The 44,247-nt window shown below is 41.5% G+C and carries 41 protein-coding genes and 1 tRNA gene (1 of these 42 running past the window's edge); 25 read left to right on the forward strand and 17 right to left on the reverse strand.

What is annotated here, in order from left to right:
* The 3 genes from JMX93_RS06655 to JMX93_RS06665 all read left to right on the forward strand — a co-directional run.
* Positions 1 to 651, forward strand: the 3' portion of a protein-coding gene (locus JMX93_RS06655; RefSeq protein ID WP_499204290.1) for a multidrug resistance efflux transporter family protein. It extends 504 nt beyond the left edge of the window; only the last 651 of its 1,155 coding nucleotides appear in the window; the start codon falls outside the window, past its left edge; its stop codon occupies positions 649 to 651.
* Positions 652 to 725: 74 nt separating this feature from the next.
* Complete coding sequence (locus tag JMX93_RS06660; protein WP_496191340.1) at positions 726 to 1,361, forward strand: TRIC cation channel family protein; 636 nt, start codon at positions 726 to 728, stop codon at positions 1,359 to 1,361.
* Between the two features lie 85 nt (positions 1,362 to 1,446).
* Entirely contained in the window at positions 1,447 to 2,112 is a 666-nt protein-coding gene (locus JMX93_RS06665; RefSeq protein ID WP_193011116.1) for a trimeric intracellular cation channel family protein, read from the forward strand.
* A gap of 73 nt (positions 2,113 to 2,185) precedes the next feature.
* On the opposite strand, the gene recJ is transcribed toward JMX93_RS06665, so the two are convergent.
* Positions 2,186 to 4,015 (reverse strand): single-stranded-DNA-specific exonuclease RecJ, encoded by a 1,830-nt coding sequence (gene recJ / locus JMX93_RS06670; RefSeq protein ID WP_499204253.1) that lies wholly within the window; start codon positions 4,013 to 4,015, stop codon positions 2,186 to 2,188.
* 328 nt (positions 4,016 to 4,343) lie between these two features.
* Between recJ and JMX93_RS06675 the strand changes: the two genes are divergently transcribed.
* Entirely contained in the window at positions 4,344 to 4,859 is a 516-nt protein-coding gene (locus JMX93_RS06675; protein ID WP_193010999.1) for a hypothetical protein, read from the forward strand.
* Positions 4,860 to 4,969: 110 nt separating this feature from the next.
* Here JMX93_RS06675 and JMX93_RS06680 read toward each other — a convergent pair whose 3' ends face one another.
* Positions 4,970 to 5,284 carry a hypothetical protein gene (locus JMX93_RS06680; protein WP_499204254.1) on the reverse strand — a complete coding sequence of 105 codons (315 nt, stop codon included), beginning with the start codon at positions 5,282 to 5,284 and terminating at the stop codon, positions 4,970 to 4,972.
* A 182-nt stretch (positions 5,285 to 5,466) separates the two neighbouring features.
* Here JMX93_RS06680 and JMX93_RS06685 point away from each other — a divergent pair, with 182 nt between their 5' ends.
* The gene (locus JMX93_RS06685) at positions 5,467 to 5,700 is read left to right on the forward strand and encodes a hypothetical protein (RefSeq protein ID WP_499204255.1); all 234 of its coding nucleotides are present in this window, start codon (positions 5,467 to 5,469) and stop codon (positions 5,698 to 5,700) included.
* Positions 5,701 to 5,896: 196 nt separating this feature from the next.
* A complete protein-coding gene (locus tag JMX93_RS06690; protein WP_198331202.1) occupies positions 5,897 to 6,286 on the forward strand; it encodes a hypothetical protein in 390 nt (129 codons plus the stop codon).
* Between the two features lie 109 nt (positions 6,287 to 6,395).
* Here the strand turns inward: JMX93_RS06690 and JMX93_RS06695 are convergent, their stop codons facing one another.
* The 3 genes from JMX93_RS06695 to uvrB all read right to left on the reverse strand — a co-directional run bounded on the left by JMX93_RS06695 (position 6,396) and on the right by uvrB (position 10,514).
* The gene (locus JMX93_RS06695; protein WP_198331201.1) at positions 6,396 to 6,773 is read right to left on the reverse strand and encodes a hypothetical protein; all 378 of its coding nucleotides are present in this window, start codon (positions 6,771 to 6,773) and stop codon (positions 6,396 to 6,398) included.
* A gap of 281 nt (positions 6,774 to 7,054) precedes the next feature.
* Complete coding sequence (locus tag JMX93_RS06700; RefSeq protein ID WP_499204256.1) at positions 7,055 to 8,107, reverse strand: pyridoxal phosphate-dependent aminotransferase; 1,053 nt, start codon at positions 8,105 to 8,107, stop codon at positions 7,055 to 7,057.
* A gap of 295 nt (positions 8,108 to 8,402) precedes the next feature.
* Complete coding sequence (gene uvrB, locus JMX93_RS06705; RefSeq protein WP_499204257.1) at positions 8,403 to 10,514, reverse strand: excinuclease ABC subunit UvrB; 2,112 nt, start codon at positions 10,512 to 10,514, stop codon at positions 8,403 to 8,405.
* Between the two features lie 370 nt (positions 10,515 to 10,884).
* Between uvrB and dps the strand changes: the two genes are divergently transcribed.
* A complete protein-coding gene (gene dps, locus JMX93_RS06710) occupies positions 10,885 to 11,367 on the forward strand; it encodes a DNA starvation/stationary phase protection protein Dps (RefSeq protein WP_193010991.1) in 483 nt (160 codons plus the stop codon).
* Between the two features lie 175 nt (positions 11,368 to 11,542).
* Here the strand turns inward: dps and JMX93_RS06715 are convergent, their stop codons facing one another.
* The 8 genes from JMX93_RS06715 to JMX93_RS06750 form a co-directional block, all read right to left on the reverse strand.
* Positions 11,543 to 11,791 carry a DUF2059 domain-containing protein gene (locus JMX93_RS06715; RefSeq protein WP_499204258.1) on the reverse strand — a complete coding sequence of 83 codons (249 nt, stop codon included), beginning with the start codon at positions 11,789 to 11,791 and terminating at the stop codon, positions 11,543 to 11,545.
* A 104-nt stretch (positions 11,792 to 11,895) separates the two neighbouring features.
* On the reverse strand, positions 11,896 to 13,017 hold the full coding sequence (locus JMX93_RS06720; protein ID WP_499204259.1) for a cation diffusion facilitator family transporter: 1,122 nt from the start codon (positions 13,015 to 13,017) through the stop codon (positions 11,896 to 11,898).
* 106 nt (positions 13,018 to 13,123) lie between these two features.
* On the reverse strand, positions 13,124 to 13,669 hold the full coding sequence (locus tag JMX93_RS06725; protein ID WP_193010989.1) for an acyl-CoA thioesterase: 546 nt from the start codon (positions 13,667 to 13,669) through the stop codon (positions 13,124 to 13,126).
* Between the two features lie 126 nt (positions 13,670 to 13,795).
* On the reverse strand, positions 13,796 to 14,206 hold the full coding sequence (locus JMX93_RS06730) for a DUF2177 family protein (protein WP_496191332.1): 411 nt from the start codon (positions 14,204 to 14,206) through the stop codon (positions 13,796 to 13,798).
* An 86-nt stretch (positions 14,207 to 14,292) separates the two neighbouring features.
* On the reverse strand, positions 14,293 to 15,786 hold the full coding sequence (locus JMX93_RS06735; RefSeq protein ID WP_499204260.1) for a class I SAM-dependent methyltransferase: 1,494 nt from the start codon (positions 15,784 to 15,786) through the stop codon (positions 14,293 to 14,295).
* Between the two features lie 83 nt (positions 15,787 to 15,869).
* On the reverse strand, positions 15,870 to 16,850 hold the full coding sequence (locus JMX93_RS06740) for a DUF1365 domain-containing protein (RefSeq protein ID WP_443558639.1): 981 nt from the start codon (positions 16,848 to 16,850) through the stop codon (positions 15,870 to 15,872).
* Between the two features lie 41 nt (positions 16,851 to 16,891).
* Entirely contained in the window at positions 16,892 to 18,628 is a 1,737-nt protein-coding gene (locus JMX93_RS06745; protein WP_443558638.1) for an NAD(P)/FAD-dependent oxidoreductase, read from the reverse strand.
* A gap of 66 nt (positions 18,629 to 18,694) precedes the next feature.
* Positions 18,695 to 19,432, reverse strand: a complete 738-nt coding sequence (locus JMX93_RS06750; protein ID WP_443558636.1) for an SDR family NAD(P)-dependent oxidoreductase — start codon at positions 19,430 to 19,432, stop codon at positions 18,695 to 18,697.
* A 541-nt stretch (positions 19,433 to 19,973) separates the two neighbouring features.
* Here JMX93_RS06750 and JMX93_RS06755 point away from each other — a divergent pair.
* Entirely contained in the window at positions 19,974 to 21,176 is a 1,203-nt protein-coding gene (locus JMX93_RS06755) for a pyridoxal phosphate-dependent aminotransferase (protein WP_443558635.1), read from the forward strand.
* 299 nt (positions 21,177 to 21,475) lie between these two features.
* Positions 21,476 to 21,551 (forward strand) — tRNA-Asn (locus tag JMX93_RS06760).
* A 259-nt stretch (positions 21,552 to 21,810) separates the two neighbouring features.
* Here the strand turns inward: JMX93_RS06760 and icmH are convergent.
* From icmH to JMX93_RS06780, 4 genes are all read right to left on the reverse strand, one after another.
* A complete protein-coding gene (gene icmH, locus JMX93_RS06765; RefSeq protein WP_443558633.1) occupies positions 21,811 to 22,623 on the reverse strand; it encodes a type IVB secretion system protein IcmH/DotU in 813 nt (270 codons plus the stop codon).
* 83 nt (positions 22,624 to 22,706) lie between these two features.
* A complete protein-coding gene (gene tssK / locus JMX93_RS06770; RefSeq protein WP_499204261.1) occupies positions 22,707 to 24,053 on the reverse strand; it encodes a type VI secretion system baseplate subunit TssK in 1,347 nt (448 codons plus the stop codon).
* Between the two features lie 9 nt (positions 24,054 to 24,062).
* Positions 24,063 to 24,749, reverse strand: coding sequence for a hypothetical protein (locus tag JMX93_RS06775; protein ID WP_443214371.1), 687 nt, complete (start codon positions 24,747 to 24,749; stop codon positions 24,063 to 24,065).
* 31 nt (positions 24,750 to 24,780) lie between these two features.
* Positions 24,781 to 25,830, reverse strand: coding sequence for a M15 family metallopeptidase (locus JMX93_RS06780; protein WP_443214370.1), 1,050 nt, complete (start codon positions 25,828 to 25,830; stop codon positions 24,781 to 24,783).
* A gap of 420 nt (positions 25,831 to 26,250) precedes the next feature.
* Here JMX93_RS06780 and JMX93_RS06785 point away from each other — a divergent pair, with 420 nt between their 5' ends.
* The 16 genes from JMX93_RS06785 to JMX93_RS06860 form a co-directional block, all read left to right on the forward strand.
* Positions 26,251 to 28,005 carry a hypothetical protein gene (locus tag JMX93_RS06785; RefSeq protein WP_499204262.1) on the forward strand — a complete coding sequence of 585 codons (1,755 nt, stop codon included), beginning with the start codon at positions 26,251 to 26,253 and terminating at the stop codon, positions 28,003 to 28,005.
* Between the two features lie 69 nt (positions 28,006 to 28,074).
* Positions 28,075 to 32,115, forward strand: a complete 4,041-nt coding sequence (gene tssM, locus JMX93_RS06790; protein WP_499204263.1) for a type VI secretion system membrane subunit TssM — start codon at positions 28,075 to 28,077, stop codon at positions 32,113 to 32,115.
* Positions 32,112 to 33,092, forward strand: a complete 981-nt coding sequence (gene tagF / locus JMX93_RS06795; RefSeq protein ID WP_499204264.1) for a type VI secretion system-associated protein TagF — start codon at positions 32,112 to 32,114, stop codon at positions 33,090 to 33,092. Before tssM ends, tagF begins: the two co-directional genes overlap by 4 nt.
* A 106-nt stretch (positions 33,093 to 33,198) precedes the next feature.
* Entirely contained in the window at positions 33,199 to 34,035 is an 837-nt protein-coding gene (locus tag JMX93_RS06800) for an OmpA family protein (RefSeq protein ID WP_499204265.1), read from the forward strand.
* Positions 34,036 to 34,187: 152 nt separating this feature from the next.
* Complete coding sequence (locus JMX93_RS06805) at positions 34,188 to 36,869, forward strand: DUF2345 domain-containing protein (protein ID WP_499204266.1); 2,682 nt, start codon at positions 34,188 to 34,190, stop codon at positions 36,867 to 36,869.
* Positions 36,866 to 38,170 carry a polymorphic toxin type 15 domain-containing protein gene (locus tag JMX93_RS06810; RefSeq protein WP_499204267.1) on the forward strand — a complete coding sequence of 435 codons (1,305 nt, stop codon included), beginning with the start codon at positions 36,866 to 36,868 and terminating at the stop codon, positions 38,168 to 38,170. The genes JMX93_RS06805 and JMX93_RS06810 overlap by 4 nt, the downstream gene beginning before the upstream one ends.
* 18 nt (positions 38,171 to 38,188) lie before the next feature.
* Positions 38,189 to 38,902, forward strand: a complete 714-nt coding sequence (locus tag JMX93_RS06815) for a GAD-like domain-containing protein (RefSeq protein WP_499204268.1) — start codon at positions 38,189 to 38,191, stop codon at positions 38,900 to 38,902.
* 250 nt (positions 38,903 to 39,152) lie between these two features.
* Entirely contained in the window at positions 39,153 to 39,830 is a 678-nt protein-coding gene (locus JMX93_RS06820) for a DUF2345 domain-containing protein (RefSeq protein WP_499204291.1), read from the forward strand.
* 200 nt (positions 39,831 to 40,030) lie between these two features.
* The gene (locus JMX93_RS06825) at positions 40,031 to 40,546 is read left to right on the forward strand and encodes a hypothetical protein (protein WP_025652068.1); all 516 of its coding nucleotides are present in this window, start codon (positions 40,031 to 40,033) and stop codon (positions 40,544 to 40,546) included.
* Entirely contained in the window at positions 40,543 to 41,067 is a 525-nt protein-coding gene (locus tag JMX93_RS06830) for a hypothetical protein (RefSeq protein ID WP_499204269.1), read from the forward strand. Before JMX93_RS06825 ends, JMX93_RS06830 begins: the two co-directional genes overlap by 4 nt.
* A 327-nt stretch (positions 41,068 to 41,394) precedes the next feature.
* The gene (locus JMX93_RS06835) at positions 41,395 to 42,141 is read left to right on the forward strand and encodes a hypothetical protein (RefSeq protein ID WP_499204270.1); all 747 of its coding nucleotides are present in this window, start codon (positions 41,395 to 41,397) and stop codon (positions 42,139 to 42,141) included.
* A gap of 118 nt (positions 42,142 to 42,259) precedes the next feature.
* The gene (locus JMX93_RS06840; RefSeq protein WP_499204271.1) at positions 42,260 to 42,853 is read left to right on the forward strand and encodes a DUF2345 domain-containing protein; all 594 of its coding nucleotides are present in this window, start codon (positions 42,260 to 42,262) and stop codon (positions 42,851 to 42,853) included.
* Positions 42,846 to 43,118 carry a hypothetical protein gene (locus JMX93_RS06845; RefSeq protein ID WP_499204272.1) on the forward strand — a complete coding sequence of 91 codons (273 nt, stop codon included), beginning with the start codon at positions 42,846 to 42,848 and terminating at the stop codon, positions 43,116 to 43,118. Before JMX93_RS06840 ends, JMX93_RS06845 begins: the two co-directional genes overlap by 8 nt.
* A 21-nt stretch (positions 43,119 to 43,139) precedes the next feature.
* Positions 43,140 to 43,376 (forward strand): hypothetical protein, encoded by a 237-nt coding sequence (locus JMX93_RS06850; RefSeq protein ID WP_499204273.1) that lies wholly within the window; start codon positions 43,140 to 43,142, stop codon positions 43,374 to 43,376.
* Complete coding sequence (locus JMX93_RS06855) at positions 43,324 to 43,629, forward strand: hypothetical protein (RefSeq protein ID WP_499204274.1); 306 nt, start codon at positions 43,324 to 43,326, stop codon at positions 43,627 to 43,629. The genes JMX93_RS06850 and JMX93_RS06855 overlap by 53 nt, the downstream gene beginning before the upstream one ends.
* 315 nt (positions 43,630 to 43,944) lie before the next feature.
* On the forward strand, positions 43,945 to 44,247 hold a 303-nt coding region (locus JMX93_RS06860; RefSeq protein WP_499204275.1), incomplete at its 3' end, for a DUF7079 family protein.

A 44,247-nucleotide genomic window follows, 5' to 3' on the forward strand; every position in this document is an offset into this window, starting at 1 on the left:
TTACCTGCGCTAGTAGCAGCCTTTAGCTACCCCATTGGTAACCAACTGGTTTGGCAGGTATCTTACAACACTCGTAAACGTAGTGCCGAGACTATTAGCACTCAAAAAAGTGATGTCCAAACCAACGAAATTAGTAAACAGACACCCTCACTTATCACAGAAGCACCTACATTGTCAGCCGATATGAGTCATACGGTAGACATGATCGATATTTTGGACATCAACCACCCTACTCAAACCTTGCCTACCTCTTTCCTGCAAAACTTAATCGCACGTATACCTACTATCAAAACCACTTTACTGCAAAATGCTTTCAACAAAGTATGGTTAATGACCTTGGGTAGTTTGCCATTTTGGTTGGTTTTAGGTCTTGTCGTTCGTCCTGATTTGCCAGACACTAAGCAGGTATTCAATACATTACTTGTGGCTTTATTAGCAGGCGTCGCAGCAACCACTATCTTTTTATATGCCCGAGAAAAAGCGGAAACGTCAAGCGAAGTTGCTGGTGTTGACGCAACGCAAGCCAGTGAAGTGATATTTGCATTGATTGGTGGTATGTTATTGCTAAACAATACCTTACCATCAGCGATGGGCTTGATAGGTATTGGCCTAATTATAATAGGACTTATCCTATTTGCAAAAGATGGCTAAACAGACCCTAATATAAACAACTTAAAAACCAGCCCAGCCACTCTTTTTATGGCCACTATATTGGTAATATAATCATGGTTAATGATTTAATTTTTCCTGATATTTTATTATATTTATTAGATATGGTTGGTGTGATTGCTTGTGCGATTGCAGGTACATTGCTTGCCCAGCACAAAGGCTTCGATATTGCAGGCTGTATCTTGGTATCCATGGTCAATGCCATCGGCGGCGGCACGCTACGTGATATGGTGCTCGACCGTCATCCAATATTTTGGATGACTGACCTCAATTATGTGATTATCATCACAGTCACGTCGATTATTTTGCAAATGTTTTTTCATCTGTATCATAAAATTGATAATGCGCTGAAGCTTTTTGATGCTATTGGGTTGGCAGCTTTTAGCGTGATTGGTTTTAAGGTGGCGTTGACTCAAGATGTATCGCCTGTCATCGCTATTATGATGGGGGTCTGGACGGCCATTATCGGTGGTATGCTACGTGATATTATTTGTAATGAGATACCACTGGTACTACAGCGTGAGATTTATATTACTGCTAGTATTGCAGGTTCTGTGACGTATTTAATTTTGCAGCATTTTGGCGTCAACGCTGGCATCAATGAGTTTATCATGTTGATTATTATCTTTGCCGTACGTATGCTGGCACTTAAGTTTGATTGGCACCTGCCCTCTATTCGCTTAGTCGCTTAGAGTAGATTTAAGATAATTAAATATCTTAATGGCTATATTACTATCATATTGATTGATCATTATTGGAAATTAGTGAGACTTGCTCATGTTGGCTATCGCATTGGACCCTGCAGCACTGATCACAACTTTTGACCCGCGCTCACTCATTTATCTTTTTGATATGATTGGTATTGTGGCTTGTAGTATTTCAGGCACAATACTGGCAAAACATAAAAACTTTGACGTTTTTGGCTGTTTGCTGGTATCAATCGTCACCGCTATCGGCGGCGGCACTGTCCGCGATGTAATCTTGGACCGTCATCCGCTTTTTTGGATGGTGGATATGAGCTACCTGACCCTTATCACCATCTCGTCACTAGTAATGCAAATATTCTTTCACCCTAACTCTAGGCGAGTCGATAAGTTCCTCAAGCTATCAGATACCATAGGACTATCCGCTTTTACCTTAATCGGTATCAAAGTTGCCGATAGTATGGGTACAAATGTACCCGTGGCCTTATTACTTGGAGTGATTACAATTATTGTCGGCGGTATCATCCGCGATATGATCTGCAATGAGATTCCCTTGGTATTGCAACAAGAAATTTATATCACTGCCGCTTTAACGGGCGGTATTCTCTACTTTGCTTTGCACAATCTAGGCGTGACTGACTGGATTGCTGACATCTCTACCATGACTACTATTTTTACCTTACGCATGCTCGCCATTCGTTATGACTGGCAGTTTCCAGCCATCGAATGGAAGTACTAAAAAAGCGCCAACCTTAAACAAAGTCGACGCCATATTTGCTACTTGTTGAGCATCTTATAATAAGATAATGCCATTATGCCTGTACGACTGCTAAATCTTTTACCATCAACTGCAAGCTTTGTTTGCCATTCCACTCGTTGATGTCTAGCTGAAATAGTATATGCACTTTTTCCGCGCGATAATCCCATTCCTCGCTATCGAAGTTAAAATAAATTGCTTCAATCGGATACTGCACATCAGGGTAACGCAGCGAAAGTTTAAGGTGCTTGTCTTTTAATATCTTAAAGCTTAATACCTCAAAGACCCCATCAAATATTGGTGGTGCAAATCCATGACCCCAAATACTAGCATCTGCTAAGTGTTCCGCGAACCATAAGCTAAAGTCACTCGCCTGCAAAGGCCCATCAGTGAATTTCTGCTCTGCAAATACCTCATCATCCATCTGTGTCATGATGTCATTAAAAGCTGTTACAAATGCCTCAAAATTATGACGTTTAAGGGTCAAACCAGCTGCCATTGCATGACCACCAAAATGACTGATTAAATCAGGATAGCGCTCAGCCACCTGTTCAATCGCATCACGAATGTGCACGCCAGCGATAGACCGTGCTGACCCTTTAATAGCATCATCGTCACCCGTACGCTCTGTATCTGCTGGTGCAAAGACAATACTTGGCAAGTAATGACTCTCTTTTAACCGTCCAGCGACGATGCCGATGACCCCTTGATGCCAATCATCTTGGTATAAAACGATACTGCGCTTATGCTTATTAACCGTTTTTTTCTCAGATCTAATTTGAACAATAATATCGCCACTTTCGTGGTGATCCACCGTAGTCTCATCATCCATGTCTGTATCAGCAGTGGCTAATGTCTGCACGATACTATCCGCTTGCGCACGCATCTCACCTTCTACCTGTCGACGTGTCCGGTTTAACTGCTCAAGCTCTTGCGCCAAACGCTGCGCCGTACTCCAGTCATCCGTCAATAAACACTCAATACCGATGCGCATATTGTCCATACGACCGGCGGCATTGATACGAGGTCCTAAGACAAACCCAAAATCCTGCGCCTGCAACTGCTTAGGATCGCGCCCTGCTTGTTCAAGAAGTGCCAAGATACCGAGCGAGCAGCGTCCTTGAAGGATAGCCGCCAGTCCATGATGCACTAAAATGCGATTGTTCTTATCAAGCACACCAACGTCGGCAATTGTTCCTAATGCCACCAAATCCAAATATTGACTGACTTGCACGGTAGATTTACCAGCTTCACGGCGCAGCTTGGCTAAGCGTCCGAGCACATAAAATGCCACGCCAACTCCCACTAACGCTTTACTGCTAAAGTGACAATCGAGCTGATTGGGATTAACCACAGCTTCCGCAGGTGGTGTTTCTTTAGTCGTCAAATGATGATCGGTAATAATCACGGTGACGCCATCGGCTTGCGCACGTGCCACGCCTTCATGGCTTGAGATACCGTTATCGACGGTCACTATCACCTCGGGATGATACTTCTCAATACCCAATTCGACAATTTCTGGTGTCAAACCATAGCCGTATTTAAAGCGGTCGGGTACTAAAAAGTCAACGACTGCACCCATTTTTGTGAGCGCCCGCATCATCAATGCAGTACTGGTCGCACCATCACAGTCAAAATCGCCCACGATAAGGATACGCTGACCCTTATCAATGGCGACGTCTAATAGACGCACTGCCTCTGTAACACCATGTAGCATTTCGGCTGGCAGTAGAGCAGAGAGTTGCGTCTCTAGCTCATCAGGCTGGGTAATGCCGCGACCTGCGTATAGGCGAGCAAGCGTAAATGATTGCGCAGCAAGTGGTTGCAGCGCAGTGGGCAACTCGTCGATGCGAGTACTGGTATAACGGGGGGTTAAATTTAGCATATGCGTATTCTACTGGCTTTGGCAGAGGGTCACAACGACAATTTTAAGCGGCTTGGTTTATCATTCTTTATTGCATTACATTGTGATAAACCATACTTTATTACCCGCATAGAGCAAATGACTCATGCTATATTTATGAATGTTCAATACACCCTGACCCTTTATTTACAAAAACGGTGCATAGTGACCGCAATTTTCTGCATTTTGCTACAAAGCAATGATTGTATGCCGCTTAGAAATCCATAAAATAGTAAACAACTGAGATACTTGCTATCTATTGAGACTTTTTAATCTAATTTTTTATTTTAATTATTTATAAGGATGTTTTATGAAAACCACCCCACTGGCTGAAAAACTACCAGATACCATTGACCCTAGCTTAGACCTTGAAAAAGTAAAAAAAGAATGTCAAAAACTGGTCAAAAAACGTGCCAAATATTCTGCTGGTGTCGCCATTGTTCCTGTGCCATTTTTTGATGTCGCCGTAGATGCAGGTATGCTTACCCAGCTATTACCTGAGATTAGCGAGCGCTTTGGCTTACTTGAAGACCGTAAGGCAGCTGTTGATCTAGAATCACGAGCCATTCATTGGGGCGCTTTGAAAGATCGTACTATTGATTTTGCAGGGTTGATGGCGACACGTGGTATTGTTAAAAAGACGGTACAAGGCTTCGGTGGTCGTATCGCTGCCAAGCAAGTGACAAAATTTATTCCACTAGGTGGTCAAATGGTTGCCGCTACAATGGGTTATATGATTTTCAAAAAAATCGCCAATGACCACATCAATGAGTGCTACAAGCTCGCAAAAAATATTCAGCAAAAGCAACACGGTAAAAATGTCTAAAACGGTTAAAAAATAGACAATAGCTTTATAAAATAAAACCAGCTAAGAGCCATTGCCTTAGCTGGTTTTATTCATACTTAGCTACGCATATATGGGTTTAATTTCTCAATTTAATGACAGCCTTTTTCATAATACATCTCTAACTCAGAATACTTTATATCACTAATTATAATAATGTTATCTGCATAAGGACGATACTTTCTAACCATTATTTTGGCCGCTGGTTTGTTCTCTATGAAAATTACGCCATCTTCAAGCCGAACATCGTCATTGAAAGTAAATCCATCTCCCATGACTTTTGGTCCAGAGCCCTTCCAATGACACTGCTCTATATGATAATCAGACATTACATATACGCTTCTTATAAAAAACAGGCTGGGTATTAAAGCAATTAAGACACAGAAAATAAGTAATTTACGATTCATATGACACTTTACCTCTAGTTACAATATATTTTGAATCACTTCTCTGTGTATAGTCAGATCCAAGTAGGTCGATAATGCAGACTTTTATAGTGGGTTTACTACATAAATACTTCATAAACAATCCATCTACTTTATCCATTCAAATCGTTAAAATAAGATGAATTTTATTCTTGGGTTATAGTATGCCGAACTTTAGAGTGGATGGTTATGAACTCACATCAACACTCATGCTGCTGTTGGGTTGCATCCTTCTTTTCATCGCCAGTATTTCTGCGGCGCTTAATGATAGTTTTGAAAATTTTTCGTGGAAACACCTCACCACTTGGTTATTTATCGTCGGTGGTTTGTTGATGATTATCGGCTATATCGGTTATAAAGCCTATGCGTACTATCACCCTTATGCGTGGCTAGATTGATACCGTCAAGCTTTTATAAAAAATGGCTTCATTCTGCGCTAATAGTGGTTAATGATGTCATGCACGGATTTTGCTGATAATATACGACCTGCTTGGAGAGAATACCTTTCGACTAGCAAACATCAACTCCTACTAAATGCTAGTTTTTATCAAACAGACACTTTAAAACCAATAAAAATCTTAAAGGACCAGACTCATGAAAAAAATCTTAATGTCAACGGCTATGCTCGCTACCTTTGCCCTAGCTGGATGCACAACGACTGGTGGCATGAATAATAATGCAGGCACTGCTATCGGCACTGCCAATGAGATTGGCATGAATGTCTTTAAGTCAGCGATTGATAATCAATGCCGCAGTCAGATTGAAAAGCAAACTGCTTGGCGTGTGGCTAGCGTGGCGATGACCGATACACAACAAGAATCTGTAAAAAGCAATGTTTGTGGCTGCGTCAGTGAGCAAGCGCCGCAGCAAGTGACGCTCGTTGAATTGGGCAATGCTGCCATAGATTCGCAATATCGCACACAGCTGGTCACAAAAGTCGTCGCAAAATCTCTACAAAGCTGCTATACCAGTTTGGTCAAATAAGATGTGGCATAAACACCTCAACATAAGATAATAAAAAGGGTGCGTTATCTATAACGCACCCTTTTTATTGCTGAGTTTTTGTACCATCCACTCAGCTCATCACCTTAGTTTAGAACTTGTTTTTGTCAACTGGATTCTGTGACAAAGTGGCTGTAAAAGGCCGTATTTTACTGCGACTAAAATACTTAGAAGAGCCGTCAATAATCTTATCTACTTCTTTGACCAAGTCATTAATAACATCATCATAAACACCATGATATAGCTCGGTTTCGAATGCCGTAAATGGATGCTTACGCGTTGCTGAGCTGACCTCTGTCACGCCTTGCTTACTATAAAAAATATCCACTCGACCATCGCTATTGAGTACACAGTTTAATGATCCGCCTTCCAGTTCCATATCTACTCGCTCAGGCATAAAAATATAGTCGTCTACATTGATGAGCTTTTTTTCTACTTCTCTTTTAAAGAACGATTTGATATCAAACATGGATATATCCCTGACCTTAAAATTATAATATACTTTAGCACATCTAATTTTACAGCCACTGACCAGCATATAACCCGCCTTTTAGTTAGTAGCCTGTGCTCTATTAACTCATACTATAATATGACGTGATATTTTTTAAGGTGCGATATGTAAAACTGCGTTTAAGGTTGGTAAAAATAGGACGTTAGCTGTGGCTCTCCTATCCTATTTCAATAAAAAAGGGAGTCTGTACACTAGGCTACTCCCTTTTTCTGATTATGAAACTATTCTATCTGGCTTAATCAAACCCAGCCTTTTTCACGAAATTTTTTTAGCACTTTGATAAATACTTCCATCTCCTCAGGCGTGCCAAGCGTTAAACGGTTGAAGCCTGTAACAGGTGGGAACTCGCGACCGACCTTGACGCCATGGTCGCGCATTCTATCGATATAAGCCTTTAAATCTCCTTTTATTTCATGAAAAATAAAGTTGGTCTGTGATGGTAAGTAACGCAAGCCAAGATCGTCTAATACTGTTTCAATCATCTGGCGCGACTGATTGGTATTGCGCAAACTTAGCGCTAAAAACTTGGCATCATTTAACGTCGCAATAGCAGCAACCGCACCTGACAAGTTGGTATTATCCATAGACATAAATGCTTCGACAGTCTCAATAGCTTGCGGATTAGAAATCGCGTAGCCCACTCGCATACCGGCTAAGGCACATAACTTTGAAAAAGTATGGATAACAATAAGGTTATCTGACAATCCTTGTTTCACCCACTCAATCCCACTCTCAAAGCTTGGGTCTGACACGTACTCCAAGTAAGCTTGATCCAACAAGAAGTAATGGTTATTTGGTGCATTACTTATCCAAGTTTTAAGCTTTGACGTTGATGTAATGATGCCAGTTGGGTTGTTTGGATTGCAAATATAAAGTAGGCTAATGCCATCAAAATCGTCAGCTGCTTTTTGTAGTTCATTAAAATCATAATCATAGTTTTCAGCGGTTAATGGTATCTTGACTACAGGCACACCAATGGAATTTGCATACATCTCTGCACAATCAAACGTTGGTACAGGAATCACCATTTGAAACTGCCTACCCTCTTTTAATGCTTTGTTTTGCAGCATTTGTAAGGTAGCTCGAATATTTTCAGTCGAGCCATTACCCAATGAGATTTGGTTTTCCGCCACACCGTGGATGGTGGCAATTTTGCTAATGAGTTGCGCACGGGGATTATCTGGATAACGAAAGCCCTCATCTAAAGATTCTATAATGGCTTGTTTGGCAGAATCTGCCATACCTAGTGAGTTTTCATTTGCATTTAATTCTAAGAATTTATTATTTTTCATGATAGATTATGTACCTCAACGTCCGTTGTTGTAAGATTATTACTTCTCATTGATATCATATTAAGTGGCATTTCATATAAACACAAGTTTTGTAAATACAAAATATTAGTTATAAATAACATCCTATAAAAGCGAAATCATTTTAGTCATAAGAAGACCATAAAAAAGGTGAGCTGCGCTATAGGCAACTCACCTTTTTGTTAAATATACGCTCACAAGTACACAATTAAACAGCATTATTGAGTAAAATCAACGTATTCCTATTAACGAAACCGCCTCATTAAAAGCCACACTATCAGATTAAATGCGCTTTCAACTCTAGCACTTTATCACGCGTTTTTGCAGCATCTTCAAACTTCAAGTCACGTGACATCTGCTTCATCAGCTTCTCAAGACGATTGATTTCTTTCGCCAATAAATCAGGACTTCGTAAAATGCTGATATCAACATCAGGCAGATTGCTCTTGATAGGAATCACTTGATTGTCATTGGCATTCTGGTCTTCGCCTGTATCGATTTTATCAGTAATACTGCGACGCGCCCCTTTTGGTGTGATGTTATGCTCAAGGTTAAATGCCACTTGTTTTTCACGGCGACGGTCGGTCTCGTCTATTGCTTTTTGCATACTGTTGGTAATGCGATCAGCATAAAGGATAGCCTTACCATTGATATGACGCGCCGCACGACCAATGGTCTGAATAAGCGCACGCTCAGAACGCAAAAAGCCTTCTTTATCGGCATCAAATATTGCGACCAATGACACTTCTGGCATATCTAAGCCTTCACGCAATAGGTTAATGCCGACCAATACATCATGCACGCCAGTCCGCAACTCATGAATGATTTGCATACGCTCAACGGTATCAATGTCCGAATGCAGATAAGCAACTTTGACGTCGTATTCTTTTAGATAACTGGTCAAATCCTCTGACATACGCTTAGTCAAGGTGGTAATCAGCACCCGCTCATCTTTTTCTCGGCGCTTAGTAATCTCTGATAACACATCATCAACCTGCGTCAATACAGGACGAATTTCAATCTCAGGATCAATCAGTCCAGTTGGACGAACGACTTGCTCAACGACTTGCTCACTATGCTCAAGCTCATACAATGCAGGCGTGGCACTCACATATATGGTCTTAGGCTTGATGCGCTCCCACTCTTCAAACTTCATCGGACGATTATTCATCGCACTTGGCAGACGAAAGCCATAATTAACCAAGTTTTCTTTACGCGATCTATCGCCTTTATACATTGCGCCAATTTGCGAAACAGTGACATGCGATTCATCGAGGAATAGCAATGCATCTTCTGGAATATAATCAAATAAGGTCGGCGGTGCTTCCCCTGACGGACGACCGGAGAGATGCTGCGAATAGTTTTCAATACCGTTGCAGTAGCCGAGCTGCTGAATCATCTCAAGGTCATATTGAGTACGCTCTTTGAGGCGTTGCGCTTCAACCAATTTATTATTTTCACGGAAATACTCCAGACGCGGCTCAAGCTCAGCACGAATGGTATGGCTGGCAGCTTCTAACTTATTACGCGGCGTCACATAGTGTGATTTTGGATAAATGGTAATACGCGGCACGCTACGTACCGTTTTACCTGTCAATGGATCAAACCAAGTGATTTTCTCCACTTCATTGTCAAACAAATGCACGCGTACCGCCAATTGCTCAGACTCGGCAGGATAAATATCGAGTAGCTCTCCACGCAAACGATACGTACCGCGTCCAAAGTCTAGCTCATTGCGGGTATATTGCATTTCGACCAAACGCTTAATAGTCGCGGTACGATCTATCTGATCACCAACAACCACATGTAATAGCATTTTTAAATAGCTTTCTGGATCACCCAAACCATAAATACACGATACCGATGCGACGATAATGGCATCACGACGCTCTAATAAAGCACGCGTGGCGGATAGACGCATCTGATCAATATGATCATTAATAGCGCTGTCTTTTTCGATAAAGGTATCACTGGCAGCGACATACGCTTCCGGCTGATAATAATCATAATAGCTGACAAAATATTCAACGGCGTTATTAGGGAAAAACGACTTAAATTCACCATATAACTGCGCAGCAAGCGTCTTGTTATGCGCCATGATAATGGTTGGACGTTGAGTCTCAGAGATGACCTTTGCCATGGTATACGTCTTACCCGAACCCGTTACACCCAGCAGTAACTGTTCATCCATACCAGAATTGATACCGTTGACCAACTTCTCGATTGCTTGGGGTTGATCCCCTGCTGGCTCAAAATCGGTGACCATCTCAAAAGCACGACTTGATATTTGCGTCCCAGACGCGTTGACACCACTAATTTCAGCTTCGCCCTGTAGCTGAGTGGCCAATTGATTTAACTGACGCGACGAGCGCGGTTCAGGCATTCGCATAATGGCTTTCTTCTTCTGAAGGTTTATAACAATGTGGGGTCTAAGCTAGGGTTTTTAAAGGTAATTAGGGGGTTTATCTTACCCTCTTCTCTTGAAACACCAGCACCTAGACATGACGTCACACACCCTATTTCTAACGAATAAATAATACCGTCGTTATAAAAAACGCACACAATATCCACTAAATTTACAAAGCTTTTCATGATTAACAAACTCATTACACGACCACCTAATAAAGCCTAACGCTTGAGGGTTCCAACATTCATTTAAGCTGCTATTATTTATAACGAATCAACAAGTAGTACATCAGCAAGATACCAATAACAACAAATGAATTTTCATTAAAATAATACACATAGTGGAGTAAAACATGAGAGAACGTTACGCAAGTGGAATATCAGACGAAACAGCCAAAAAAATGGTAGAGCTATTAAATGCAAATTTAGCAAACCTCATTGATTTAAGTATGGACAGCAAGCAATGTCATTGGAACCTGCAAGGTACTGGCTTTATCGGTGTCCATCAGTTATTAGATGACACTTACGAGCGCTTAACTGAAGCTTATGATACGGTCGCTGAGCGTATTGTTATCCTTGGCGGTAAAGCCAATGGTATCTCTAAACGCGTCGTTGAGGACTCTATTTTAGAGACTTACCCTACTGACATCACTGAAGTCGATCAGCATGTTCGTGAGCTTACCAATCGTTATAAAACCATTGCGGCATCATTGCGTGAAGCGATTAACACGGCTGGTGAAGCTGGTGATGAAGATACTGCCGACTTATTAACAGAAATAAGCCGTATCGTTGATAAAGACGCTTGGTTTATCGGTGCCAATGCGCCAAAAAAATAACAACTTTATACCTAAATTAGCTATACCCATGAAATAGTCTCTATCAGCAAAAAGGTCACTTTTATAGTGACCTTTTTTTATGGACTAACTTTAAGATTGGCGCTCAGAAACTGGTTTTAAAATAGCTAAATTATCAGTTATCAGTTATCAGTTATCAGTTAAAAAACACCTTGGATTATTTTCTGCATCTGCGGTAAAAGCTCACCAGTTGTGCTTCTGTATCACTAGTATCGTCAGGCAAAGATTGCTTTAAAAAGGCTGCTGTAATCTGTGGCTGTTTTGCGAGAATACTTTGACCCGTTTCCATATGATGAAAATTAATTTGAGCATCAACTTCCGCTTGCGTATAGTAAGTTTTTGCCGCCTTAATATAAGCTTGCGCCAACGTCTGCTTATCAGTGGCATCGCCTATACCATTGATCATTATCTTGGCATATTGACCCAGCACTATGAGCGAACCCTAATTAAACACCCCATGTTACTTTCTATGGCAGACCGAAGATTTAGTTTCACATTGCTTTCTCTTTATCATGCATCTTGATTATGACTATTGGGTACGCTCAAAGTTTCAGCATTGGGTACAGATAAAGTCAGGATAGCTTCTTGAAATAGAGGGTTGGCACGGAACTGACTTTCGATAGTTTCGAATTTTTGGGCAATCTCTTTTTCTTTTTGATTGCCAGCGATATCGACTGCTGCCACCATAAATATTTTTTTTGGTCCTACCCACTCCAAATGTAAATACGAAACACTATCGATATCTGGATGATTAAGTAACTCGCTCAACGCATAGTCATGTATTCTCTCTGATACTTTATAACCGACCAAAAAGTCACGATTACGGCTAATTAAAAATATAGCTACCGCACCCAATAATATTCCGACAACGATAGAACCTAACGCATCCCAAAACGGCTGTCCCGTATAAGCATGCATACCCATAGCAGTAGCAGCGACAACCAAGCCAATCACAGCCGCTAAATCCTCAAAGAATACACCACGTAAAGTAGGATTTGACGTATCGACCACATAGCCAATAGCGCTGACATTAATCGCTTCACCATGCTTTTTGCTTTGTAAGTAAGCTTGCCCTAATGAAAACCCTTCGAGCACAAACGCGACCGCCAATATAATAAAGCCGATGGTATAGTTGGTCTCACTTTCCGCAGCATTCCACTCAGTGATACCAGTATAAATGGAGACAATCGAACCTGCCATAAAGACACCAAAAGCAGCAATCATCGACCAGACATAAGCTTCTTTACCATAGCCGAGCGGATGACTCTCATCAGCAGGTTTGATCGCCTTTTTCTCGGCGACAATTAATAAGGTGCCGTTACCTGCATCTGCCCACGAATGCGCTGACTCTGCGATCATAGAAGCAGAACCTGTCATAAATGCTGCAACCGTTTTGGCAATCGCAATGATGAGGTTGGCACCAACGGCAATTAATACCGTTACCAATGAAGCGGAATGTTGCTTGTCTTTATTGGTTGCTGACTGAGAAGCACTGTCTAATCCAGAACGAGAATCACCATCAGCAGTGGCAGCGTTAATGAGCGTGCCAGTACCCCGAGCACGACTATTACGCGGCGCTGACTGATGAGAAATAGGATTATGTGACTCGGTTTCCGATGATTTTAAGCTCATAATGGTCTCGATATAGGCTTTTTGAACGCAGATATTTATATATTCAATCAGACAAATAGATCATATATTGAAAGCCTTTTAACTTACTACACATGGTCTACTTATCTTAACGATCATGAAGATTAGCCAGTTCCCCAACCATATTTGTTATATCGCAGCTTGGACGATGTGAGCTTTCCAGACGCAGGTTTTTACGCTCTAGAGCGGCATCAGCACGACACTGCTGCATAGGATTTTTGATCTCAAGTGGTGGCGCAGGTGTGGGTTTGCCATTATCATCGATAGCCACCATCGTAAAATAGCAGCTGTTGGTATGGCGTACGGTACGAGCGCGGACGTCTTCTGCTTCGACGCGAATGCCAATCTCCATCGAAGTATTCCCTACATAGTTGACACTTGCCGCAAAAGTTACCAGTTCGCCAACATATATAGGTTCACGAAACATCACTTGGTCGACAGACAGCGTCACCACATAATTACCACTATAGCGACTGGCGCAAGCATAAGCGACTTGGTCGAGCATCTTAAGCAAATCACCACCATGCACATTGCCAATAAAATTCGCCATATCAGGCGTCATGAGTATCGACATGTATAGCTCATGGTTTAACGGGGCTTTTTTGGCAGTCGAGCTAGTATTGTATTGCGGCATAAAAATCCTTGAATGGTTTAACACTTATTTATAATAGGTATCATTTATACAGCAGCTCACAAGAGAGCACAAACGGCCCTCTGTCATTGAATGGTCTAGGTTATGTAAAAATTAAGCTACTTAACTTTAACTCAGCCAATGAAAGCGATAAGCAAGCCAAGCGACAATGGCGCTCACTGAACCTGTCAAGATGCCGCCCCAAGCAAAATCGACCAGCGCTGTGTCCAGTGTAAAACCTTTGTACAACGCTAAACTGGTAAAGTCATAAGTACCATAAGCCATCAGCCCTATCAAGCCGCCAAGCAAGAAGATATGACCAATCGAAGCACCTGCTTTGATTTGTGGATATAAAATCAAGATACAGAGAGCCAGTAGATAAAACATATAGAACACGCCAGCAGCAATCATGTTTGGCTCATCGGCAAGCAGATGCCCGATACGTTGTTCATAAAATAAGCCAGTCATGGTCTTAAGCCAAACTGCGTCAATACCCAAAAATATAATCACAGCAGCCAGATATACAAATACATAACCCATAATCACATCCTTTTAATTAGCATTTTTTAATTCCAGCTTGTTTCCGTCGTCGCTTGTTAAGACACAGCTTGTTAAGACACCACTTATTAAAACACGATATTTTGTTTGGAGGCATCTTGGCTATCACTATTGGCATTACCACTCTCATCAGAATTCATAATATCGTGAATCAGGCGGCTGCTTTGCTCATCGGTGAGAGTATCATGAGAAGACAAATCGGAAAAATGCATCACATCAATATTATCTGGCTTCACTGCGGTCAACTGTACCACGCCGATAGTACGCTCTAAAAATCCACCTTCACAGTAGCAAAAGTAAAACTCCCACAAGCGAATAAAGGCATCATCATAACCAAGCCCTTTAATTTCTTCACGCTGCGCCATAAACGCGGCACGCCAATCACGCAAGGTATGGGCATAGTCGAAACCGTAATCATGTAATTGCTTGATGACCATGTCGGTTTGTTCAGTAAACTGATTGTTTAGCTCTTGATTAGAGAGCAAACAACCACCGGGGAAAATGTGCGTCTGGATAAAATCGACTGAATTAACATAATCTTGGTAGTTTTGATCATTAAAAGTAATCGCTTGCAGCACCATCAGCCCTGTGGGTTTGAGCAAGCTATTACATTTGGCAAAAAACGTCGGCAAGTACTCGTGTCCAACGGCTTCAATCATCTCGATGCTGACTAGCTTGTCGTACTGCCCCGTCAGCTCACGGTAATCTTGCTTCAGCAGTGTAATTTTATCAGACAGTCCTGCCGCTTTGACTCGGCGCTGTGCTTCATCGTACTGGGCGTCAGAGATGGTCGTCGTCGTTATGTGACAGCCATAATGTGTGGCGGCATAAATAGCAAAACCGCCCCATCCTGTGCCAATTTCTATCACATGATCATCAGGCGTCAATTGTAATCGCTGACAAATGAGCGCCAGTTTATGCTGCTGTGCTGCGCTCAGTGATACATCAGGCGTACGATATACTGCTGCTGAATACATCATCGTATCGTCCAAAAACCGCTGATACATATCATTGCCCAAGTCATAATGCGCTAAAATATTGGACTTGGCACCAGACTTATCATTACTACGTAGCCGATGTTTCGCCTTTTCAAAGGCCTTACTCACGCCTGCAAAGCGACTTTCTAATTTATTCAACACCGCCAAGTTACGCGCTGCCAACCGAATCAATCCTGTCAAATCGTTCGTATCCCACTCACCATTAATATAACTGTCCGCTAGCGCAATAGATCCGCCAAGCAACAGCTGCCGATAGACAGCAGGGTCGTGAATCATCAAGGTGACGTGTAGTGAATGGCGACCAACTGCCGAACTGCTCGCGACAGTATCGGACACTTTACCAAAGCTAACGGTATTAAGTGCTTGCGCGCTGAATGCTTCGACTATAGTCAGGCTACCAAACTGGATATGCGCTAATGCGCGAAAGATAAGTTTTCTTGCCAACTGATTCATCCCCGCACTAACGGGCTGAAAAACGGCGCTCTCATTAACGACCTTACTCATCTGTGTGGTCAATTTCCCTAATGTCGAAACGGGTGCTCGGTCGGTTGGTCGTGCTGACATCGTATATTCGTCCTTGTTTAAATGCTCTATGCTTGAGCGTTAAGCTGATAAATATCTTTAACTGTTCTTTAGCCCTTCAATAATCAAAGAATCTCTTTTGGATTCGGTGCTTTGTTCTGTTTGCTATCGGCTAGCTTTTCATCATAATGAATATAAGGCACTTTTTTAATCGCATAAAGCTTGAAAGCATGCCAATAAATACGGGTTACAGAAGTCAGATTCATTAACGGATTTTTTCGCAGACTATTTCGAATCGTTGTTGCGGTCATTGGAACGCCAGCCATTTTTATACCCGTTTTTAATACCTCACCGCGCTCATCGCTGATATCAATAGCAATACGAACTTGCAAGCAATTATCCGGCTGTTGCTTTACCCTAACCTGCCAACGATATAGCTGATCGATCGGATTAAAAGGTGATACATGAAAATTTTTATCATGACAAAATTCAGTATCCACGCCATTGAGTGCAAACCCATAATAATGACGCTTATCCCATGGTGTATTAGAGACTTCAGCTAATAAGTGGGAAGGCATCTGCTGCTCATCAAAACCTAAGTAAAAATTAACTGGGCTAAAATACATACCAGCATTACGGCAAACGAGCATACCAATAATATCGCCTGTTGGTGCACTACCCGCTTGCTCAATAAACGCTTGGCTTAAGCGATGATTAAGTGCTTGAATAGGATTTGTACGATAATTATCATGATTATCACTTATTGAGCAATTACTTAGGCTATTTGATTCTTGTAAAGGTTGTCCCTGTAAATAATCATCAGGACAAAACTGCTGCAAGGCTTTTTTCTTTGCTGAAAATAATGGCAATCCTTTGGTCAGTCGCCCTTTTGAAAACAGCCTTCTTACAATCTTATTTTTGCCACCAATACCTGTGCTTACTTCCGGCAGTTCCTGTCCTATAGCCAATGCGCTGATATTGATGCCCCAATAACGATATGGGTACGCAAATTTATGTACACTTGGCAGTAACCGACTGTGCCAAGTCGTCCCACGAAATAACTGATGGGGTAACAGCTTATTAGGCGTGTCGGTTTCAATAGACATAGCATTCTCTTCAATAGTGTTCGTTGATCTCACTCCCAAAATCACTGCACTTTACGGCGACCAAATAAACTGCGTTTTTTATGTTGGTTGGTATCACCAGCAACGGCACTCTGTAAGCGCTCAGCATACTCAACCAACTCCTGATTGGTAGCCGCCGTGACAACCTCACGCTTATTAAGTGCGCGCAATTTGGTATCCGCCTTTACCGGCAGGTCTTTATAACGAAACGGCGTATGTGCGCTATCAGCATCAGGTAAATGAGCTCGGTCAACCTCATCTTTTATATCAATATCAAGACCAAGCGCCTGACAGACACGTAGACCACTGCGCACGCCATCTTCATGAAAACCATTAAACCAATAGGCCCCGCAAAAATGCGTGTGCAAGCCGTTACTAGAGATACTTGACCATTTACTTTGCGCCTCTATCATCGCTAAATCAAACACTGGATGGCTATAATCGATGCGCTTAATGACTTGCTTGTCATCAACACTTTTATTAACAGTTGCTGGATTAAGCGTAACCAAGTAATTGTGCTTTTTGGTCAAGCGTTGTAGGATATTCATATGATAAGTCAGCACTGGTTTTGTTGATATTTGCGATTTTTCAGTATTGTTTTCAGCAGCTGATTGTCGCGCAGTTTTATTCGAGAGATTCTCATCTATCAGATAATTCCAGCTGGCCCATGCCAATGGCTTGTTCGGCAGCACACTGATATCGGTATGCAGTACAGCTGTATTTTTGGTAAAGCGGAAGTGACTCAAAACTTCAGTCTCATCGTTACTGGCATCTTTTAAAATTTTGAGCGCAGTATCTGCATGACAAGCAAAAACAACTTCATCGAATACAAGATTCTCGATAGTGTTATCAGCACTACCTTTATTTTGAACCGTCAATAATACCTGATCGCCATCACGAACCACAGACTGTACTGGGCTGTTTACTCTCACCTTACCGCCCGCTTTGATAAATCGCGGAATCAATTTATTAACGTATTGTTTTGAGCCACCTTTGATCGTAAACCATTGCGGACGATTGACCACATCGAGCAAACCATGATTGTCAAAGAACTGCGCAAAAAACACCAATGGGAAATCTTGCACTTCATCCAGACTGGTTGACCAAATAGCAGAAACCATCGGCAGTAGATAGTTATCGGTAAACAGCTGACCGTACTTCTGCTGTGTGAGATAGTCACCTAGGGTTTGCTCAGTAAAAATGCTGACATCTTGCCCTTGAGTACGTGCCATTTCGTAGTCTTGGCGTAGCTGCTTGATATGCTTATTGAACTGTAAAATATCTTTGATGAATCGCCAAAACTTTGGATTGAGGACATTCTTACGCTGCGACAATAACGTATTGAGTGTATGGCCATTATATTCAAAATGGCGCGCTGTATTCTTTACAGAAAAGCTCATGTCAGTCGATTGAAACGGCACTTGCAACTCATGAAGTAGACGAAAGAAATTGGGATAAGTACGCTCATTAAAGACGATAAACCCAGTATCTATAGCACTGCTCTCTACATTGCTACTCTTTGCTTTTTTGCCATCTTGTAGCGCGACATCGATGGTATTTACATGCCCACCGATATAATCATTAGCCTCGAATACCGTTACTTCATGTTGTGCCACCAGATAATGAGCACAGGTCAGGCCAGACACCCCCGAGCCGATAATGGCGATACGTTTTTGCGCTGACTGATAGTCTGAATTTTTTACTGTATTGTCGTTGGCTATTTTTTGGTTATTTGCACGCTTGAAACGGATAAACGGCATAAAAGCATTCCCTTCTATATTTTTGCTATTTTTATAATGGATGATATTTTTGTTGATAATGATAAATTACTTTTTATTGAGCTTTTCACTGACTTGTTGCCACACCAAATCTGGCAATGTACCAAGCGCCTTTAATGGTAAAGTGAGCTTTTTGGGAAATTCGATAACATCATGCCCACTCTCTATTCCATCGCGGATGGCTTGGCTTGCCTGCGCTGTTGTCTGGATAAACGGCATGGGGAAATCATTCTGTTTGGTCATTGGGGTTTCTACAAAACCAGGTATGACCAAGCTGACCGACACATCATACGGTGCAAGGCTAATTTGCAAGGTTTTCATTAGGTAATGGATGGCAGCCTTTGAGCTGCCATAAGCTTCGGCACGAGCAAACGGCACATAAGCAGAGGCTGAACCAATTCCCACCAAGCGACCTTTTGAGGCGATTAATTTTGGCAACACCCCTTCGATAGCATGCGACAATGTGCCCATATTTACCGACATGACTTTCATAAAGACACTACTATCGAAATCTGGCATATCTAGGTACTCACACATACCAGCGCCACAAATCGCCAAATCAACCTCTGCGATTTTCTCAAAAGCTTCGATGACCTTTTCTCGATCCATGAGATCTAAATTAACGGTTTCTGCTCCTAATGCTTTAAGCTCAGCCAATGCTTCATCGTCACGACCAACGGCATAGACATAATGACCTTCTAGTAGGTAGTCTTTGGCTAATTGATTGCCAATACCAGACGTCGCGCCAGTAATCAGTATATGTAATTTCTTAATAGAGCCAGTCATCGTAAACATCCTTTTATTTGTGCTGATAGTACAAAACACACCATGTATCTAAATCTTAAATACTTACCTGTTATCTTGTTTCAGCTGATAGCATTGACCTTATTTTATTAAGGTATCATCCATTTTTTTTATTAAATCTAAACAATCATAGCGCAAGGCTATAGGTTTATTGTTGTGGTTTCGCAATCAATACGTCTCTTAACTGACTGAACTTGCATGTTCTAGCGCACCGGAGAAATTGCTCATAAGTCCGTCATTTTATGTTACTAGCCTTATAAGACAGCCTAATTACGGCATGCTACAATACTAAAAATCAAAAGTATCTTTGAATTAAATGGCTGATTAATCAGCGTGTTTATAATGAAAATATCCATCCTGTTAGAAGCGATTATGTTTATTGACCGTTATTCATTTTCAAAAATGAACTTTCGTTGCGACAGTTTTTTAAACTGTCTGACATCGTGTCCTGATAACATATAAAACGTTATATAATTAATAATAGCGCTTCATCAATCCCACTCCACTATAAAAAGGATCTCTCATGAGCGAGTTGCAACTGTCTAACCGTGTTAATAACATTAAACCATCACCCACGCTAGCAATTACTAATAAAGCCAAAGAGCTAAAAGCAGCTGGTAAAGATATTATCGGTTTGGGCGCTGGTGAACCTGATTTTGATACCCCTGAACACATCAAAAAAGCAGCAATCGATGCTATTAATGACGGTTTTACCAAATACACCGCTGTCGATGGTACGCCAGAGCTCAAAAAAGCCATTATTGAAAAGTTCAAACGTGATAACGACATTAGCTATGAGCCAAATGAAATCCTAGTATCCGTCGGTGGTAAGCAATCATTCTTTAACCTTGCCCAAGCATTTATCAATCCTGGCGACGAAGTCATCATCCCAGCACCTTACTGGGTCAGCTATCCTGACATGGTCATCATTGCCGAAGGCGTGCCAGTCATCGTTAAATGTCCAGCCGAGCAAGACTTCAAAATCACCCCTGAGCAGCTAGAAGATGCCATCACTGACAAAACCAAAATGTTGGTATTGAACAGCCCTTCTAACCCAACAGGTATGATTTACACGTTGGACGAGCTAAAAGCCATCGCTGAAGTGCTGAAAAAGCACCCACAAGTCTATGTTGTTTCAGATGACATGTATGAGCACATCCGCTGGACGGGTGATAAGTTCTACAATATTTTGAATGCAGCACCTGAGCTAAAAGAGCGGGCGATTATTTTAAATGGCGTGTCAAAAGCCTATGCGATGACTGGTTGGCGTATTGGTTACGCCGGTGGCCCTGCCGAACTGATTGGGGCGATGAAAAAGGTACAGTCACAATCTACCTCATGCCCAACTTCTATCAGCCAAGTGGCTGCAGAAGCAGCGATCAGTGGTGATCAAAGCGTACTAGAGCCGATGGTAGCCGCCTTTGAGAAGCGCTGTGACCTAGTTGTTGATGGTTTGAACGCGATCAAAGGGATTACTTGCCTGCGTCCTGATGGCGCATTCTATGTGTATCCAAATATCGTACCACTCATCAAAGCCGCAGGCCTATCATCATGTACTGAGTTTTCAGAATGGTTATTAGAGAAAGTTGGCGTTGCAGTGGTGCCTGGTGACGCCTTCGGTCTCGGTGGCTATATGCGTATCTCTTACGCGACTGATGAAGCGACGCTAAAAGATGCCTTATCACGTATCGAAAAAGCGGTAGCTGATTTAGACGTTGCTGAATAAAGACTAAACAGCCACTGTCTTAAAATTACTACGCTTAGACATGTGCTTAAAAATGTGCTTATAAACGAAGACGCCACCTATCCTCTATGTGGCGTTTTTTTATTCATCTCGCAATTGCTAGATTTTTTGGCAAAAAACCTCGAAAAACACCTTATAACCTTATTAAAATAATAATCTTTGATAATTATGCAAAAAAGGCTTGACGTATTTTTTATTTTTGCTAGAATACGCCCCACTTAGCAAGAACTCGTTAGAGACTTCTAAGGCTCGTTGTAAGGTTTTAAACACTTGCAGCTTATTCTCCAATAGCTCAGTTGGTAGAGCAACGGACTGTTAATCCGTGTGTCCCTGGTTCGAGCCCAGGTTGGAGAGCCACATTTTAGTTGTAAATTTCTTGAATTATCTTTAATTCAATTATGGCATTTGCCAAAACCCTCATCTCTTTGATGAGGGTTTTTTTATGGCTGCTATTTTTATTGGCATGAAGAAACTTATATAAAACCCAGTAGAAAAATAAGTAGCCAACGATATAACAATCATTACCTTGCTGTCCTAACGGTTTTTATTTCAGCACAACGTATGCAGCTGAAATAAAAACTGTTAAAAAAGTTAGCATTTAAAGTAAGGAAAATAATTAAGGTAGGAAAATTGAGATATGAGCTTGCTCTTTGTTTTCTTGAATCACATTATCGTATGCTGACAGCTGCTCATTCGAGAAACTATTGGTAAACTGCCACATGGTGGCAAATATTGCGGTCAACAACACTGCCATGACTGTGAGTATGACCCATAGTGGCGTTTCGCTCGTGAGCGTGTGTTTGATTTGGTCAGGTATCGCCCAAAATGGCGAAAACTCGTTCTTATTACCCCGTAGATGCTCAATCTCATCACCTAAGCGGGAGATAAGATAACGAATTTTCTCGGGCGCTTCTAAACGATATTTCCCTTGAAAGCCAAGCAGCATCGCATAGTGATAAACCTCCAAAGCGGGTAGACGCCTTTCTCCTTGCTCGCGTAGACCATCTAAGCGCTCAAAGAACTCATTCCCAGCAATTTGTGAGCCAAATAAATCCAGCTGCAAAGGATTTAGCTCCCAAGCATCTTTCAGAGTTTGAAACTCTAGCTCCTGCGAGGTCATGATGGTCTCATCAATCAGTGCACAGTAAGCGTATTTCGCCTCATGAACATCCTCTGACAAAAAACCTCTTTTGCGGGCATTACTCTCGAACTTGTCTAAAAAATCATATATTTTTTGACGAAATTGTCGCGGCTCAGTGCTGAAATAATGATTACGCAATAAAAACACCAAGTAAAATCCGTCATACATGATGTCTACCAGCGACTGACTGCTGATACGTTTATCCAAACCAGTTGCTGAGACCTTTGAAGCCACCTCGCCTGAATCTAACAACGAAGGTGCAGAACCCATTGAATTATTCTCTGACATGATTGTTCCTAATGCTTGTTATTTCAAATACTATTTAGTTCATATTCATCTTGCAACCTTAGCACCTATAGAGACTCAAAGAACTACTGTACGATAGCCATTAGCTCTATTTTTAAATCATCAAAGCCATTTGGCACATAAATACAAATAGATTCAGATTTGAGCATTTCGTCATATAGCTCGCCTACCGGTTCAATGGTGAAGTAGCTAAAGCCTGGTCTCACTGGTATCGCACTGGGTACTTGACTGACATGCGAAATAGGAGAGCCTGGCAGCGCTGATAAGACACGTTTCTCTACTGAGTCAGGCGTCGCAATCTTAAATCGGCGTGGTACGATGTCGATAAGCTCGTGCATCGGTAATGATGAGCTAACAGACAAATACAGCTGTGAGCCACGTGTGATCTTGTCACTACTCAGCTCGCCTATATAATAAGATGGCTTATTTTGACGTAACGGAATCGAGATAAAGTTACTGGCAATGACGGTATTAAGTAGCTCACGAATGATCAAAATGATACTGACAAACGACTCATGAGCATTATCGTGATGATAAGAAGGTAAGTCGTCCACCTTATATAATGAGCTAAAAGTAGCCAATTGGCTGGCGACATTTAATAGTGCTTCATAAAGGCGTTCTGGATGTAGTTTGGCATTATTGTATAAATGACTGAGCTGAGAATATGCGGTATTTAGCGTATGCAATAGCCAAAAAGAGGCAATATCTGAGGAGCGAAATTCCAGTAAGTCATTGTTAGATTGCCGATGATGGTCATACAATGACGTAGATTTGGTATTAATCATCGTCATCAAACGATATACATGACCAATAAGTGCAGGGTTACTCGTAATATGCACACTCGGGACGATATAATCATCATCGACTTGATAGATACCTTGGGTGGTACGCACGAGCTTAGCGACCAATAAAGACATGGTATCTTGACTAGGCGTTTGCGCAGAATGACTTAACTGCAAACTCGGCGACAGTTTAATCACGTCAATGACTGCTTCAGCGGCTTGGCTATATAGATCTTGTGTCTCAATAGCGCCCCTTACATAGCGTGCTGGGTTGTCACTACGATCCGTCTGTATATTGCTGCCGCCACTATGGACAATCTCTAAACTCAAAAATACGAAAACCTCATCGCCATTGTCTTGGGTATCTAAGGTAATGGATTTTGGTAAAGTGTCGGTACGAGGCGCTTGATATATTGTGCCATCGGGCAATACCGCATAAATACTTTGAAAGCTTAGTAAATTGCTTTCCAAAAGTTGCGTATCAATCTGAACTTCAGATATCCCATAAGCATAAGGATTCACCAGCATCATACTCAATGCTCGCTGCGAGTCATGATAAGTGTCTTGAATCTGAAAATGTTGGGGTCGCAAAAACAACCCCTCTCCCCATAATACCCTGTTTTTACTCAAGACAATCTCCTACGAACAGCTGACTAGTGGCTGCTGATAATATTTAAGTTTGGTGGTAAATGTAGGTTCCAGCGCTGGGTCAATACCCTCCGTAATGCTGACATCGCATGCACCAATATTGAGCGCCAGTGGCGTATCAAAACTGAGACTAGCAAGTGGAATAAGTAACTGCGAGCGCTTTTTGGTATATCTCAGCCCCACTTTAATGGCGATAAAGCGTGCATCTTGTGGAATATTCACTGTCAGACTGCTCTCGCGATTTGGAATAATACTGACTTCTTTGGCAGCCAGCGCTTCAATATCCGTAAACTGACCCTCTTCTTCCAAAAATGCAATATAGGCGGTACTTGCTGTACCTATTTTGGTACGCCCTGCATTGGCATTAGCGGTGGGGTTGATACTCAGGGTTATCTGCTGGCGCTTCAGTTTTTCTTGCAATGCTTGCTGCTCAGCACTCATGGTCGCAAGCTGCTGCTGTTGCTGTTCTAACTGCGCTTTTAAGCTTTGCAAATCAGCACTATTTTTGCCATTATCAAAGATACGACTCATGGCATCCCCAGTAGGAGACTCGCCTGCCATCGCCGACACCTTGTCATTTGACTTACTCAACTTATCAGTGCTGCATCCGGCGAGCACACCACTTAGCAAGCAACCAGTGGCGATTAATGCCATCGGCAATGTCATACATTTACTCATATTTTCAATTTACCTTATAACCTTATTGTTATCATTGTTTGGTCAAAATCTCTGCCATTTCTGGGCGACCGAGCACGCCTTTTTTACGCAGCTCGACATGCCCAAGATCCATCATGCGCCAATCACCACCCCACACAAGTCCGGCAGATTTGGCTACTTTACCATATAATTTATAGCCTCGCATCGCCCAAGGGTCCTTTTCACTTATGACAATCTTGCCATTTCTGATAAAGGCGCTATCTCCTGCTAAACCAAACTGATGATAGCTCTTGTATGAGCCTGCCTTCGTTACATGAGTGCCTTTTTTCAATAGCCTTGCTTGCCTTGCAGGGCTACGATAGCCTTCTAATAGAACCATGTCATAGCCGTATTGGTCACTCATTACTTTATACACAGTCAACAGCCGTTGAACAAAGTCCGAGTTCATTTTTTGCCAATTACGGTCAGCATTTTTGATATTGATATGACCATTATTTAGGTGTGAGGCCAACATGTCACCTGAGTAGCCAGTGCTATGATCTTGCGTGTTTAATTCAGACAAGTCAGGCTCAAGGAGCATTAGCGGCCTATCAATCTGGGACACATTCGTCTGATTATCTGGCCAATATCCTTCCTCTGTCTTGTCAGCTTGATAGCTTGCAATCTCGGCTTCTAGTTCAGCAAACAGCTCCTCTGGCGGCGGCGGCGGCGGACGCAGACGCTCTCCTATTAGTAGTTGACTAATTTGCGAATTTGTCGTGCTAGCCATTGTATCTTTGGCATGATAAACCTCCAGAGAATGATTGGTAATCAGGGCATAACACAATCCAACCGTTGCCATGACAATCAATAAAGACAGTGCCGATATTACTGGAATACGAGAAATATCTATATCTGAAATAAAACGAATAAATGGCTTGATACGATAATGAAGTGCCTTCTTTGGTGTCTTTATTGATGGACGCTTGAATTTTAGACTAGGCAATCGATGAAAAAAAATCATTGCCTTATCTAATAGTCGCCCACATAGCTGCCGATCAAAAAGCATGATAATCATAATGATAGAGAGCAATGTAAAGACCGATACAGTCAAGTAAATCATAGGCAAGAGTCAGCGACAGTTGAGACGATAAAAACAAAATAATAATAAACAGGCGTTGATAATTACTATTTCGCCAGTATTATATAGACAAATCATCCCCTTTTAAAATAAAGCTAACTTAATTACACTAATTTTTATTTATTTCTCTCAATTATGTTGTCTACAGACAGCTTTATAATATTGTTTCATTATAAAAATTTACTTAATAATGCAGACAAGGCTCACTGGTTATCTATTTTTACAGCACAACAAAACTCTCAAAGCGATTATTTTGATACGAGCTAAATCATAAAAAAAAGACAAATAAAGTCAATCAATATAGCAAAAATAAGCTTATAACTATCATAAAATTCAGATCATGAAGCTTGGATGCATAGTAATAATCACAATAAAAACCCAACAAATAAGGAGTTTAAATAAGTGGGCGCAAAAAAAATACTGTCATACGGCCGATCTATTTTAGTCATGCTTTTGGTGTTGTATCTCATATTGGTCTGGATGTACTTTAAAGACAATGCGCGACAGCTGACTTCATCTGGCTTATTACTGTGGTTTGTTACTATTCCTTTATTGTTTCTTGGCTCTATCATGGCGCTCTTATGGTGGCAAAAAAAACTCGATAAGCAAACAACCGATACGCCAGAGATGCTTGATGGAACAGCAGATAAAACAGAGACTATTAAGTCGCCCGATACCTATCAGCTGTTTGTCTATAGCCGTGTCTGCCTACCAGAAGGTGACCGCTGGTCTGAGGTGGTGGACAATGACGAAGATCTGACCGTATTGAGCGAGAATTTGACAGATATTGATGGTATGCCAATGTTGGTAAAACCGATCGCAAGACTCACTGATGCCGCCGCCCTACCATATCCTAATATCTCTACTAATGCCTATTTAGCAGATTCAGAGTTTGACGGCGGCTATTCAGACAGTGATTTAGACAGCCATCTTAATGAGGAGAGATTTACCGAACGTAAAGCAGCGTTAAATGAGACTACTTTACGGTTACAGGCATTAATTTATGAGCAGCTAGGCTTGAGCGAAGAAATACTGTCTAACCTCGCCGAACACTTTCACCAACATCATCAAAAAAATACAACCCAGTCCAATGCAGCCATTGATATTCATCCTGCATGGCAGCAACATTATTTGGTGAGTGCCAACGAAGCAAGTAATGCAAATAACAGCAGTAAAGAGAACAGTGATGACACAATGACAGCAGCCTCTGCTGGTCATTTAGCCAATCTGCCTATCTATTTATGCTTACCTGCCAGCGCCGATACAGCATTTTTGATAGCGACCATAAAAGAACAGTTAGCAACTTACGGTATTCCCGATACACGGCTTGCTGTTACGACAATCATGACTGACGGCACTGACGCCGCAAACATCGTAGCAAATAATAGTGCTAACAATACCCTAATTGCCACACCTGCAGATTTCATCAATAAACATCTGCTTCCTTTATCTAAGTCAACTGTGCCTGATCTTTGCTTAATTCTCATTGCAGATTCACAGATAAGTGAAGAATGGTTAGACACTTATTTATATTCTGAGCAAATGACCAATATTATTCCTACTGAGGCGGGTGCGCTGTTGCTATTCTTTAATCAAGCGGCTCAAGAGCTACTCAATATTGACGCCAGCACCAGTATTTTATTAACCGAGATAGGTACAGCTCGTCCCACTGAGCTTGTGAGTGATAAACGTCGCTATTTGAATCATTTAACGGCCATCAAAAACCTACTAATAGATAATACGCTTTCACTGTCTCCGACCAATACGACCGCGCTAAAAGCCACTGATAAACAGACAACAAAGCCCACAAAAAAATCGTCTGATATCAATAACAAAGAAAATAACAGAACTAATGTTCCTATAGAAGACATGAAAATTACCGCTATGTCAGACATTAATCCATTAAAGCAGCCGTATGACTTATCAACGTATATGAGCTTTCTTGAAGCATTTATAGCACAAGGCGCTCTAGTAAACGAACATCATTTAGGGCATTATATGCCATTGAATAATTGGTTGAAGCCATTTATTAGCTTATCGTTATTCATTGACTTAGCCAAAGAAGACCAACAAGAGTCAGACAGGTTATTTTTAATTACTCAACATAAGCATTGCAATATGCTTTGGTTGGCAGACTCTTTTCAAATATCTGAGTAGTAGTTTTAATAATGCTTTGTCGTGGTAAATACTCGTTTTATTATCTTAAGTTCACACTAGGTAGCACGCATGTTTTCAAGGTTTTTTCATCTTATCTATAACCCAAGAGTATTATTAGCACTGGGGATCATAGTCGCTCTAGTCTTACTTTATGATTATGTGACTATTAAAACCTTTGTCATAATCCTTGGCGTCCTAATCACATGTACGGTGCTAGGGACGCTTGCTTATTACCTGTGGAAAAAACGTAAGCTTGCCTCAGATGAGCTGGCAAACTTAGTGGAGGATAATGGCAACGAGAGCCAAGGTAACGATAGCCCTCATGTGGCCAAAGATGAAAATGCCCAAGAAGTGCAAGCGCTACGTCAGCAAATGCAAGATGCCATTAAAACCATTCGCAAGTCTAAGATAGGCGATCAAACAGGCAAAGCGGCGTTATATGAGCTGCCGTGGTATATGGTCATTGGTAATCCTGCAGCAGGCAAAAGCTCTGCAGTGCTACACTCTGGCTTAAAATTTCCATTTATGGAACAAGGGAATAAGCTATCCGTTAAAGGCGTGGGCGGTACACGTAACTGCGATTGGTTTTTTTCGACTGAAGGTATCTTGCTCGACACCGCAGGACGTTACTCCGTTTATGAAGAAGATCGCTCAGAATGGTTGTCGTTTTTAAACCTACTCAAAAAGAATCGACCTAAAGCACCGATCAATGGCATCATCATCGCGGTCAGTATCGCCGAGCTCACCAAAAATGATCCAAACTATGCGTTGGATTTGGCCAAGAATCTGCGCAGCCGTGTGCAAGACTTAACTGAACAGTTAGAAGTTTATGCGCCTGTCTATGTGGTCTTTACTAAAATGGATTTGATTTCAGGCTTCCGTGACTTCTTTAATGACTATGAGCAAGAAGAGCGCAGCCAAGTATGGGGCGCGACCATCCCCTACCCTGAAGACCCAGAAAACATCAATATTACGGACGTATTCGAAGAGCATTTTGGTATCTTGGTCAATGGTCTAAAAGATTTGAGCACCACTAAGCTATCTTTACGTCATCAGCGCACGGTATCTCCCAGTCTAATGACCTTCCCAATGGAATTTCAATCATTACGTCCCATGATACGGACGCTGATGCATGCTTTGTTCGAAGACAACCCCTTTCAATTTAAGCCCATATTGCGTGGATTTTACTTCACCAGCGCCTTGCAAGACGGGCAAGTTAGCAGCCAAATGACGTTGCAAATGGTACAAAATTACGATTTGCACCCGCCAGCTATACCGCTCAATGCGCAGCAAGAAGCTGCAGACAAGCCTTACTTTTTACAAGATCTATTTTCCAAAGTCATTTTAAAAGACAAGCATTTGGTCAAGCAGCATAAAAACCGACACAAGCGCAGTCATCGCGCGCTTGCAACGCTAGCTGCTGTCGTGACTTTGTGTGCAGCTGTCGGTCTGTGGACATGGTCTTATGCCAATAATAAACAGCTCACTGAGCGTGTCGTGGCTGACTTACAGCAAGTCGCAGCGCTACAAAAAAATTCTAATGGTGATCTACAATCCCAGCTTGAGTCGCTCAATATTCTACAAAGTCGAATCGAGCAGCTTGAAGGCTACGAAGACGACAAACCAATTTCTCTAAGATTTGGTCTCTATCAAGGCGATAAGCTTAAGCAAAAACTGTTAGCAGAATATTATAACGGCATCAGCATCATCGTCTTAGCGCCGACCAAACAAAATATCGAAACGTTTTTGACCGAAGTAAATACCAATGCCGATCAATTAGTAGTCCGTACAGAAGACTCAAGCACTGATGACACCTCTGATGCTGCCAATGATACTTATATCCAGTCGGACCCCACAGACGTTGAAGATGCTTATAATGCGCTCAAGGCTTATCTCATGCTTGGCAATCATGACAATTTAGAGGCCAGTCATTTGAGTGATCAGATGACCCGTTTTTGGCGCAATTGGCTCGAAGCCAATCGCGCTGATATGCCACGTGACAAGATGATTCGCCAAGCTGAGCGTATATTGAGTTTTACCTTGACTCATGTCGACGACCCCGCCTTTCCATTGATCCAAAATGACTTAGGGCTGATAGACAAAACCCGCAGCAATTTATCCAAGGTTAGCAAAGGTCAACCTGCTCGTGAGCGTGTTTACTCTGAGATTAAAATGCGCGCATCTGCCCGCTTCCCATCGGTCACGGTTGCGCAGATTACGCAAAACAATGCTAATGAAGCACTGCTTGGTAGTTATGTCATATCAGGCACTTTTACTAAAGAAGCATGGGACGCTTTCGTCAGTGATGAGATTGATAAAGCTGCCACTACGAGAGTGGTCGCCGATGATTGGGTGTTGGCCACCAGCAGCCAAGATGACCTTACCTTGACGGGTAGTCCTGAACAGATACGACAATATCTGGTCAATCGCTATAAGCAAGAATACATCAGCGAATGGAAACGGTTTTTATCTCAAGTGTATGTTCGTGATAGCAAAGGATTCGATGATCATGCGGTCTTATTAAATCAGCTGTCCAATGCCACAGAGTCACCGTTAAAAACCCTGTTTGAGACAGTAGATCGCCAAACTCAATGGGACAATAAAGCGGCCGATCAAGCAGCTGGCAATGGTGGTGAATCTCGTCGCTCATTCGTCAATTGGTTTAAGCAAACCATCCTGCGTCAAAGCCCTGCTGAGCTACGGCAAGCAGAAGCCGCGATGAATAATAGTGGTAGCTCTAGTAACGCCGCGCCTGTAGCACAAGCAAGCTCAGGTGTGATTGCTCAAGAATTTTCCTCTATACATGCGCTAGTAACGCCGAGAGAAGAAAATCAGGATCTGTCATTATTAGACAGCTATTTAGTCAGTTTAGGCGATATCAGAACCCGCTTTAACAATATCGCTCGTAGTGACGACATCGGCCCTGATGCCTTGTTGTTTGCCTCACAAACACTCAGCCCTGAAGGCTCAGAGTTAACCAAATCTCTACAGATATTAGATGAGCAGATCCTGAGTCAAGCCAACTCTGAAATAAAACAACTGGTTCGTCCGTTGTTGAGTGAGCCACTGACTCGTTCATTTAACATGCTGCTGACGCCCACCAAAGCAGAGATTAATAAAGTTTGGAAAGCGCAGGTCTATAAGCCTTTCCTCGATAACTTAGGCAGTAAGTACCCCTTTACGGCCAATGCAAACTTAGAAGCGACGCCTGCAGAGATCGGTCAATTCTTCGGCGAAGATGGCTATGTGTCGCGATTCGTGAACGAAACGTTGTCGCCCTTTATCATTCGCCGCGGCGATCAAATCTCCAGTAAAATCTGGAATGGTGCAGGTCTGGGTCTTAACCCGCAGTTTGTCGCTGATTTTGGGCGTTACTTTACCAATTATACGGGTAGTAATAGCCCAGGTGCTGCTGGTGCGAATAATACTGGTGGCGCTACCAATCAAACCACTTTTCAAATCATGCCATTACCCGTCAGCGGTTTGACTGAATATACAATTGTGGTCGATGGTCAGCAGTTGCGTTATCGCATGGGAACCCAAGCGTGGACAACGTTTGTATGGCCGAACCCAAGTAGCCAACCTGGTGCCAGTATTCGAGCCAAGGACTATGATGGCAAAGATTTTACTGTCTTTGAAGAAGCAGGTAGCTTTGGTGTAGAAAAGCTGATTAATAGTGCACGCCGTACTGAACTGGGCAATGATATCTTTGAGATGGCATGGTCTGGTGACGGCATCACTATCTCTGTACGCTTTAGAATCATCAGCGGCAGTGGTAGTACCACTACCGGTCAAGGTCGCTCTACCAATCCTTTTACCGGCATGAAATTACCAGATGAGATTATTGCCCTTGGTGTCACACGTACAGCAAGGCCAATTTCTGATGATAATGCTGTTGATGGCGATATTCCTAATGCGGGTTCTGGCACCAATCAGCCAGTACCGACTGGCGAGCAAAATATAAGCAATGTCACGCCGCCAGCCCGCGTATCTACTGTAGTCCCTAATACTAATAGTGAAAATAGTCCACCAGTGCAACCGCCTACTGATAATACGACGGCTACTAATGATCGTTCAGTCGTCACTGAACAGCAGGAGCAAACGCCATGATTCCAGACTCCTTGCCTTTAGTATATTTTGGAAAATTGCCTGCTCGCGGGGACTTTGTACGGGCGCGCGCTCATATCTCCGAGACCAATGCCATTGATGAATGGGTCAGCCAAGCGTTAGCTGTTTCGGACACGATATTTAGCGGAATCCCGATAAACAATGTCAGTGACCATAATTTTGCCTTTTTAAATTTCAGTCATATCGACACTAGAGCTAATGAGATTATCACTGGTGTTTTGATCCCTAGTCATGATAGTAGCTATAGAAATTACCCATTGATAGGTTTTGGCGTGCTTCATCTCGATAAACCGAAAAACTGGATGAACTATCTGCCCGTCAAGTCATCAGGCCTTTGGAATGACACGTATGAAGTCTTAAGCATGGCCAAATCCAAAACTGACAATGTCGATCTTATGGAATATCTCAATCATAGCCAACTCACCATCGATAACAATGCCAGTACTTATTACTATGATTTTATCAATACCACTACGTTGCATGATATAGCGATCTTAATGAACATCGATAAAGCGCAACTGATACAGCAAATCATTGCCACTGGCCTGTTATTTTTACCTACCTTTACTAAGGGTTTCCATGGCTTAAATAAAGCCATCTGCTGGTCACTCACCTCTGATAGAGAAAGCTCGATACACATGGCCACTTTTTGGCACGATCTCATCAATGGTTTTTATCAGCCACACCAGCTCTACTTGAATACCTACTTATATCGTGTCGCTAATTGCTATCGCCTGCTCATGAGTTTTACTAAACCCGATGGACGTATACTCAAGCAAATATCAGAAAGTGAAAAAACCTATCCTGAAGATTGGGTGGTCATCGCTCATAGCGACTGGACTCAAGGCTATATCGATGAAGACATTGGGTTGACCCGTTTCAATAAAGTATTGTTACAAGACAATTTATACCTGTATGATACTAGGCAATTGTTTAAAAAAACCTTTTTAGCACAATAGTGGCTCACAATAACTGCTGATTTATAACAGCTGATAATAGCCGCCATTCACCATAACACTGCAATTAGTCACTGCTCAATAATAGACAGATTAAAAAGGTACTTGAATGAAAGTCCTCTCCAGAATGACAAAACCCAAGCTAACAAACCACACGAAAAACCTGCTATTAGCCGCGGCTATTACTCTTCCTATGAGCGCCGTTGTATTTGCAGAACATAACGACGCTCATGTGACAAATAACTCACAAAATGTGCCAGTGGTCATCAAAGGTGTGGTCGCTACCAGTTCAGACAAACAGCAATTGCTCGACAAGCTAAAAGCACAGTATCCTGATAAACCTGTCAGAGATGAAATCGAAGTACGTTCGAATATCAGTATACCGACCAACTGGCAACAGATAGCCACGACTATCATTGATAGCGACATCTCTAACATTCGTCAAGGGCGTATTGACATTCATGGTACGACCATTAGCTTACATGGCAAGGTAAGCAGCCTTGAACAAAAGCAAGCTATTCAAAACCGTATTCACTCGCGCCTAACTGATCTCTATCAATTAGAAAATCAGCTGGTCGTGGTAGAAGGTGAACAACGCCTCATAGATGAGACTTTAGGCAACCGTATTGTCGAGTTCGAGTCTGGTAGCACCAATCTAACGCCTATGGGCCTTGGTATCTTAGACGATATGGCAGGGGTGTTACAGCGAGTAGGTGATAAGCCTGTTCTTATCACAGGTCATACCGACAATATCGGCAATTCTACTGCCAATCTTGCCCTATCAAATAAGCGTGCAGAAGCGGTCAAACAATACCTGATCGGTCGAAATATCAATGCGGCTCGCCTCAGTACCACTGGTAAAGGAGACTCAGATCCTATTGCTAGTAACGATAACGAAGAAGGCCGCACTCGCAACCGCCGTATCGAATTTACCCTTAATGAATAGCATCACTATATATAACGTATGACGATAATGGCAACTAAGCAATGACGGTGAAGTGCTTAGTTGTAGTGACAATGCTAAACAATACGCTGTCATTGCTACTAGAGATAACAATGCTAAAAGAGAGCCACTGCTAAAAAAATAGGGACATGATTATGCTACGCTTGACCAATACCGTGCTGCCTATGCATCCTGATCGGCTCTATGCCAGTGAAGGCAGCACTCAAGCGCCCTATCCGAGCGCTCGCCAAGACATCAATGCTCATCGTGCATGGCAAGATAAGCTCATGCATAGCTCTGATGAAGCCGATATCATTGCTCAACTAAATCCTAATGGTAATCACCAACACCAGCAGCACGGTATCGATACCTATGTGCTACACGTTTATATCCATGAGCGGCATCACCCTCCCTTTACGCCATTAACCCACCTCATCGGTAGCCCTCTGACGTTGAGCTTTGATATTCCAAGTGGCCTAAGCTTTCGTCATCTGTATATAACGGCTGTGCATCAGCTAGATCATGATGGCAGCTACGGCTATTATCGCCTGCTTGCACAGCCCATCACTTATCGTCTGCATCAGCATATACGCGGTCATATTGATACTGATTTGACCGTACAAGCTATGGTAGCTGAGCGCATGGCTACGCTGGATATAGAAATCATCGATGACAGTAACAATGGTGAAGATGCTAACTGGACACCAGCACGCATGACCCAGTGGCAAATAAGCGACTGGACACATATTTGCGAGCGCCTCTCACGTCAAGGACTGACAGCATATCTGCGCCATGAGCAAACGGATGAGCACAGTCCACCAAAGCTCATTATTACCACCGCAGATCCAAGTGATAGCGATGGAATCAGCTTACATATTGGCGCGCTGCGTTACCAGCAAGTGTTACACGACCGTGTGCAGGCACCAGTATTAGCACTGAGTGAGCAGGTCATCACCCAACCAAACTCAGTAACGATGCAGCGTTTTAATAGCAGCAGTGTTTCACACCCAACACAGTCCGCTGACGTTGTGATGAGCAATAACCCTGATGAAATAAGCCATTCGAATAACCACACACTCACGTTAGATACTCCAGCCGCTTTTGCGCCAGTAACAGATACTGAAACCATTGATGAAGCGATTATCGTGGCAAACAGTCATCAAAATCGATATAGCATCTATCATGCGCTAGCCCATGCTACGGATTTGAGTGTTGCTGATACTTTTATGCTTGTCGATCACAGTGCGCTCAATCAACACTACCGTGCTACCCATATCGTTCATTTGGCACGCAATAGTCTAGCGCATGTCACAGGGCTGACCCAAAGCTCACGCCATCATCAGCGTCATGCGTCAACATTAGCAGCTGGCATTCATTTAACTCAGCTGCGCCTCATTACCGCTGATACCCCATGGGTCGGTCATCTATATAGCAGACATGCCCTACCGCCGATGACGGGTATCACTGAAATGCAAAATGAGATGGATAGCCGTAACCATATGACGCCCACACGCAGCTACTTACTGGATAGTCCAGCTCAGCCTATCAACCGATTGGAGGCGCAAGCTGGCGCTAACTATGGCACACACTTCACCCATAGAGCGGACGACCAAACCCTGATGCAGTCTATCGGCGATAGCGAGCATCTGATTAATACGGGTAGTCTATTGTCCTCTACCCGCCCTAGCCTCTTTACCACGGACAACGAACAAGCGATTGAGAGCGGCTATCGCAACACGGGCAACGGTTTATCAGAATGGATCACCGACCATCGGACAGAACAAGCTTACTCTCAGCTAAAAGTAGACAGTGCTGGGATATCCGCCAGTCTAAAAATGGGGGTTATCAATCCAGCAAAAGATGGCGCCAAACGTCAAGGCATCAATGCGGCTACCAATGCCCAAATCAATATAAAATCCGGTGAAGCACTCGTCCTATCTACTCAAGCTCAAACCCACGCGCAAGCAGGACAGCACAACTATCAACAGCATACCCCGACTCTCACCCAAACGTCATTGGGTGGTCAGCACTTAGCGGAACGCTTAACGCAACTGGCAACTGGGTTAGGACGGAACGTAAACGACCATCAAGCCATTAAATCACAACTTGAGTCCATCGCACAGGAACAGCAAACCAAAACTCATCAAACAACGCCTTACACGCTGATCGATAGCGCAGCGGACAGCAGCTACGTCAGTGACGAGACGCTCATTCATCGGTCAATGGGTGAAATGATTACTACTACTCAAGCGAACATGATGATAAGTAGTGGCGATAGTCATAGCCAAGTCAGTAGCGAGTCACTCAATATAGTAGCCGATGGTCAGTTTAGTATGACCAATGCCAAAGAGAATATCATCCTCTCCGCTCATACAGGGAAACTAGAAGCCACTGCAAAGCAAGATGTGAATATCGCCTCCTCGACCAAAGAGGTTGAGATAGTAGCGACGAATAAGATTACGCTGACGGCTGGCGGAGCCAGTATTACACTTGATGGTACTGATATTACGATAACAGCGAATCAGTTTACGGAGAAGGCGGTGAAACATAGTAAGGCTGGGGGTGGAGTGGATGGTCAATTTGTATCAGGCTTACCTTCTAATATCTTGGATGAACCACCAACCTTTATCGAGCTTAACTATCTACACGATGATGAGACTCCAGTAAGCGGTGCGCCTTATAGAGTTGAGTTCGCAGATGGCTCTGTCAGAGAAGGCGTTTTAGATGAAAATGGCTTTGCTCGCTTAGAAGGTGTGCCTAAGGGTCAAGCTCATGTTTATTATGGTGAAGACCCTGCTGACTTCAAGCCTGATATAGATATGGAGGATGATATATGAGTAGTAATGGCTTTGGCGGCGGCGCACTAGGGATTAGTAACATAGGGAAGGATTACACTCCTCAAAAATATAAGAAAGCCAAACAAGAAAAGCCCACAGGCTGGTTTGATGAATTAAAAAAAGAAGCTGGTTCGTTTCTAGCAGGTGAAAACACCTCGTCTTGGGCACTATTTGCTGAAATTGTGATCGGTGCAGTTCCTATTGCAGGACAGCTTATTGATGCTAGAGACATTATTAAATCCGTCATGAGCCTTAAAGATAAACCCTCCGATATTACATTATGGTTCTTACTCATAGCAGCATTAATAGGGCTGATACCAGTCTTTGGTGATGCAGTTAAAAGTGCTATTAAAGCTATCAAGATTGGCGGTAAAAACCCTGCTGATCTATTTGCCTTTATCAGAAAATTTGGTAAAGGTAATGCAGAGCAAGCGCTAAAGAAAGCGTTAGATGTCAGTAAACTAAAAGGCTTACTTAACAGTATCTTGACCCCTAAGTTTCTCAATAGTTTAAGTAAGTCTAATAAGCAAAAGTTAATTCAAATTCAAAAAGACTTTGATCGTTTCGCTCAGCAAATTATTAATGAGATAAATGGCTGGTCGAAAATGACACCGGCTACAGCGAGTGTTAATCATGCAGGCGTTGGTAAAGCTGCTGGCACAAAACCCAGAACAGCCTTAGCTTCAACCAACAGGAACGCTTCTGGTGAAACGGTTAATCATAATAGTAGTATCACGTCGAGACCTGCTAGAAAAGGAGTTATGAAACAGCATAAGCCGAAGTGCTTTAAGCCAGGGGATAGCTTAAAAAAGAAAATAAATAAAAGTCCTAAGGATAAAGCAAATATAGAAAAAGAATATTATCGTCAATTAAAAGACCAAGAAGCTGGACTGAACAACCTTACTGTCGATGAGTATTTGACAGGTCGTGATGCCTTTAAAACGCATGGCAGACCGAAAAGTAATGGGGCGCAGGCAGATGCTAGAAGAGAATATGAAAATAATATTCAAAAATCATTGGAAAAAAGCTATCAAAGGCAGGGTAAGTCATTAGCAGAGTCTGAAAAATTAGCTAAATCCCGTACCAAAGTGATTGTATCCGATTTGCATGCTCTACATGACCCTGACATGGTAGCAGGTGGGCAAGATAAAATTAATCGACTAGGTCGTGGCGATGTCAATTCCTCCATTGGTTCGCAGTGGAAACATAGAGTGGCAGAGATGGACAAAGCGGCTAAAGAAGCACAAAAAGCCCAAGGCGGGCAAACCAAAATGAAGGTAGAATTAAACCGTTGTAAATAATTAAAATAGGAAGTTGTAATGAGTGAATATGTAATAGATGAAGGATTTGATTATTTTTTAGAAAAATTCGGTCAACCTGATTGGCAACAACCGGTTGATCAAGCTACCTTAGATTATTATCGTGGTAAATTGCCTAATAGACTTCTTTTCTATTGGCAGCATTTTGGTTTTTGTCGCTTTAAACAAGGGCTGTTTTGGATGGTTAATCCTGCTGATTATGAAGATGAATTAGCTATCTGGCTAGATGAAGAAATCACGCGGAAAGATAACTATTATGTGATCGCTCGTAGTGGCTTTGGCAAGCTCTACGTTTGGGGAGAAAAAACAGGTCATGCCTATACAATCACTCCGACTCGTGGTTGGGTATATCAAGAAGAAGGAGACAAAAAAGATATTGCAGAAGGGTACGCAGATAAAAAGTTAGAGCTATTTTTTGGTTTTAGTAAGCTAGATCATACAGATATATATGACAACAACGACAAACCACTATTCAAACGCTGTATCAAGAAGTTTGGCGCTCTTGAATACGATGAAATGTTTGGCTTTGTCCCTGCCCTTGCTATTAGTGACAATGCTTCTATCAAAAATATAGATAAGATGAATATCTTTGTACATCTCAATCTTTTACCCGACTTGATTGAAATCCAATACATAGACTTTAAGAAGTTGGGACAAATGGCATTTGGCGTTGAAGATACTTCAACTTTGCCTGATTTAGATAATTTGAAATGATTCATAATGACATAAGCCACCTTCGGGTGGTTTTTTAAATTTAGTCCTTTCCACTCAGCCGCAAACTCACGCGCAAGCAGGACAGCATAACTATCAACACCACACTCCGATTCTCACCCAAACTGGTCTTGGTGGTCAGCAGCTAGCTGAGCGTTTAACACAACTAGCAACAGGGTTAGGACGTCAGGTTAATGACCATAAGGCGATTAAGACTCAGTTAGAGAGTATCGCCAAGGAACAAGACCCTAAAATTCATCAGCAAACACCTTACACGCTAATCGATAGCGCAGCGGATAGCAGTTACGTCAGTGCAGACACGCTCATTCAGCGGTCAATGGGTGAGATGATCAGTACGACTCAAGCAGACATGATAATAAGTAGTGGTGATAGTCACAGCCAAGTCAGTAGTGAGTCTCTAAATATCATAGCGGATGGTCAGTTGAGTATGACTAATGCGAAAGAGAACATTACCCTCTCCGCTCATACAGGCAAGCTTGAAGCGACGGCAAAGCAAGATGTTAACATCGCCTCTTCAACTAAAGAAGTTGAGATAGTAGCTGCCAATAAAATTACGCTGACGGCGGGCGGAGCCAGTATTACGCTTGATGGTTCTGATATTACCATTGCAGCGCAGCAGTTTACGGAGAAAGGTAGTAAGCATAGTAAGGCTGGTGGTGGAAATGATGGGCTTGGGTTGGCGGGGTTGCCTAGCTTAGCGGTTGGTGCAATGTACAAAGCAAAATTTAAATTCGCTGACGATGATGAAATTGCTTATGCCAATACTCCTTATATTGCAATTAATGAGGATACGAAAGAGACCTTTGAAGGTATAACTGATGCTGAGGGAAGTACGGAGAATTTCTATAGTTCTGACTCCAATAAGATTAAAGTGCATCTAAGAAATGAAGACCCTTGGGGATCTATTTAACTTTATAAAGTTAAATTTAAGTTTACTGATGATGATGGTAACCCTTATAGTCATGTTCATTATCGTGCAGTATCTGAAGTAAAGGAACTGCTCTATTTTGGTATTACTAATTCTGAAGGCGAGACTGAAGATTTAGTATCAACGATAGAAGAAAACTTTAATGTTCATCTTTATCTATCAACGATTGGAGATTAGTAGTTATGCAGATTATGCGTAAAGAGTCGAGTGGCAAAACAACTGCTGACGGCAATAATATAGATGTAAAAATAACCAGAAGAAACTCAAACTTAAAGGTTTGTCCTATTATTAATAATTTAGTGTTTAGTGACATAAGTTTGAGGTGGCTTGAAAGTATAGACTCACGTATAGAATCAGCTAGCTGGTTAAGTAAAATTTTACCTGCCGCATTTGCAGGACTCTTATTTACAAAAAGACCTGCTGGCGGGAGGACATCATCTGGAATACCAATTAACTCAATTTGGGGTATATCGGCAAAAGCAGAGTTAGAAGCAGCCATAAAACCTGCTCCTCGAAAAATAGACGGAGCTAACTGGGTATTATTTGCAGAAGCAATGGGTAGTGTTGATCAAATAAAAAGGAACATGGTTGAAAAGGATGCTTATCGGGCTATTTTAGAATTAGAATCTGATGGCTATTCTAAACACAATAATGAAATAAAATTCTTTAAAGCTATTGCTGAAGGATGTATGCCATGAAATATATTAAATTATCATTAATATGGAGTATGACATTGTTATGCATCTCGTGTTCACAGTTCATAGGTGCTAGTGAACATTCTTTAGCTCTAGATAGAGCAGTTCAAACTATGAATGATGCAGTAGATTTGTGTGAAGAAGATAAAAACTCTATTAAAGATCCTGAACTAGATGATTTAAAAGCTATGAGCAAATTTTCTGAAAATACTATCAATGCTTATATAATATATCGTAGTAATATAAATGACCAAATTTGTCTGATACAAAATGGTGCTACACCCAGAGAATACATTTTGGCTGTAGCTTTAGATAGTAATATAGATTATTTTACTCGCAGGGAAGCCGAACACTTATTTAAAACTCTAATGCCTTATGACTTTATAGGTAATGTTAATTATATTAACAACATACCTGAAGAAGAAAGAAATAAACTTCATCAAATAGACTACTTAAACAGTAGTTTTGATTTGTTGGTTACAACAAGGGCATTGCGAGCATATAAAGAGAATATTTCAAAGTAATTTTGTTATTCAAAGTTTTAACTTCTGCAAGCTATTCAAAGTTGTATCTCAATTTCAGTATAAAAGATCATTACAAAAAATTATTATTTCAAGCTATTGAAGATGGATGTATACCATGAAAAAAACTATATTCTTTTCATTAATATTAATTATATTTTCAGTACCAGCTTGTGCTAAAACAGAGACACAATTAGAAGATAAAATTACTCTAGAATCAGCAATAGAACAGTACGAGAACACCTCTAGAAATCTTATTGAAATAACTGCTACACAACTATATTCTGACAATCCTGAATCTAAGCTTTTCAAACAGTGGAACTTAAACCTATGAGTGGCGATTTCCAGAATTATACCTTTCCAATTATCGCGATTTTTTTGTCAACTTTATTAGTATCAGTTTCGTGCTCTATTCATAGTTATGTTTCGGATCAAAAATACCAAGTAGATGATCATCTGCATATAACATCAATCAAAGAAGATCAAAGTCTAAAATTATTTATTGAAAATAGTAGTGGTAGTAAAATTAGTTTTGATACGATTGAAGTACCAAACGATATACCAAAATTAGAATTTGCATTCTCTCACAGTATAAAAGGAAAGCAATATATATTAGTAGGTATATCTTATAATGAGGATTATAGAGATGAAGATCACCCCTATATTAATTATTCAAAGTATTACTCAACCCTTGCTTATAAATGTGACTCTAAATACCAATGTGATTTCGATGAAAAAATAAGCCATTTTTTTGGTTCCGGAGGTGATTTATTAAACAATAATACTAATGAGAAGCTGAACACATATCTCTATAAAACTGAAGGAGATGTCAAAAAATCATTAAAGTCGGGTCTCTTTAATGATTGGTTGAATAATACTCTAACTAATGGTCATGTTATAAAGAAAACTATATTAAATGACATTCCGAGCTATACAGATACAGCTATTTATTTGATAACAGGCGTTAATTTTATTGTTACTGAGGTTTCATCAGGCTGGTTGAAAATAAACTGTATTAAAAACAACCAGAAGATAGATGGTTGGATAAAATGCCAAGATACAAATTTATGTTCCTAAGTTTAAATGATGAATACAACGCTTAACACAACTTGAGACTATCGCCGAGGAACAAACCCACGCGCAAGCAGGACAGCACAACTATCAACAGCATACCCCGACTCTCACCCAAACGTCATTGGGTGGTCAGCACTTAGCGGAACGCTTAACGCAACTGGCAACAGGACTTGGTATACAGGTCAATGACCACAAAGCAATTAAGACCCAGTTAGAAAATATCGCAGAGGAACAGCAAACCAAAACCCATCAAACAACGCCTTACACGCTGATCGATAGCGCAGCGGACAGCAGCTACGTCAGTGACGATACGCTTATTCACAGAAGTATGGGTGAGATGATTACGACCACTCAGCAAAATATGATGATCAGTAGTGGTGACAGTCACCAACAAATCAGTAGTGAATCCCTAAACCTCATAGCAGATGGTCAATTTAGTATGACCAATGCAAAAGACAACATCACCCTCTCAGCGCATACAGGCAAACTGGAAGCAACGGCTAAGCAGAATGTCAACATTGCTTCCTCGACCAAAGCCGTTGAAATAGTAGCTACCAATAAAATTACGCTGACGGCTGGTGGTGCTAGTATTACGCTTGATGGTGCTGATATCACGATAGTGGCAAAGCAGTTTACGGAGAAAGCTGGTAAGCATAGTCGTGATAGCGGCGGGATGGATGGGCAGGGATTGGCGGGGATTGGCGGGGTTGCCTAAGAAAACGATTGCTTTAAAAGAATCAATACTTAGGAAACCCGATTGGATTGCATTTGAAGAAAATAATTTAGATATTGCTGGTATGAAGTGTAGCTTGACACTTAATACTGGTGAGGTTATTGATTCTAAATTTAATGAAAACAGTTATGTCGAATTTAAAGATATTTATGAAGAAGATGTTGAAAAATTTGAAATTTTTTATGAAGAAATTAATGAACTTAAATCTAGTTTAGTAGATGAACTATTAAACTTATTATCTGAATAATGAGCTTAAGGACAATTTCTAATGAGTAGTAGTTATACAGGTTTCAGTGATTATGGAAATTTGGGCACTTATAAAGATAAAGCCTATCTACAGAAACAAGCAGAAATTAATAATATTAATTTTGTTGATGGGACAGAAGTACTTGACCATTCCATCAAAGCATTTGAAAGTTCAGCTTCTAGGTTCGCTAAAGATTTCATAAAAGATGAAAATACTAGAATTAACTATACTAAAAAAAATAAAAGAAATTTCCAATGAAACTTTAAAGGCAGTAGATAGTGGAAAGATTACTTTTGTAGAAATTTTAAAATACAGTAGTGAAATGCGCAACATAATTATGGAAGAAACAAGGAGTATAACATCAGCACAAAGTCAGGCTGGGGTAATTAAAATAAAAAAAGTCGGAGTTAGTACAGAAGATTTACTAGATAAGTATTCAGAAAAAATTTATTCAACTAAGCTCAGCAGAAAAACAAAAAGTACAATATCATATTATAGAAGCTTCTGGTAGGAATCGTAAAAGCGTCACAGTAAAAGTAAAACGTTTAAAGATATTAGGTAAGGTTCTTTGGGTAGTTACCGCCGCCTTAGCAATCTATTACATTGCTACCGCAGAAAATAAAGTTAAGGAGACATTTGTTCAAGGTAGCACTATCGGTGGTGGTCTAGCTGGAGGTGCACTTGCAGGAATGGGAGCATCAATGATCTGTGGGCCTGGGGCACCTATATGCTTCGTTGCCGTGATACTAGTTGGTAGTGTGATAGGAGGACTAATAGGTTCGGAAGTAGGTGAAACCTTATATGAAGAGGCAGAGGAGTTTACTACATGGAAAGTATTGTAGAGAAAAGAGAATTATGGTCAGCACTATCTGACTTATTTATTGATAAAGAAATAAATTACGATGCTATTGCAAGAAAAACTCAGTCTTATTCTTTAAATATTATTGAACATTCTTTATTTTACGAAGTTGCTCCTATTTGCTCACCAAATCTATCAAGCTCAATACCAATTGTATGGTCTTTTTTCGAGATTGACACTATTGCACCATTAATTGAACAACATATCTCAAGATATAATAATGAAAAAATATATAAATTAAAATCTGAATTTTTAGTAAAGTATTATAAG

Source organism: Psychrobacter muriicola 2pS, from assembly GCF_904846535.1.
GTDB lineage: Bacteria > Pseudomonadota > Gammaproteobacteria > Pseudomonadales > Moraxellaceae > Psychrobacter > Psychrobacter aquimaris.

Bases quoted from the DNA above. Each gene is read 5' to 3' on its own strand.
- JMX93_RS06660 (WP_496191340.1), top strand. From the start codon at position 726: ATGGTTAATGATTTAATTTTTCCTGATATTTTATTATATTTATTAGAT.
- JMX93_RS06665 (WP_193011116.1), top strand. From the start codon at position 1,447: ATGTTGGCTATCGCATTGGACCCTGCAGCACTGATCACAACTTTTGAC.
- recJ (WP_499204253.1), bottom strand. From the start codon at position 4,015: ATGCTAAATTTAACCCCCCGTTATACCAGTACTCGCATCGACGAGTTG.
- JMX93_RS06675 (WP_193010999.1), top strand. From the start codon at position 4,344: ATGAAAACCACCCCACTGGCTGAAAAACTACCAGATACCATTGACCCT.
- JMX93_RS06680 (WP_499204254.1), bottom strand. From the start codon at position 5,284: ATGAATCGTAAATTACTTATTTTCTGTGTCTTAATTGCTTTAATACCC.
- JMX93_RS06685 (WP_499204255.1), top strand. From the start codon at position 5,467: ATGCCGAACTTTAGAGTGGATGGTTATGAACTCACATCAACACTCATG.
- JMX93_RS06690 (WP_198331202.1), top strand. From the start codon at position 5,897: ATGAAAAAAATCTTAATGTCAACGGCTATGCTCGCTACCTTTGCCCTA.
- JMX93_RS06695 (WP_198331201.1), bottom strand. From the start codon at position 6,773: ATGTTTGATATCAAATCGTTCTTTAAAAGAGAAGTAGAAAAAAAGCTC.
- JMX93_RS06700 (WP_499204256.1), bottom strand. From the start codon at position 8,107: ATGAAAAATAATAAATTCTTAGAATTAAATGCAAATGAAAACTCACTA.
- uvrB (WP_499204257.1), bottom strand. From the start codon at position 10,514: ATGCGAATGCCTGAACCGCGCTCGTCGCGTCAGTTAAATCAATTGGCC.
- dps (WP_193010991.1), top strand. From the start codon at position 10,885: ATGAGAGAACGTTACGCAAGTGGAATATCAGACGAAACAGCCAAAAAA.
- JMX93_RS06715 (WP_499204258.1), bottom strand. From the start codon at position 11,791: ATGATCAATGGTATAGGCGATGCCACTGATAAGCAGACGTTGGCGCAA.
- JMX93_RS06720 (WP_499204259.1), bottom strand. From the start codon at position 13,017: ATGAGCTTAAAATCATCGGAAACCGAGTCACATAATCCTATTTCTCAT.
- JMX93_RS06725 (WP_193010989.1), bottom strand. From the start codon at position 13,669: ATGCCGCAATACAATACTAGCTCGACTGCCAAAAAAGCCCCGTTAAAC.
- JMX93_RS06730 (WP_496191332.1), bottom strand. From the start codon at position 14,206: ATGGGTTATGTATTTGTATATCTGGCTGCTGTGATTATATTTTTGGGT.
- JMX93_RS06735 (WP_499204260.1), bottom strand. From the start codon at position 15,786: ATGTCAGCACGACCAACCGACCGAGCACCCGTTTCGACATTAGGGAAA.
- JMX93_RS06740 (WP_443558639.1), bottom strand. From the start codon at position 16,850: ATGTCTATTGAAACCGACACGCCTAATAAGCTGTTACCCCATCAGTTA.
- JMX93_RS06745 (WP_443558638.1), bottom strand. From the start codon at position 18,628: ATGCCGTTTATCCGTTTCAAGCGTGCAAATAACCAAAAAATAGCCAAC.
- JMX93_RS06750 (WP_443558636.1), bottom strand. From the start codon at position 19,432: ATGACTGGCTCTATTAAGAAATTACATATACTGATTACTGGCGCGACG.
- JMX93_RS06755 (WP_443558635.1), top strand. From the start codon at position 19,974: ATGAGCGAGTTGCAACTGTCTAACCGTGTTAATAACATTAAACCATCA.
- icmH (WP_443558633.1), bottom strand. From the start codon at position 22,623: ATGTCAGAGAATAATTCAATGGGTTCTGCACCTTCGTTGTTAGATTCA.
- JMX93_RS06775 (WP_443214371.1), bottom strand. From the start codon at position 24,749: ATGAGTAAATGTATGACATTGCCGATGGCATTAATCGCCACTGGTTGC.
- JMX93_RS06780 (WP_443214370.1), bottom strand. From the start codon at position 25,830: ATGATTTACTTGACTGTATCGGTCTTTACATTGCTCTCTATCATTATG.
- tssM (WP_499204263.1), top strand. From the start codon at position 28,075: ATGTTTTCAAGGTTTTTTCATCTTATCTATAACCCAAGAGTATTATTA.
- tagF (WP_499204264.1), top strand. From the start codon at position 32,112: ATGATTCCAGACTCCTTGCCTTTAGTATATTTTGGAAAATTGCCTGCT.
- JMX93_RS06800 (WP_499204265.1), top strand. From the start codon at position 33,199: ATGAAAGTCCTCTCCAGAATGACAAAACCCAAGCTAACAAACCACACG.
- JMX93_RS06805 (WP_499204266.1), top strand. From the start codon at position 34,188: ATGCTACGCTTGACCAATACCGTGCTGCCTATGCATCCTGATCGGCTC.
- JMX93_RS06810 (WP_499204267.1), top strand. From the start codon at position 36,866: ATGAGTAGTAATGGCTTTGGCGGCGGCGCACTAGGGATTAGTAACATA.
- JMX93_RS06815 (WP_499204268.1), top strand. From the start codon at position 38,189: ATGAGTGAATATGTAATAGATGAAGGATTTGATTATTTTTTAGAAAAA.
- JMX93_RS06825 (WP_025652068.1), top strand. From the start codon at position 40,031: ATGCAGATTATGCGTAAAGAGTCGAGTGGCAAAACAACTGCTGACGGC.
- JMX93_RS06830 (WP_499204269.1), top strand. From the start codon at position 40,543: ATGAAATATATTAAATTATCATTAATATGGAGTATGACATTGTTATGC.
- JMX93_RS06835 (WP_499204270.1), top strand. From the start codon at position 41,395: ATGAGTGGCGATTTCCAGAATTATACCTTTCCAATTATCGCGATTTTT.
- JMX93_RS06850 (WP_499204273.1), top strand. From the start codon at position 43,140: ATGAGTAGTAGTTATACAGGTTTCAGTGATTATGGAAATTTGGGCACT.
- JMX93_RS06855 (WP_499204274.1), top strand. From the start codon at position 43,324: ATGAAAATACTAGAATTAACTATACTAAAAAAAATAAAAGAAATTTCC.